This is a genomic window from Pedobacter sp. Leaf176, from assembly GCF_001424305.1.
Taxonomy (GTDB): Bacteria; Bacteroidota; Bacteroidia; order Sphingobacteriales; family Sphingobacteriaceae; genus Pedobacter.
This window is the reverse complement of record NZ_LMPD01000008.1, coordinates 1-57,671: the sequence shown is the minus strand read 5'-3', so window position 1 is coordinate 57,671 and position 57,671 is coordinate 1. Positions and strand designations below refer to the sequence as shown.

Sequence of the window (57,671 nt, the reverse complement as noted above, 5' to 3'; positions counted from 1 at the left end):
ATGAAATTTAACGCCAGCAACGCCCGCGTTAATCATCGGCTCAATGGCAATAACCATTCCTTCTTCAAGTTTCGGTCCGCTACCACGTTTCCCATAATTCGGAACTTCCGGTTTTTCATGAAGTTTTACACCCACACCATGTCCTACCAATTCTCTCACCACTCCGAATCCATTTGCTTCTGCGTATTGTTGTACAGCAAAACCAATATCTCCGATGCGCATTCCGGCAACTGCTTTTTCAACACCCAATTCAAGGCATTTTTTAGTCACCTCGACTAGCTTTTGCTTTTCAGCATCCACCTCTCCAATTGAAAATGTATAAGCGGAGTCACCGAAATAATTGTTCTTAATTACACCGCAGTCAACAGAAATTAAATCGCCTTCCTTAATTACATAATCACTTGGAAAACCATGAACAACCTGCTCATTTGGTGATATACACAGAGAATTTGGGAAACCGTTATAATTTAAAAATGCCGGTATTGCACCGTTATCATTCATAAACTCATATGCAAGTTTATCCAGCTGATTTGTTGTAACTCCAGGACCGATAATTTTAGCCACTTCGGCCAGTGTTTTCGAAACCAAAAGAGAGCTTTCCCTTATTAACTCTATCTCTTCAAGAGATTTGTAATAGATTTTAGACATTCCTATTAGTTTTGAATGAGTGAATTTTGAATGAGCGAAAGAAATTTTCAGAACTTTCACTCATCCTTTCATTCAAAATTCAATAATTTTAATTTACAAAGCGGCGTTGCTATTTGCAGCAGGAACACCTGTTCTGCCTGTAACACGACCTGTTTTCATTAAACCGTCATAATGACGCATTAACAAATAACTTTCTATCTGTTGCAGGGTATCCAGAACAACACCAACTAAAATCAGCAATGACGTCCCCCCAAAGAAGTGTGCAAACTCTTGTTTAATACCAAATTTAACAGCCACCGATGGTAACACTGCAATAATTGCTAGAAATACTGCCCCTGGAAAAGTGATTTTAGAAATTACATCATCAATAAAAGTTGAAGTTGCAAAACCTGGCTTAACACCTGGAATAAAACCCCCGTTTTTTTTCATATCGTCACTCATTTGAGTTGGATTTACAGTAATAGCTGTATAGAAAAACGTAAACGCAATGATTAAGAAAGCAAATGTTAAACTGTAAGCTAGAGACGTAGTATTACTAAACTGGATTAACCACGAACCTTGTAATGAAGGAACAAACTGAATTAAAGCTCCTGGAATAAACATTAATGCCTGAGCAAAAATGATAGGCATCACGCCTGCCGCATTAACTTTTAAAGGAATGTACTGACGAACGCCGCCGAACTGACGATTGCCAACTATCTTTTTTGCATACTGTACAGGCACCTTACGAACACCCTGTACAATCAATATAGTAAACATTACAATCGCAAACAAGGCAACAACTTCCAATACCAATGCAACCGGACCACCACCTGTACTTGCAGCACCAACCTTATCAGAAAACTCCTGACTAATTGCCTGAGGTAAACGTGCGATAATACCCGTCATAATAATCAGCGATGTACCATTACCAATACCTTTATCTGTAATCTTTTCACCAAGCCACATTACGAATAATGTACCTGCTGTCAAAACAAATGTAGATAAGATGTAAAACATCGTTTGACTCATTACGGGCAGAATTGCTTCTGGTGGTACCTGAGTTTTAACATAACCAACAGATTGTACAATCGTAATGGCTACAGTTAAATAACGTGTAATCTGGTTTAGTTTTTTTCTACCACTTTCGCCCTCTTTCTGCATTTTTTGGAAAGTAGGAACAGCAATACCCAATAGTTGCACCACAATCGATGCAGAGATATAAGGCATTACCCCCAACGCTAAAATAGAAACACGAGAAAAAGAACCTCCGGCAAACATATCCAGTAAGCCTAAAATGCCCGATTTTTCGTTTTCGCCTAAAGCACTTGGATCTACACCTGGTAAAACCACGTGAGATACGAAACGGTATACCAAAAGAATCATGACCGTAAATAATATACGCTCTTTTAATTCCTGAATTTTCCAGATATTACTTAAAGTAGTAAATAGCTTCTTCATTTAATAATTACAATTTTACAATTGAACCACCTGCTGCTTCAATAGCTTTTTGTGCGGTTGCAGAAAACGCATGTGCTGTAACTTCTAATTTTGCTTTTACTTCACCACGACCTAATACTTTAACTAAGTCGTTTTTAGAAGCTAAACCATGCTCTTGTAAAGCTGCGAAATCAATTGTAGTTAAATTGAATTTCTCTGCCAAACCTTGTAAAACATCTAAGTTCACACCAACATATTCAGTACGATTAATTGGTTTGAAACCAACCTTAGGCACACGACGTTGTAAAGGCATTTGACCACCTTCAAAACCGATTTTAGTAGAATGACCAGAACGAGAGCCAGCACCTTTGTGACCACGAGTTGAAGTACCACCACGGCCTGAACCTGTACCACGACCAATTCTCTTACTGTTTTTTGTAGAACCTTTTGCAGGTTTTAATGTATTTAAATTCATTTCTTTGAATTTGTGTTGCCCTTCGCTTTCACTAAACAGGTACAACGATAAATAAATAACGATTGAATTTGAATGATTGAATATGCATTAAGCTTATTCAATCACTCAAAACTCATTTGTTCATTGATTCTTTAAATTGCTTCGATAGCCACTAAGTGGTTTACTTTGCGAACCATACCGATAATTTGCGGTGTAGCTTCCACCTCAACACTTTGGTTCATTTTAGATAAACCTAAAGCCTGAACGGTTCTTTTTTGGCGCTCGCTTCTATCGATAATGCTTTTTACTTGTGTAATTTTGATCTTAGCCATGATATTATCCGTTAAAAACTTTGTTTAAATCGATACCACGAGTTTGAGCTACTGTATAAGCATCACGCATTTTCGTTAATGCATCAACAGTTGCTTTTACCACGTTGTGAGGATTTGATGAACCTTTGGATTTTGCCAATACGTTATGAACGCCGGCACTCTCTAAAACAGCACGCATTGCACCACCTGCAATTACACCCGTACCTACTGCAGCTGGTTTAATTAAAACAAAACCACCTGAGAATTTACCGATTTGCTCGTGAGGAACAGTACCATTTAAAATTGGAACTTTAACTAAGTTCTTCTTAGCATCATCCACACCTTTAGCGATTGCTTCAGTTACTTCTTTCGCTTTGCCTAAACCGAAACCAACAACACCGTTCTCATCTCCAACAACAACAATTGCTGAGAAGCTGAAAGTACGACCACCTTTGGTTACTTTGGCAACACGTTGTATACTAACCAAACGATCCTTTAACTCGATATCGGTGGTTTTTACTCTTTTTATATTGATAGTTGACATCTTACTTTTTCTTCAGATTAAAATACTAAACCAGCTTCGCGAGCACCTTCTGCTAACGACTTCACACGACCGTGATATAAATAGCCGTTTCTATCGAAAACAACTTCTTTAACACCAGCAGCAATTGCTTTCTCAGCAACTAGTTTACCTACTGCAACGGATTGGTCACTTTTGTTACCTGTTCCAGAAAAATCTTTTGATAAAGATGATGCTGAAGCTATTGTTGTACCGGTTACATCATTAATTACCTGAGCATAAATCCCTTTATTGCTTCTATATACAGATAACCTTGGACGTTCTTCTGAACCGGTAAGTCTTTTTCTGATCCCTTTTTTAATACGATCTCTTCTTGATAATTTTTTACCTGCCATGATTACTATTTCTTAGATGCTGATTTACCTGCTTTTCTTCTTAATACTTCACCTACAAACTTGATACCTTTACCTTTGTAAGGCTCTGGTGCACGTAACGAACGGATTTTCGCTGCTACCTGCCCTATCAATTGTTTGTCAATACTTTCTAAAATAATTTTAGGCGTTTGACCTTTTTCTGATGTAGTGGTTACTTTAATCTCTTCTGGTAATTGAAATACATAGTGGTGAGAATAACCCAGAACTAAATCCAATGTATTACCTGTGTTTGTAGCACGGTAACCAACACCTACTAATTCCTGAGTTAATTTATAACCTTCTGTAACACCAATAACCATATTGTTAAGCAATGAACGGTATAAACCATGTAATGCTTTGTGTTTCTTTTGTTCTGAAGGACGTTGAACTGTTAAAGTTCCGTCTTCCTGACTTACAGTAATTTCTGAATCTACTGCTTGTGTTAATTCACCTTTAGGGCCTTTTACAGTTACTACGTTATCATTAGATACGGCAATTGTAACACCTGAAGGGATTGTAATTGGGGCTTTTCCTATTCTTGACATTGTGTTGTTCTCCTAAATATTAATAAACGTGACACAATACCTCACCACCAATGTTTAATTTGGCTGCTTCTTTATCAGTCATTACACCTTTAGAAGTAGATAAGATTGCGATACCTAAACCGTTTAATACTCTTGGCATATTTTCAACACCAGCATAGTTTCTCAAACCTGGTTTACTAATTCGCATCAAAGTACGAATAGCAGGAACTTTAGTTATTGGATTGTATTTCAAAGCAATTTTAATGACGCCTTGAACTGTTGTATCTTCAAACTTATAGTTCGCGATGTAACCTTTATCAAAAAGTACTTTTGTAATTTCCTTTTTAAGGTTTGATGCAGGAATTTCTACAACTCTGTGGTTGGCCTTAATGGCATTCCTTACTCTTGTTAAATAATCTGCTATTGGATCTGTATTCATTATTTATTGTTTTTGATAGTGGTTTCCTTTCACCACCCGGCGATGGGACCTGCTATCGGTTAAAATTCTTTGTTAGTATCAAGACATAAGTATCAAGTATCAAGAAACCAATCCGGTCTTGATACTTGATACTAAATACTTTATACTGGTTGTATTACCAAGATGCTTTTTTAACACCTGGTATCTTACCGTCTAGTGCCATTTGGCGGAACGTTACCCTTGAAATACCAAAGGTACGCATGTAACCACGTGGGCGACCAGTTAACTTACAACGGTTGTGTAAACGTACCGGAGATGAGTTTTTAGGTAATTTATCTAAACCTTCGAAATCTCCTGCAGCTTTTAAAACTGCACGTTTTTCAGCGTATCTAGCTACCAATTTTTGGCGCTTAACTTCGCGTGCTTTTACACCTTCTTTTGCCATTATTCTGCTGTTTTTTGATTTTTAAATGGTAATCCGAATTGCTTCAATAACTCTAAAGCTTCAACGTCAGATTTTGCCGAAGTTACGAAAGTTATATCCATACCTAAAATTTTATTGATTTTATCGATATTAATCTCAGGGAAGATGATTTGCTCAGTTACACCTAAAGTATAATTTCCTTTACCATCAAAGCCTTTATCGTTGATACCTTTGAAATCACGAATACGTGGTAATGCAACAGAAATCAAACGATCCAAGAACTCATACATATTATTATCGCGTAAAGTAACACGTACACCTACAGGCATACCTTTACGTAATTTAAAGTTTGAGATATCTTTTTTAGATTGCGCCGGAACCGCCTGCTGACCAGTAATGGTAGTCAACTCAACGATTGTGGTATCCATAATCTTTTTATCTGTTACAGAAAAACGACCAACACCCTGATTGATACAGATTTTTTCCAATTTTGGAACCTGCATTACAGTTTTGTACTGAAATTTTTCCTTAAGTGCACTTACAACTTCTTCTTTGTATTTGCTTTTTAATCTTGGTGTAGTAGCCATTATTTAATCTCCTCTCCTGATATTTTAGCAACTCTAACCAATTTACCATCTGCGTTAAGTTTACGACCTACGCGGGTAGCTTTACCAGATTTTGGATCAACCAACATCAGGTTAGAAATATGAAGAGCAGCTTCTTTTTTAATAATACCACCGTTAGGATTTGCAGCATTTGGCTTAGTATGTTTAGATACTAAGTTAATGCCTTCTACAATGGCTCTGTTTTTATCTATTTGTACTGAAAGTACTTTTCCTTGCTGACCTTTTGAATCGCCTGCAATTACTTTAACTAAATCTCCAGTGCGGATTTTAAGTTTTGATGGTGTATTTATTACTTTGTTTCCCATTTTACAATACCTCCGGTGCTAATGATACAATTTTCATGAATTGTTTTTCACGTAGTTCTCTCGCAACCGGGCCAAAGATACGTGTACCTCTTGGCTCATCCTGTGCGTTCAATAATACAGCAGCATTATCGTCAAAACGGATATAAGAACCATCTTTACGACGGATTTCTTTTTTTGTTCTTACAACAACTGCTTTAGAAACTGTACCTTTTTTAATGTTACCTGACGGTAAAGCGCTTTTTACAGTAACAACCACTTTATCACCAATTGAAGCATAACGTTTGCCGGTTCCACCTAGCACACGAATTACCAATACTTCTTTTGCGCCGCTGTTATCAGCAACGTTTAATCTCGATTCCTGTTGTACCATCTTATTTAGCTCTTTCTAAAATTTGTACCAATCTCCAGTTCTTGTTTTTACTCAAAGGACGAGTTTCCATAATCAATACTGTATCTCCGATACCGCATTCGTTTTTCTCGTCGTGAGCCATAAATTTGGTAGTTTTCTTTACGAACTTACCATAAATCGGGTGTTTTACTTTACGTTCCACGCTCACTACAACAGATTTATCCATCTTGTTGCTTACCACTAACCCGGTTCTTGTTTTTCTTAATTGTCTTTCCATTTCGACTCTCAAATTAATTAGTTTCAGTAGCTGACTCAGCGTTTTTCACTTTAGTCAGTTCAGTGTTTAAACGGGCTATGTCTTTCCTTACTTTTGCAATGCGTGAAGGATTTTCGATAGCTGAAATAGTATGAGCGAACTTTAATTTTGACAAGTTCTCTTTTTCTTCCGCAATCTTAGCTACTAATTCTTCTTTTGAAAGCCCTGTGATTTCTGAATTTTTCATTTTTATTTTTCTTTACGGTTGAGTGTAGCGGTTATAATAAACAAGTATTTACAACATTCAACTCAACAACTTTACTATGCTTCTACGTAATCTCTACGTACTACAAATTTGGTTTGGATTGGTAATTTTTGTGCTGCTAAACGTAATGCTTCTTTAGCAACTTCTAAAGGCACACCTTCAGCTTCGAAAATTACACGTCCTGGTCTTACTACTGCAACCCAGTATTCAGGAGCACCTTTACCTTTACCCATACGTACTTCAGCAGGTTTTTTAGTTACCGGTTTATCCGGGAAAATCCTGATCCATACCTGGCCTTCACGTTTCATGAAACGAGTTACGGCAATACGGGCAGCCTCTATCTGGCGACTTGTAATCCAAGTTGCTTCTAAAGATTTGATACCGAAAGATCCGAATGCTAATTCAGCTCCACGTGAAGCTAAACCCTTCATTCTGCCTTTTTGCATCTTCCTGAACTTCGTTCTTTTTGGCTGTAACATTTTATTTTGTTCTAATCGTTAAACGATGTTAATAAATCAATTATTTACGAGGACCTCTGTTAGCGCCTGCGCCACCACCTCTGTTTGCACCCGGACCGCCTTGACCTGGGCCACGACCACCACCTTGGTTTCCACCACGTCTGTCATTACCACCACGTCTGTCGTTTCCGCCACCTCTGTTATCTCTTCCACCAAAAGCTGGTTTATCAGATGCGCCTTTAGGACCGTTGTTTGCTGCACCAATGTTTGGAGACAAATCACGTTTTCCATAAACCTCACCTTTACAAATCCAAACTTTAACACCTATTTTACCATATGTAGTTAAAGCTTCTGCTAAAGCGTAATCGATATCAGCACGGAATGTATGCAAAGGCACTCTTCCTTCTTTGTACTGCTCAGTACGTGCCATCTCAGCACCACCTAAACGACCAGAAGTCATGATTTTAATACCTTCAGCACCCATACGCATGGTCGATGCGATAGAAGATTTCATTGCTCTACGGAATGAGATCCTTGCTTCTAATTGTTTTGCAACACCTTCTGCAACTAATTGTGCATCAAGTTCCGGGCGTTTAATTTCGAAAATGTTAATTTGAATTTCCTTTTTAGTCAATTTCTTTAACTCTTCTTTGATTTTATCAACCTCAGCACCTGCTTTACCGATTACAATACCCGGGCGAGCTGTGTGGATAGTTACAGTGATACGTTTTAACGTACGCTCGATAACTACTTTTGCAACACCACCTTTAGCAATACGGGCAGAAAGGTATTTTCTTATTTTCTCATCTTCAACTAATTTATCGGAGTAGTTGTTGCCACCGAACCAGTTAGAATCCCATCCTTTGATGATACCTAACCTGTTACCTATTGGATTTGCTTTTTGTCCCATTTCCTAAAATTAGTTTTGAGTTGTTTCTGTATTTTTACTATCTACAATCAGCGTTACGTGGTTAGAACGTTTACGAATTCTATATCCACGGCCTTGAGGAGCCGGACGTAAGCGTTTAAGCTGACGGCCACCATCTACCATAATTGTTTTTACAAACAGTTGGTTTTCTTCAGGGCGGGCACCTTCATTTTTAGATTCCCAGTTTTTGATAGCAGATAATAATAATTTCTCAACTCTTATTGCTGCTTCTTTATTGGTAAACTTTAAAATGCTTAATGCTTTCTCTACACGTTCACCTCTGATAAGATCTACAACCAAACGCATCTTACGCGGTGAGGTTGGACAATTGTTTAATTTTGCTATTGCTTCCATTGTCTAATTATTTTTTCTTTTCAGCGTGTCCTCTGAATGTTCTGGTTGGAGCAAATTCTCCCAACTTGTGACCAACCATGTTTTCTGTTACGTACACAGGAATAAATTTATTACCGTTGTGTACTGCAAATGTATGATTAACGAAATCTGGTGAAATCATTGATCTACGAGACCAAGTTTTGATTACAGACTTTTTGCCTGAATCATTCATAGAGTTTACTTTTTTCTCTACGTTATGGTCAATATAAGGTCCTTTTTTTATCGAACGAGCCATTATTTCTTCCTTCTCTCTATGATGTAACGATTAGAATATTTTTTAAGTTCTCTGGTTTTGTAGCCTTTAGCTAAAACACCATTTCTTGACCGAGGGTGACCACCTGATGATCTACCTTCACCACCACCCATTGGGTGATCGACAGGGTTCATCGCTACCGGTCTTGTTCTCGGACGACGGCCCAACCAACGCTTACGACCAGCTTTACCTAATACTTCGTTTGCGTGATCTGAGTTAGATACAGCACCGATAGTAGCAAGACAAGTAGTCAGGATTAAACGGGTTTCGCCAGAAGGCATTTTTAAAGTCGCATATTTACCATCGCGGGCAGCTAATTGTGCGTATGCACCTGCACTACGAGCTAATTGTGCTCCTTTTCCAGGGTGAATCTCCACGTTGTGGATAATAGAACCTAATGGAATGTTCGATAATTTTAAAGTGTTACCTACTTCCGGAGCTGCAGTATCGCCCGATAATAATACCGAACCAACTTGTAATCCTTCAGGAGCAATAATGTAACGCTTCTCGCCATCTGCATAGTTTAATAATGCAATGCGGGCAGTACGGTTTGGATCGTATTCTACAGTAGCTACTGTAGCAGGAATATCGAATTTATCGCGTTTGAAGTCGATTAAACGATATGATTTTTTATGACCACCACCCATGTAGCGCATAGTCATTTTACCTGTGTTGTTACGTCCACCAGACTTTTTTGATGATACAACCAATGATTTTTCGGGCTTGGTTGCTGTAATCTCCGCAAAGCTGGCACCAACTCTAAAGCGGGTTCCCGGAGTAACTGGTTTAAATTTTCTTAAGCCCATAGTTATAATTAATAATTAAATTAAAGATTTGCGTAATAATCTATTGTCTCACCGTCTTTCAACGTTACGATCGCTTTTTTGTATTTCGGGCTACGGCCTGAAACAAAACCTGCTTTTGTATAACGTGATTTAGCTTTACCGTCTACAACCATAGTATTGATTGAAGTGATGGTAACACCATAAAGTTTTTCGATTGCAGATTTGATTTGCAATTTGTTCGCTTTGTGGTTTACGCTGAACGTGAAAACGTTTAATTTTTCAGTTAAAGCTGAAGCTTTTTCGGTTAATATTGGTTTTTTTAAAATTTCCATATTACTTGGCAAATGCCTCCTCCAAAGTTTTAACAGAATCTGCAGTTAACACAAGTACACCAGCGTTTAATACATCATAAGTATTTAAATCTGCCGCAGTGATTACTTTAGTTTTCTCAACGTTTCTGCTTGATAAATAGATATTATTATTTTGTGAAGGTAAAACCAACAAAGTTTTTTGAGTACCTACGTTTAACGCAGCTAATAAACTTGTATAGTTTTTAGTTTTAATTGTATCGAAGCTGAAATCTTCTAAAATCACCACGTTGTTATCTTTGGCTTTATAAGCTAAAGCAGATTTACGTGCTAATGATTTTAATTTCTTGTTCAATTTAAAACTGTAATCACGTGGTTGAGGACCGAAAACACGACCACCACCGTTAAATAACGGAGATTTAATGCTACCTGCTCTTGCACCACCTGTACCTTTTTGTTTGTATAGTTTACGGGTCGAACCAGCAATCTCATTACGTTGTTTAGATTTATGAGTACCCTGACGTTGGTTAGCCAGATACTGTTTAACATCTAAATAAATCGCGTGGTCGTTAGGCTCGATACCAAATACCGATTCAGGAAGTTGCACCTTGGCACCTGTTTCTTTACCTGAAATGTTTAATACTTTAACTTCCATCTGATTACTTGTCTAAGATTACGTAAGAACCTTTAGCTCCTGGAATGGAACCACTAACTACTAATAGGTTTTGCTCAGCATAAACTTTCAAAACCTGTAAGTTTTGAACTTTTACTCTGTCTCCACCTGTTCTTCCAGCCATGCGCATTCCTTTGAATACACGTGATGGGAATGATGATGCTCCCAATGAACCAGGGGCACGTAAACGGTTATGCTGACCGTGAGTCTGCATACCAACACCGGCAAATCCGTGGCGTTTTACAACACCTTGAAAACCTTTACCTTTTGAGGTACCTACAACATCAACAAAATCGCCTTCTACGAAAGAATCAACAGTTACAACATCACCTAAATTAAGTGCAGTTGTAAACGAATCAAATTCTACCAGCTTGCGTTTTGGAGTTGTGTTTGCTTTCGCGAAATGGCCTTTTAACGGTTGAGTTGTGTTTTTCTCTTTTTTCTCATCGTATCCTAACTGAATAGATGAATACCCGTCTTTTTCTTCGGTCTTCACTTGTGTAACTACACAAGGCCCAGCCTCGATTACAGTACATGGAATGTTTTTTCCATCTGCATCAAAGATACTGGTCATTCCTACTTTTTTTCCAATAATTCCTGACATTTTATCTTTTAATTTAACACCCATCGAAGCAGTAGGGCTTCGTTCAAGGTGGTTGTTCATCCCCCGAAAGGGACGGCAAAGATAGGCAAGAATTATTAATTTTCAAATAGTTAGCTAAATATTTTTTCAAATAATTTGCTGATAGATCGGGAGTTAGCTAAAAAGATAAGCTAATGCGCCAAACCACCATTTAAACTGATGGTTATGATGGCCAATATGATAAAACCAATGAGAACATAGAGGTAATCACGCTCTATTAAAAAGCTAAAAACAGCAAAAACGATCCGGGCTATGGGCGTAAAGATCAACATCAGGATACCAAACTGAATAATTGCATCACCTTGGAAGGTCAAAACACCTTTAAAAATAGCCGCAATTGACGAAAAATTGGAAAGTTCAGGTTTAAAGACTTTATAGTCAGTGATGCCCCCTTGGTTGTGGACAAGGAATATCGCCCCTCCAATTAAGACGATACTCATGGAGATAATCACGCCGGCACGTAGCAGCGTTCCAAGTATGACCTGAATGTCTTTATCGTTTAGATTTCTCTTTTCTGTACTACTCATTATAATCCGCTTATACCTTTATAAATCATTTGTAAAGCCAGAAAAGTAACTACAATTGCAAATACGATTTTCAGCTTGTCAGTTTTTGTTTTTAATAAGACTTTAGAACCCAACGATGCACCTGTTAAAACGCCGATACACACCGGCATTGCGATGCCCGGATCTATTTGTCCACGGTGTAAGTAAACAACTGCGCTTGCTGCTGCCGTTACGCCCATCATAAAGTTACTGGTTGTGGTAGAAACCTTGAAAGGTAAGCGCATGATATTATCCATTGCGATAACTTTTAATGCCCCACTGCCAATACCCAACAAACCTGAAAGCGTTCCTGCAAAAAGCATCATTAAGAAACCACCAGGAACATGCTTAACGGCATATTTATGCTCTATGCCCTTATCAGGATATGAACCGTTTAACTTAAAAAATTTTGCCCACTTATCAGATTCGTCCAAAGTAGAATGGTCTACCTTTTTCTTCAACGTCATGATTGCTGAAAAAATAAGTATGCAGCCAAAAATGATGGCAATATAATTTGCATTTAAATAAACGGCCACAATAGCGCCGCAAACTGCACCTACTGTTGTCGCAATTTCGAGAAACATCCCAATCCGGATGTTCGTAATACCCTCTTTAACATATGCCGCCGCCGAACCTGAGGAAGTTGCAATTACTGAAACAATCGACGCACCGATTGCGTAATGAATATCAACACCTAAAGCTAGCGTTAATAAAGGAATGATGATTACCCCTCCGCCCAATCCAGTCAGTGAGCCTAATAAACCCGCTAAAAAAGCACCCAGTAAAACGATAATGGTAAATAATAATACCGACATGCGGCAAATATAAGGCGCGCTTTTTGGCTAAACGAAATAATCAGGGAATAAAATAAAGTCTATATGGTATATGGAATATGTAAAACGGGCGACGGAAAATGGTGTTTAGCATATAATTTTATCGGTGATAATTGCAAGAAAAATCAAAATTGGAAAAATAAAAACCAGCCAAATGAAACTCAAGAAAATAAGTTTTACCCATTTAGGGCGACTTCTAAATTGTTCTGTTGCTACGTTCAATTCTGCATTATTCCACTTAAAATAATAATAAAATACAGGTATAAGGTAAAAAAATATTGCTGCAAGAACTGAAATCAATAAGTCTTTAAAAACAGGCAAAATCATCATTACTATAACAAGAAAGCCCATAACAATAAAAGCTTGAATAAGCCTTAGCCCACCAAGTTCGCTTGTGTATTTTCCGAATAGCTTATATAACACAATACAATAAGCTCCATACATGCAATCAAAGATGAAAAACATACCTAACCCTTACTTACCTAGCCTTTTAATCATTTCGGCGCTTAAATCTCTCCCATCATTTAATCTATTTGCAAAAAATGATTTAGCTGCTTCGAAATGTTCTTTGTATCCTTTTAAATCTCCATATCCAATTATCGATGCCCATTCATGTACGGCAGTATGGAATTCCAAATCATCACCACGGATGGATTTATCGTACAAAGCGGTATGGATAGACTCTTCCAGCATTGCTTCATTTTTAAACAGATATTCGGCGATGCCCAGGCGCAGTTTAAAAGGGGGCGTCTGGCAGATTAAATTATCGTAAGGGTTTACACCCATCTTGTACCAGGCATAAACCATACTTAATAAACTAAGGTGCGAATTTGGCTTTTGTTTATGCTCCGCATCTGATAAGCTGAACTCTTTCATGATGTTATCATCAAGTAACAAAAGGTTACGGCTTTCATGGAATACAAAATCGCGGGCAGCGTAAATTTTTGTCCGGAATTCCGTTTCATTTTCACAAATCATCAACTTATATAACTCAGATTCGGCCTGGGCATAATATTTAACTTGCTTTTGGGCATACGGATTTAAAATCGCTAGCCCTGCATAGATGTGCGATTTGTAGCTAAAAATCCGAAGCGTAGTCAAAATCTTAACATTATCGATTCCACCGGCGTAAGCAGGGTTATCCCAGGGAAAAAAACCAGCATTTTTCCAGGCCGATCCCATACTTTCGAAACCCATATGCGTTACGGCCTGCGTATCGGCTACAATCCGATCATGTTCTTTGTAATCGTCTAACTCGATAATATTCGATTTGAGTGATTTGTAAACCTCCAGAGCTTTTTGATAAACCTCGTCGGTTGCACGGTGCCTAACCACAACCAATGTTTGTCCTTCAGGGCTAAAAGCTGGACCATGCAAGGAATGGCAGGTTACAATCTGGGTTTCTTTAGGCAGGTATTTTTCAAAAGCGGCAATTTCAGGATGTTTAACGGATGTTTGACCAGCAACGATAGCACCATATTTTGTTGATAGTGCGAAAGTAGAAACCACTTCATCAATCTTTTCGGCTTCAACACAATAAATGATGAAATCTGATTTACGGGAAACCTCATGACCATCATTTAAAACTTCAATTCCTTTAGGTTCGAGTTCTTTTTTTAAATCATTAAAACGTAAAGGCATATCTGTTCCGCATACCTTATAACCTGCATTTGAAAATGATATGGCATACAATTTCCCCATATCACCCAAACCAATAATTCCTATCTGCATGAAACAAATGTAATCTATCAGAAATTAATTTATAATAAATTGTATAAAAATGTAGTTTTACATTTTAACATTTACATTTAAACTATGCAGAAATTTAAACACATCCTTTATTGTTTAGGGGCGTTGTTACTTTTAAACGCCGGATTTGCTCATGCACAGCAAGACACTTCTAAAAATACCGACCCATCCTTAAATGGTCAGTATCAATTCATGTTAAAAAAATCAAAAAGCCTGTATGGCGCTCGTTTAATCAATCCTTCCAGGCTATCTGCGGTATGGAAAAGTGTTAATGATACGCTGCGTAAAGAACGTAAGCAATTACAAGAAGCAAGGCAGCAAATTAAAGCTCAGGCAGATAACATCGCAAGTTTGAAAGGCGAAGTAACCGGTAAAGAAAGTTCTTTAGCAAGCGCAACCGCTTCGGTTAATGAAATTAGTTTTTTAGGAATATCATTTAATAAAGGGACGTACAATACCATAGTATGGGCTATAATTATCATACTTGCCATCGCGTTAGCTGTAGTAATTTTGCAAACCGGCAAGTTCAGAAAAGAAGCTACCTACCGAACGCAATTGTACCAGGAAGTTGCCGATGAATTTCAGGCACATAAAGTAAAAGCAAAGGATAAAGAGATGAGGCTTGCCAGAGAACTACAGGATGAGCGGAACAAATGGGATGATGCAGGCAGGCGTTAAGCGAATAAGAGTATCATAAATCAAACATTTTGAGTTTGTCACTTGCCCCCCGCCGAAAAGCTTTAAATGAATCTTTTAAGGTAACTCGGCGGGTTACCATTGACGTTATCTTACAAATTATAATTAATCAGCATTTTTAAATAATTCGCATTTCCACCCAGCTAAGCCATAGCACGGTATCCCCGTTTTACTTAAATCCGGACTAACAAATTTTTCGGGTCGCAATATTCCAGCCGCAGAACTGACTTCAAAAGAAAAATTTTCAGCCGGCATTTTTTGTTTTTTCATGTGTGTTCGTATTTTCAATTGTATTCAAGCTAGCTTCGCTGGTCTTTTTGATGCCAAAAAGAAAGAGCCCTTCGGCGGCGGCAAGCCGAGGCAAGACTGTGATGTATGGCAAAGAAATCAATTACGCTGCACTCATATGATTTTATAAAATATATTATCATTCAAGATGGCATTTCGCATTTAAAAGACGGCCTGTTGGTCTGATGTATTTCAGACTCAGGTTTCTGAAGGAAAAGATATACCCTTAATATTCCGATATAAATCTACAGCATATAAGTCAGTCATTCCTGAAACAAAATCCAATACACTCTGTGTTCTCGAATAAATATCTGTCAAATCTGTATGGTATTGTTTAGGGATGAGCTTAACCAGTTTTTTATAATAATGTGTATCATTGTGAATTAATGCCGGTACAAATTCTTCCAGTAAACCAGCCATTATTTTATATCCCGCAACCTCTTTTTGAATTACTGAAGAGAAATTATATATTCTTTCAATGGAAACTTTTTCAATGGCTTTCCAGGCCGTGATGTAGGGCTCCGAAATTAAATCTGTTAAACTTTTATTTAACGTTCCTTGTAAGAGGGCTTCCTGCTCCCTGTAAAAAATTTCTGCGCAAGCCACAGTTAATGTATTTATGGCTTTTGCCCTTAACAAACCAATTTTGGCATCATCATCTTCATAATCATTTTGCAACCTGTCTTCTATTGTTTTGGAATTTGCAAAAGGCAGTAAATATCCTTTAACCTCTTCATAAGACAGAATTTTTAAACGATGTGCGTCTTCCAAATCGATTATGCTGTAACAGATATCGTCTGCCGCTTCTACGAGATAAACCAGTGGATGACGTTTATAAATCAGATACTCACTATCTTCTTGCGCTAAACCTAATTCAGATGCTATTCTTTTAAAACTATCTTCTTCCGATTGAAAGAAGCCGTATTTTTTTCTGTGAAGTATGCCTTTCTCCCTCCCAGCTATTGAGGCGCAAGGATATTTTGCTATTGAGGCGAGTGTTGAATAGGTTAATGCATAGGCATCATTACCTTTTCCTTTTAAGGGGTGTGTTAAAATTCTTATTGCATTGGCGTTTCCCTCAAAATTTATTAAATCATGCCATTGCGCATCACTCATCTGTTTTTGGTATACGCGTCCATCGCCATCTGTAAAATATCTTGAAATCGCAGCTTCACCTGAATGGCCAAAAGCCGGATTCCCTAAATCATGCGCTAAAGCTGCTGCTGCAACAATATTTCCCACCTCATTAAGGAGCGGAACATCTTTTAATAATTGCGGATTTTTTTCTTCGGTGGTATTAACAAATATATTGGCCATAGAACGTGCAACACTGGCAACTTCTAGGCTATGAGTTAATCTGTTATGCACAAAAATACTCCCAGGCAATGGAAATACCTGTGTTTTATTTTGTAGCCGTCTAAATGGCGAAGAAAAAATTAACCTGTCGTAATCGCGTTGAAAGTCTGAACGGGCCCTATCCGAACTGGCACCATATTGTTCCTGACCAAAACGCTTATTCGAAAGTAATCTTTTCCAATCCATTATTTTATGCTTTTTTAATTTACGTGCGAAGTTAAACAAAAGGAAAAAAGAGTGCGAAATATTTAGGATAAAAGCCAAAAAACCATTTTAAAATAAAAGTGTTCTATTATAACTATGAAAACAAGCATTTATAATAAAGATGAGCATTTAGAAGGCTATGTAGGTTCAGATAAAGAGTCTAAGGATAAAAGTGATGTTCAAAAAGAATATGAAAAAGGGAACGAGGGAAATGAAGTTCATACCTATGGTAAAGAGCCCGATTTAACCATTGAGGGAAATTCTAATGCAAAAGATGGTTTTGATAATTCCGGAACACAGGGAAAAGATTCTTTAAGCGATGATACCTACAACAGTCCGGATAAGGATCCGACAATAGAAAGTGCCGAAAGCCATACGGGCAGTTCATCTAAAGATTTCGAGACAAAACCACTTACCGATATGAATCAACGGGATGAGGATGATGTTTTAAATACCGGTATATAATAAGCTCTGTAAACCGGGTTCCATTTAGGACTTGGGGTGTAAAAGAATTTAACACGCTAATTCTCTTTTCCCCCAATACCTTTATCTTCATTTCGATTTCTGGAAGCAATTTCATCACCAGAAGCGATATTTTGATTCTTTAACTTTTCTGAAGCGTTAACGTTTTCTTCGTCGTGATTCTGAGGCTCATTTTTCTTTTTTAATGAATCAGGGTCCGCAATGTGGCCATAAGTATCATTATCCCACTGATCATCATTTTTTCCTTGGTTTACACCACTTTCGCGGTCGGGTTGCTGATGCAGATTAGTATTCATATCGTATTCTTAAATCGTTACATATCTAATAACAATTTGTTAATCAAAAGGTTTATATCTTTCAAAGTATATTGCACCGAGAGCAACCGTATAGGGACCGGCATCAAACAAATCGGTAAACCATGTGTTTAGTAATCAGGCTACGAAAGTCAATTCAGTATTTATACTTATAATTTGAAGTACAAACACGCACTTCGGGGTTTTAAAATATTTCGATATTTGAAAGTCTAACTATTAGTTTTCCCATATTAAATTGAAAAATCCTATAAAAGTACTACTTGCAGAAGACCATACCATTGTTAGAAATGGAATAGTTGCACTCCTCGAAAAAGAACATGACATCGAAATCATAGCCGAAGCCAAAAACGGTGAAGAAGTTTTAACACTATTGAAATCAGGTATTGACACTGATGTTGTTTTAACTGATATAAACATGCCTGATATGAATGGCATGGAACTCATTAACACGTTAAGTGATGACTATCCTAAAATTAAGGTATTGGTTCTGACCATGCTGGAGCAGGAAAAATATGTTGTAAAATCTCTTCAGGCCGGTGCTAGCGGCTATCTGTTAAAAAACGTAAATATAGACGAGATAATTTTTGCTATAAAGCAAATTACTTCGGGCTATAAATACATTTGCACAGGCATTTCCCTTAAATTACTGACGCAAGTCAACGATCGGTATGCTGCAGGTTCACCCCAGAACAAGTTAAACGGCGACATCTCAAAAAGGGAAATAGAAATTTTGACTCTAATCGCTCAAGGCTTCACCAACGGCGAAATTGCTGAAAAATTATTTACAAGTAAGAGAACTATTGAGGGCAACAGACAGAATCTATTAGAAAAAACAGGTACTAAAAACACTGCTGCTTTAATAAGCTTTGTTATCCGGAACCGGATTATAGATTAAAATTCAAAACTGCAATAAAATAATTCTTTACCAGGAAATTGGGTAATCTAAGTTATTCCATTTTCCTGGTTTTGGGTATTTGCATGGGTATCTGTCCCTGAATTTTCAGAGCCATTTGTATCCCGCTCTTTAGGCGGATTGTCCATTCTACTTTCTTCAAGCTCAGAAAAGTCGCTACCTTTTTGATTCGCCACTTCTCCATGCGAGGAAGGTTTATCGTTTAGTTCTTCCTTAGGATCAGCGAAATCTTGTCCTTCAACAGGTGAATTTTCTTGTTTATTTTCTTGCTTACTCATATAAACTAAACCTAAACCCTAAGCTTTTGTTTCAGAATTCGAATTATAAAAAAAGCCCTTGATTCACATCAAGGGCTTCCAGTTTTTTAAAGTCAATTAAACTTTGATTTCAACTTCAACACCGCTAGGCAATTCAAGTTTCATTAAAGCATCAACTGTTTTAGAGTTGGAGCTGTAAATATCTAATAAGCGTTTGTAAGCGCATAATTGAAACTGCTCTCTTGCTTTCTTGTTTACGTGTGGAGAACGTAAAACAGTAAAGATTTTTTTCTCTGTAGGAAGTGGAATTGGTCCACTTACAACTGCACCCGTAGGTTTAACAGTTTTCACGATTTTCTCAGCAGATTTATCTACCAAGTTGTAATCGTAAGATTTTAACTTAATTCTGATTCTTTGGCTCATCTTATTTTTAATTGTGATTTCCTGTTAGAGCTATTAACAACAGAAATCGGATTTATCTTTTCTAGTAGCGAGTATTTAGTATCGAGTATCAAGACTCAATGCCGGTCTTGATACTTGATACTTTTATCTTGATACTAATATTAGTCTTCAGATTTTACTCTGCCTTTGGATTTAGCAATTACTTCATCCTGTACGTTTTTAGGCGCAGCTTCATAGTGGTCAAATTCCATGGTAGAAGTTGCACGGCCTGATGTGATGGTACGTAACTGCGTTACATAACCGAACATTTCAGAAAGAGGCACAGTTGCTTTAATTACTTGGGCACCGTTACGAGTATCCATACCTAGTAATTGACCACGACGACGGTTCATATCACCGATAACATCACCCATGTTTTCTTCAGGGGTTAAGATTTCGATTTTCATGATTGGCTCCATCAAGGTAGGTTTACATTTAGGTAAAGCCTCACGATATGCCATACGGGCAGCAAGCTCGAATGATAAAGCATCTGAATCGACTGCGTGGAATGAACCATCAATCAAACGTACTTTCATATCTGGAAGTGGATAACCTGCTAAAACACCATTCGCCATTGCCGCAGCAAATCCTTTTTCTACTGAAGGAATAAATTCACGTGGAATTGAACCACCTGTAATTTCGTTTACAAATTGTAAACCACCTTTTTCGAAATCGGCGTCGATTGGAGAAATAACAACCTGGATATCCGCGAATTTACCACGACCGCCTGATTGTTTTTTGTATGTTTCACGGTGTTGAGTAGAACCAAAGATTGCCTCTTTGTAAGCTACTTGTGGCGCGCCCTGGTTAACTTCTACTTTAAACTCACGTTTTAAACGGTCAATTAAGATATCTAAGTGAAGCTCACCCATACCAGAGATTACAGTTTGACCAGTTTCTTGATCAGTTTGTACTCTGAATGTTGGATCTTCCTCAGCTAATTTAGCTAAGCCCATACCCAATTTATCAACGTCAGCTTGAGTTTTAGGCTCAATAGCTAAACCGATAACTGGCTCAGGGAAATCCATAGATTCTAAAACGATTGGGTGTTTCTCATCACATAGTGTATCACCAGTTTTGATATCTTTAAATCCAACTACAGCAGCAATATCACCAGCAGCAACGTTAGGCACTGGGTTTTGCTTGTTAGCATGCATTTGGAAGATGCGAGAAATACGCTCTTTGTTTTCAGAACGAGCATTGTAAATGTAAGAACCAGCTTCTAAGTTACCCGAGTAAACACGGATAAAACATAAACGGCCTACAAATGGGTCAGTTGCAATTTTAAATGCTAAAGCTGCAAATGGCTCATTAATGCTTGGTTTTAATAAAACTTCTTCGTTAGTATCTGGGTTAGTACCAATTACACCTTCGCTATCCATAGGTGAAGGCAATAATTCCATCACATAATCAAGCATAGTTTGTACACCTTTGTTTTTGAAAGATGAACCACAAACCATAGGAACAATTTTGGCATCTAAAACAGCTGCACGTAAAGCATCTAAAATTTCACGCTCAGTAATTGAGTTAGGATCTTCGAAGAATTTCTCCATCAAAGTCTCATCATAATCAGCTACTGATTCTAGTAATTTCTCTCTCCACTCCGCAACCTCATCTAACATATCATCAGGAATTGGCACTTCAGTAAAGGTCATACCTTTATCATGCTCATTCCAAACAATACCACGGTTGTTAATTAAATCAACCACACCTTTAAATGCATCTTCAGAACCGATAGGCAACTGCAATGGAACTGCATTACTACCTAACATATCTTTAACTTGCTTAACCACTTTTAAGAAGTCAGCTCCGGAACGGTCCATTTTGTTAACGAAACCAATACGAGGAACTGCATAGTTGTTAGCTAAACGCCAGTTAGTTTCTGATTGAGGCTCAACACCATCAACTGCAGAAAACAAGAACACTAAACCATCTAATACACGTAATGAACGGTTTACCTCTACGGTAAAATCCACGTGTCCTGGGGTATCGATAACGTTAACATGATATTTTTGACCTCTGTAATTCCAATCAACCGTAGTTGCAGCAGAAGTAATTGTGATACCACGCTCTTGCTCTTGTGCCATCCAATCCATTGTTGCAGCACCTTCGTGCACTTCACCAATTTTATGACTTACACCAGCATAATAAAGAATACGCTCCGTTGTTGTAGTTTTACCTGCATCAATGTGAGCCGCGATTCCAATATTTCTTGTAAATTTTAAATCTCTTGCCATTATATTTTTTTGTTGATTTATCTGATTTTAAATGATTACACCGATTATGTTAAACAACAAATCGGTGTAATTTATCTAATCAGTATAATCTTCTAATTAAATCTGTGTAATCTTACTAATTTGTAAATAAACTACTAGAAACGGAAGTGAGAGAACGCTTTGTTAGCCTCAGCCATTTTATGCGTATCTTCTTTCTTCTTAACAGCAGCACCTTCACCTTTAGCAGCAGCAACGATTTCGCCAGCTAATTTCTCTTTCATCGTTTTTTCACCACGACGACGAGCGTATAAAATTAACCATTTCATACCTAGAGCTGTCTTACGCTCTGGTCTAACCTCAGTTGGAACCTGAAAGTTAGCGCCACCAACACGGCGAGATTTAACCTCTACAGCTGGCATAATGTTAGTTAAAGCACGTTTGAATATCTCTAAACCGTTTTCACCTGCTTTTTTCTCAGCAATTTCAACAGCATCATAAAAAATAGAGTAAGCGATAGATTTTTTTCCATCGTACATCATATTGTTTACAAAACGGGTTACCTGAACATCATTAAATTTTGGATCAGGAAGAATAATTCTCTTTTTTGGTTTTGACTTTCTCATTTCTTATTTCCTCCCGATTATTTCTTTTTACCTTTTGTTGGCGCCGCAGCTACTTGTCCTGGCTTAGGACGTTTAGTGCCATATTTTGAACGACGTTGGTTACGACCAGCTACACCTGATGTATCTAATGCACCACGGATGATGTGGTAACGTACACCTGGTAAATCTTTAACACGACCACCACGGATCAATACGATTGAGTGCTCCTGTAAGTTGTGACCTTCTCCAGGAATGTATGCATTCACCTCTTTACCGTTCGTTAAACGAACACGGGCTACTTTACGCATTGCTGAGTTTGGTTTTTTAGGGGTAGTGGTGTACACACGTGTACATACACCTCTTCGCTGTGGACAGCTGTCCAACGCTGGAGACTTACTCTTGAACTCCAGTGCTACTCTACCTTTTCTAACTAATTGTTGAATGGTTGGCATTGTGCTTTTTTATGTTTTTTATTAAAAAAATTACCGCTCCCCCGGCATCCTTGCAGATAGCCTATAAAACGGACTGCAAAAGTAGAACAATTCTTTTTAAAAATCAAGGGGTTAGCACAAAAAATTTTCTTTCGCTGTTATGAATTTATAGTTGATGACTAAGCACTTGCGGATTTTTTACCGGCACTTTAAAAACGAGAGAAGCTCAGGCAGCTATTTGCTTGATCAAACAGCTCTTAGGGTACTTTTCATACTCAAATATATTTATACTGTTTTCCATCGGCTTTAAAGAAACAGATGCTGCACTATCGTCAGCACAATCCGGGCAACCGATAATTCAGGTAAAGCCGAACTTTATCCGCATTAAACAATCTTTTATTTCGGCCACGGCTTTCGAAAAATTCGTTTAGTGCAGATTTTACTATCTGCCGCCTGTCTGTTTTACTTTTGAAGTTAATTTCAGATTACTAATTAAAAATTTTGAAAGCAATAGCCAGCACACAACCCAAATGATGTGCCATAGCTTATGCTGTTAACATTTTGAATTTACGTTCCTTGCAAATGAAAAACCAAAAGATAATAGCATTAATACAGCTGGTATGAATTTCATCATAGATTTGGCAAGCAAATCCTTGTAAATATTACCCATTAGCCTTAAATCATTATACTACGGCGACAGACTTTATCTATTGTTAGTTAACTGTGCTCCTTGGATTGTTGCGCTCTTTATTCGTGCCTACTTTTGTAAGCTTATAGTTAAGCGATAAAAAGAAATATCTGGTAATATTATTATAGCGAACATCTTCGATTCGGCTGCTATTTACAATCCTGTCAATCGATGTATTTTGCTTTAAAATATCAAAGCCTTTTAAACTTAAAGTTATCCGGCGCTCCATAATGTATTTGTTAATCCCCGCGTTGAGCAAAAAATAGTTGTTATTGAAACCATCCGATCTTCCAGCCGATCCAATATGATTTAAATCTGCTTCAATACGAAGGTTTTTAATGAATTCATAACTTAAGTTCAGCGTATTATTAAGTGTATAATATTTATTATCAACTGCGGCCTCCAGTGAATTATTCACCTTAGTATAACCTACGTATGCAAATATTCCGGCGTTAAATTTATCTTCAACATCATAACTCCAGTTGATATTTGGCCCGATTTCATAACGGTTCGTTATATTTTTTTCATCGCTGATAAAACTTGTTCGGTGTTCTGTAAAAATGTTTGCGCCATAATTCATTCTCAGACCTTTAATTTTAGAAGGCATACCAAAGTTAGTTCCGGCTCTTACATAATAGTTTCCATCAACATTAACAGGTTTAACGAACTGAACACCATTATTGTAAGTGATGTTGTTTCCTGTATCATCAAAAGCTAAATTATAGAGAAAGTACCCGTTCCAATACCTGTTGTTATCCGGACTAAATGTATTGAAGTTAACCGATAGCCTGTGATTTTTCCTTGCCTCCAAATCGGGATTACCCTGGCGCTGGTAAAGCGGGTTCGTATTGTTCTGAACTGGCTGCAGGTCGGTAACCGATGGTAAATTTACACTTGCCCTGTAATTTATTGCCAGTGTTTGATTTGCTTTATTCTTAAAGTTTACGGTTAAGCGCGGCAGCAGATTGTAATACGCTTTCTCGATAGTCTCTGTATTTGAACCAACATTATTAAAAACCTTTGCATCTAAAGCACTTTCCTGTGCATTAACACCAAAATTGTAAGTCCAGTCTTTTCCTGTATAGATAAACCCAAGACCAGCCGTTTGCAAACTGTTTTTATTATCAAAAGTGTTGGTTAATGAAGGTACAATGATTTCATAATTTCCTGTGGCCGGATTGTAATCAAAGGTAGTTTGTGCAGCATCTGTTAGACTTTTGGTGTACGCGTAGCCAACGTTTGCACTCCATTTTGCATTCAGCTGCCTTGCATAATTTACATTTCCTGTATAGGTTTTTGCGGCATTTTCCTGGTTTGCTTCCTGATTGGTATTGGTAACCGTTGCCGATCCACTTACATATTGATTAAGCAGTGATTTATTTATCCAATCGGATTTAAAAGTGTTTTGAGTGCCGTTTAAGCGAATGGAAACGGAACCTTTTTTATTACTTAACCGACGAAGTACTGCAAACTCGCCAAATAATGAGGGCGTAAAATTATGCTGATTATAATATTGCGTACCATCATTTGCTTTACCTGTATTATCAAAAACCGAGTTGAAAAAGCGGTTACTAATATTGGTTGTATTATTTAAAATCACGTTCGGACGTAAAACTACGTCTGTTAAAGAATCCGGATGGTATTCAGCCTTAAAATTGAAACGATGTGCTTTGTTATCGCTATTTCTATCTGTATTATCCAGCGTTCTTAAAATATCGCCCGATGTCAAATCCTGTATATTCGACACCTTGTTCCCCAGTCCGGACGAAAAATAGGTAAAATAACTTCCGCTGATGGCCAGTTTATTATTCCTGCCCCAGCTGTTACTGTAGTTCACTCCGCCGCTGTGCGTGCTATAGAGGCCGATAGCATTATTATCGAAAACACCGCTTCCGCCAATAGTTGCCTTACCATTATTACCATTTATAGAAAAACTGCCACCTGCCGGAGGTGCAAAAATGTTACCGATATTACCACCACTAAAACTACTTAAGTCGTCAAAACCGAAGCTTGCATCATTGGTATTATTAGTCATGCCCAAAACCGCAAACTGAAGGTTCTTATTAAAGTGATTTGCACTCAGGTAACCACTATATTTATCGGTTGTGCCGCCGGTTAAGTTGGCATTTCCAAACCAACCCTTTTTCTTGTCTTCCTTAATTGTTAAGTTTAAAACCTTTTCCCGCTGACCATCGTCAATTCCTGTAGCTTTTGCTTCTTGTGTTTTACTATCGATAAGCTGTACTTTCGCAATCGCATCAGCAGGCAGATTTTTTGTCGCTGTTTTAGGGTCCGTACCAAAAAAATCTTTTCCATCCACGGTTAAGCGGGTCACTTTTTGTCCCTGAACCAGAATGCTTCCATCCTGATCAATGGTAACACCTGGTAACTTTTTCAATAAGTCTTCAACAGCAGCGTTAGGCCGAGTTTTATAAGCATCTGCATTAAATTCAATAGTATCTTTTTTCACTGTCGCGGTTGCCAGCCGTCCGGTTACAGCTACATCTTTTAACGAAATGGCGTCTTCTTCCAATCTGATAGCGCCTAAATCTAAACTTTTGCCTGCAACGGACACATTTCTGATAATCGAATTATAACCAACTACTGAAATTTTTATCTTGTACTCCCCTGCGGCTACTGATGAAAACACAAATTCGCCCGCAGTATTTGAAACCGCTCCAATCTTTTTGGTTGAATCAGCTTTAGCTGATAAAATTACGCCGGCATATTCTATCGGTTGATTTGTTTTGCCATCAATTATTTTGCCTGTAACGGTTTGTTGTGCGAAGGCTTTCGTAGATAAAACGCATAGAATGGCAAATAAAAAGGTTTTCATATCTAAATTTTAATTTTTGTTTGGTCGATGCCAGGATTTTGATGTCACTAACAACTATAAGACACAACAAAAATTAAAATGTGACAAGAAAAAAGATTTTTTTTAGTTCATGAACTACGGCAAGTCGAAAGCAAAGGTATATTTTAACTTTCTTCCGCTCAGCACATACTCAGAAACTACTTTTCCGTCAACCAGGATTTTATATTCTCCTTTAGATTTATGCTTAGCAATGGCAAAAGTTGTAAGCTGAACATGTGTTCCCGATTTTAAGGCAGCGCTTTTTTCCCAAATACCACTTACTTCTTTTAATTCAGTCTCCTTTCCACTTTCATTAGTGTAAGCCACATCAGCTTTTAAACCATCGCCGAAGCTCGCCTGATAAACAACATGGTAAATTTCTTTTTTAGGAGTATCTATTTTGCCTTTCGACATGGAATAAATCGTTGTCATGGTTGAAATAGCACAACCGTCCAGAACAAGTATTAGTAAAAAACAATAAAATATATTTTTCATTACATAGGCTTAGATTTAAGATGACGAGTAGACACAGATAAAAGTTGCATAGGGCCATAAATTATTTAATGACGGGATGATTGAATAAACAAACATCGGATTTGCTTACTAGCCTATTCACTCATTCAAAATTCGTTCATTCAGTCATTAGATCTTATTTATCAAAGGTATCCAGGTATAAATCTTCTACCTTTTTTCTTGCCCAGTCCATCCTGCGCAGAAATTTTAAACTCGATTTTATACTTTGATTATTATTAAAACAGTCTATTCTAATTAGTGAACCTAATTTCTCCCAACCATAATGCAATTGAAGTTCAGTTACAATTTTTTCTAAAGTAATGCCATGAAGCGGATTGTTTTTTTGCTGTTCACTCATTGCACAAAGTTATGCCAAATAATAAAATTAGGAAGGATTATATTGCGCAAACCAAATTGTTGCGTTTCCACAGTCAGCATCATCAACTACATGCTCCAATATCTTGAAATGGTATTTTTCTAAAAGGGTTTCGTACTCTTCAGAATCCAAAGAGGCGTGGAATAAATTTTCACCACCGTTCATACCCCAGGCTTCGCCATTTGTAGTGCCTGAAGTAAAGATTAAAATTCCCTTTGGATTCAGGTGGCTTTTAAAAATGCTAAACACGTCTGGCTGATCGGCAGCCGGTAAATGAAAAAAGCTGTGCCAGGCAATTAAAGCATCGTACTTTTTATTGAGCGAAAGCGTCCTCATATCGGCTAAAATAAATTCTTTAGATGGGAAATTTCGCTCTGCCAACTGAAGCATCTTCTCACTCGCATCTACGCCGGTAACGTTAAAACCTTTTTCTAAAAGATAATTCATAATCGGAAAACCTGTTCCACAGCCTACATCTAAAATACTTCCACCCGCCGGAATGTGTGAGATAAGCATATCAAGATACTTCTTCTCCATCAAATTCCGAGGTCGGTTTTCAGCAAACCAATCACCGATCTTATTATAAACCTCAAAAACGTTCTGGCGATTTCCTTCCATAATGCAATCAAATAATTAACCATTAAAAAACAAAAACCATTCTGAAGTTCAGAATGGTTTTTGAAATCATTATTGAGTTTTTTACTGAGCTGTCCAGGTATTATTGTCCGGGTTAGAATCTGGGAGTACTTTGTTTGGATCTAAAACGACAGAAGTAACTTCTTCTGTTGTCGGATAACGAACCAACCAGCTGGTGTTTTTCATCCACACATCAACTGGAAGCTTAATGATGTCTGTTTTACCGCTTTTGGTTTTAACCTGAAGGATTATCGGCATTGGCATTTTTTCAAGGTTGTTAACTTTAATTGTGTATGCCGTAACGTTTCCATCAGTTTTAACTTGCTGAACATCGCCAATTGCCTGGTCCATTTTCCAGTTATTTAGCCACCAGCTTCTCCAGAACCAGGCTAGATCTTCACCAGCGCCGTTTTCCATTGAACGGAAGAAATCGAAAGGCGTTGGGTGTTTAAACGCCCAGTTCTTAATGTATTGACGGAAAGCATAATCAAACCTATCTTCGCCTAAAACCTGATCTCTTAAAATGTTTAAACCCCATCCTGGTTTGCTGTAAAGGTTAAGGCCAATGTTACGCTCTGCCATTCCGTCGGGCATTAACATAATATTTTCGTAAACAGAGTTACCAATTACGGCCTTTCCTATGCGGTTCATATCAGCTTCGCGTTCTTTATATTCTCCTTTATTAAAATTTTGCGACGAAATGCCGTTTATGAAAGTATTGAAACCTTCATCCATCCAACCGTACTTACGTTCATTTGAACCGACAATCATAGGGAACCAGGTGTGACCGAATTCGTGATCGATTACGCCCCAGGCACTTCCTTTTTTTGCTTTCCATCCGCAAAAAACGATACCCGGATATTCCATACCACCGATATTTGTAGCTACGTTAACAGCCATCGGGTAAGGATATTCAAACCATTTTGTAGAATAATGTTCGATGGTTGATTTTACATATTCAACCCCGCGACCGTAAGCATCTACGCCGTTACTTTCGATTGGCTGCGCCGAAACCGCAAGTCCTTTTCTTCCGCTAGGGAAATTAATACGGGCGGCATCTAAAACAAATGACTTAGATGATGCCCATGCCGCATCTCTGGCATTCATGATTTTGAATTTCCAGGTTAATTTATCTTTCGCTGGACGAGATTTAGGATCGGTTACTTCTTCAGCCGAACGGATGTGAATTGTTGCATCGCTTGCTTTTGCGGCATTCCATCTTTTTAATTGTTCGGCAGTAAATACTTCTTGAGGATTTAATAGTTCACCAGAACCCATAACAATATGTGTTGCAGGAGCTGTAATTGCAAAAGTTATATCTCCGTATTCGCAATAAAATTCACCTCCGCCCCAATAAGGCAAAGTGTTCCATCCTAAAACATCATCGTAAACACACATGCGTGGAAACCACTGTGCAATTGCAAAAATTTCGCCGTTTTGCGTAGTCAAATGACCTGTTCTATCCGATCCTTCTTTCGGAACGGTATAAGAATAATCCATTTTGATGGTTACAACATCCCCGTTAGCAGCCATCGGCTGAGCTAAACGAATCTGCATTCTGGTATCTTCAATAATGGAAGTGAATTTAACCGCAGCAGTTTTTTGCGAAACACTAACATTATTAATTTTATAACCACCATCAAATTTTTCACCTTGTGCGCCGTAACGGCTACGAGCCGGCGTTACCTGCTGCCCGCGGGATCCTTCTTTAAAAGTATTCTGATCTAACTGTAACCACAAGTAAGGTAATTTATCAGGACTATTATTTTTATATGTGATTGTAACTGTACCGCTAACCATACTTTTCGCTTCATCAAGGCTTGCAGTAATGTTATAATCTACCCGGTTTTGCCAGTACTTCGCGCCTGGCGCACCATTTGCTGAACGAAACTCATTGCCATTTTGAGTATAGAATAATGGCCCAAATGCTTCCGCAGGGCTATAGTTGGTTGTTGGAACGGCTGATGTTGTGGTAGCTTGCTGAGCCGATGCTGAAAATGCAGAAGCCATGCAAACTAAGCACATGGTGAAAAATTTGTTAAATTTTATATTCATGACATGTATTTATTTGGCGGCAAATATAAAAAATAAGCACAAAGTGTATTCTTTGTGCTTATAAAGTTACTTTACAAGGTATCCGTGGATTTATTTAATATTTTCTAATTTACCTTTTTTAAGTCCGGTAAATCCTTTAATTTTCTTTCCGCGGGCGGCAACTTCAGCCAGGCATGGTAAGCCTGTACAATATAATAGGAATATTTAAAAGGCCTTTCTGATTGTACTTTTAAAACCGAAGGACGATAAAGTATCATAAAACTTTTCAATTCCTGTCCCTCAAGCTTCAAAAGATTAGCTATGGTTTTTTCATTAAAATTTTGATCAATTTCTGCCAGATATCTTTCACGCTCCTCCAATTCTGCTTCTTTCCTTTGCTGGCGTTTATACTTGCCATAACCAAGATTAAGGCTCAAACCACCAACTTTATCGGTCATCTTTTTCCTATCCAGATTACCGCCCGTCCCCATTAGCGTGTATTTTTCTGCCATTGGATCAGGAGATAGTATTTCCTTATTTATTTTTACGCCCTGAATATTCACATCACCCAAATTGGTATTCCTTTCGACCATGTAAATGGTTTTAGGCAATAAATTTGTTAAGTAAAGCGTATCAGTAATGTAGCCTACTAAAGAGAATTCCAGTAAATCGCCTGTATTAGCGGCAATGGTGAATCTACCCGACGCACTTGCAGAGGTTATTTTTTTGCTGTTTAAATTTCTGATTGTTACGCCTGGTAAAGGACTGGCTTTTCTTGAAAAATCGAAAATAGCACCGGTACTTACACTCGATTGAGCAAACGAAACGAAGGGAACCGCAAGAAACAAGAAAATAATCAGCTTATACATATTCAAAAGTATATTAGTTTAGAAGTTAATATTTTGATTTAACAACTTTAACATAAACAACCGACTTAACCAAGTGTTTCGACATAGCGGCTTTCATCAAAAGAAATTAAAATCGCATGATTATTTTTTTCTATAACCGGTCGTTTGATGGCACTGGTATGTTGAACTAAATAGGCAATCGCTTTTTCCTGGTTATCGATGGTACTTTGTTCTTCTTTCGAAAGTTTTCTCCAGGTTAAACCTTTTCTGTTGAGCACAGTTTCCCAACCAAATACTTTGCACCATTCGGCCAACTTTTCTGCGGTTATTCCCTTTTTCTTGAAATCGTGAAATTCAAAATCAATTTTATGCGCTTTTAACCAGTCCAGAGATTTTTTAACTGTATTGCAATTTGGTATTCCGTAAACTATCATGATACTTACAAGTGGGTGAATTTCTCCAAAGATAATAATTGAATTCTAAACCGTGGGCGTATAAACGAGTGACGAATTAATCCTAAAATCCCTACATCCTGCAAATCCAGGTAATTCATCACATTATTTGAGTCATCCATCACATTTTAAAAATAAATTAGCTTTACGTAACTAAAATTGCAGCATCAAAAGAAACAAAATGGATTTTAAAGATTTACGTAAAGTTGAATTCTGGATTTCTACAGCCCTCTATATTCTGGTTGTTGTTTTACTTATATCGGGTGCTGATGCCAGAATACGTAATGAAAATTACTATAACTTTTTAAACGAAAAAGTAACATACTCTTACTTCTCTAATTACCTGGTACCGGAACTTTTTCGCTTTTCTATTTTATACCTCAGTTTTCTAGCAATAAACTTTTGCATCATGCCCGCATTTCTTAAAAAGCAGAATGTGTTTGCCAACAGCTTTTTACTTGCGGGCTTATTCCTAATAGGCGGATTAATCTTCAGCATTTGCAAAACCTATTCTGAGGCCTACACATTATTAGATTATGCTGATTTACAACATGCTTACAACCGAATTTTCTTTAAAGGCTATGTTTACAGCATGTGGTCTATTGTAATCATTTCAGCTTACGCGCTTATCAAAGCTTTTGTAAGTTATCTCTCTGACAATAAAGACAAAAGTGCTGATGAGGAAACACAAATGAAAGTTGATATCGGCTTTGGACTGGGCTTTTGGTTTGTTGGTCTTTTGCTCTGGATTTCGAGCAACTCTGGAATCGAACTAAGCATATGCTGGACACTGGTAATTTTCTCCGCAATTGGCATCGTGGTTTATTCTATTTATACACTGCTTCCACAAAATTTTGCTAAAGAAAAGCCTTTTAAAGTTTATTTCTGGCAGGTATTTTTCATCTCGATTTTACTCGCAGTCCCACTAGGGTTGATTTCAACTTTATTTATCTGGCGAATAGAAATGTTTTTTATCGTATTTCTGTTCCACATGCCAACACAACTGGTAATCAGTGCGCCACTGTCATGGTATATTTACAAAAGACGCTTAGCCAACAGAACAGAAATTACGGCGTTAAAAACGGAATTAGGCAAGTCTGATGCAAGCCTAAGTTTCTTACAATCGCAAATTAACCCGCACTTTCTATTTAATGCTTTAAATACTTTGTTTGGAACAGCCTTGCAGGAAAATGCCGAACGCACCGGCGAAGGCATACAAAAACTCGGCGATATGATGCGGTTCATGTTACATGAGAATATGCAGGATAAAATTTCATTGACCCGCGAAGTTGAATACCTGAATAATTACATTGATTTGCAAAAACTGAGGACATCGCGTTCTGCGGACATCAGAATAGAAACTCAGATTGATGAGCAGTTGAACAACCTACAAATTACACCAATGCTATTAATTCCTTTTGTAGAAAATGCTTTTAAACACGGTATTAGCTTGCAACAACCGTCGCATATTAAAATTACACTTCAAACCAAAGAGAGCACCCTCTATTTCGACGTGCATAACAGCATTCATTTAAAGGCCGATAATGACCCTGAAAAATTAAAAAGTGGTATTGGTTTGGAGAATGTAAAGCAACGCCTATTGCACCTTTACCATGGCAAACATGAATTGATTATCCGCGAAAGTGCAAAAGAATTCTTTATTCACTTAACCTTACAGTTGGATTAATATCTTCAAATTATAGATAAGTTTTATGAAAACACTAATTACGCTGCTACTTATTACAGCGGCAATAACGAATACTTTTGCCCAATTTAAGCTTACAGGAAAAATTAAAAATTACTCGGGAAAGGAAGATTTACAACTCAACATCCCGGTTGTTTTTGGTTTTCACAAAGAAAATTCCATTAACATTCCGATAGATAAAAACGGCAACTTTGGCATTGTTTTGCCTTTGAAAACTCAGAAATTGAGCAGTCTAATTTTCCAGAGAAAATTTTTTACCCTTTTATTAACTCCATCAAAAGGTCTACATATTGATTTAAATGTTATCGATACTTCATTAAATGCTGTTTCTGGCTCCGCATTAGCCGAAAATAAGGTATTGGAGCGAATTAATCTTGAAGAATATCCATTCTTCTTCCAAAATGCAGACAACAACAAGTTTTCGACACTTTCACTAAATCAATTGAAAGAGCAGGTCCTTATGCCTTATTTCGCCCAGCGAGACAAAAAGATTGATATCATTAACCAGTCAGAAATTTCAGCAGCGGATAAAACTTTAATTTCATCAGAGGTTAAGTTCATCGCTTACAATTATCTGAATGATTTAGCAAGAACACAAATTAAAGACAGGGAGGTTGTTGAAAGCTTAATTTTAGAAATATTTGACGGAACTACAGGAAAGCCCGATTTGGATAATGCAGGTCCACAATATTTTGCCTTCGCTAATAATTACATCAGGTATCTCGAAACCAAAGCCTTCAGGCGGATAAAAGCTGAAAATATTAAACCAACTGAATCCATACCCTACTTTGAAATAAGTCTGGATAGTGCAAATACAATTGTAAAAAAATATGGCAAACCCTATTGGAGATGGATTGGCTTTACTAAAAATTTGCCTGAAGCCGTTACAGAAAAACATTCATATCAGGAAATTCTTAACTTATATGAAGACAAAGACTTGAGACAGGCTGAAGCACTGAAAGATGCTTTCATCAGTCATTTTCCTAAAAGTAAATATAATAGTGATATTCTAAATAAAATAAATAAACTGAAAATTGCCCTTCGTAGAAATGAAACTAATGACTCAATAAAAATTATTAATAACTATGATAAAGTGACTTCTATTTATGAGGTGATCAAAAAATTCAAAGGAAAAGTTGTTTACCTAGACGTTTGGGGAACCTGGTGCGGACCATGTAAAGATGAGCTGAAATATAATTTACCACTAAAAAGAAAATTTGCAAACAAGAATCTTGAGTTTGTGTACCTCGATATGGATGACGATGAACGCGACGAAGTATGGAGAGAATTTATAAAAGTCAATGGATTGACCGGAAATCATTTGCGCAAAAACAGGAAAACAATTTCACCATTCTGGAAGGAATTATTGAAAAATAATCCGGACAAGGCCGAATACTATCCGCAATATTTTATCTTTGACAGCGAAGGTAACCTAGCCGTAAGTAAAGCTTTAAGACCTAGTGATAAAGAAGAACTGTACAAACAGATAGAATCAGTTCTGACAAAAACTAAATATTAAATGACCGCCATTGCAATAGACGATGAACCGATAGCGCTAGACATCATCAGGTCTCATGCTTCAAAAGTACCTTTTGTGGAGCTAAATGCCGTTTTCACAAATGCCTTTGAAGCGATAAGCTACTTGCAATCCAATAAAATTGATCTAATTTTTCTCGACATCAAAATGCCGGACATCAGCGGCATTGATTTTTTGAAGAGTTTGACTAAGCCGCCGATGGTGATTTTTACTACGGCTTATACCGAACATGCCGTTCAAAGTTTTGAACTTGATGCTGTTGATTATTTGTTAAAACCTTTTTCACTTTCGCGTTTTTTAAAGGCGTGCAATAAAGCACAGGAGCTGTTCAATCTGCGAAATCAAAAGATGGATTCAAAATCTGAATACATTTTCGTGAAAGACGGTTATGAACAGATTAAGGTTGAATTAGATGAGATCATTTATGTGGAAGCCTCTGGAAATTATACACAGATTCAACTTAAGGATAAGCTGCTGAGCTCTAGAATTACGATAAATGATTTAGCGGAAATTTTGCCAAAAAACGATTTTATTCGCTGCCATAGAGCATTCATAGTCGCTAAAAATAAAATATCCAAATTTGACCGAAGCCAGATTTGGATAGGAACAAAAATGATCCCAATAGGCGCAACGTATACCGGTATTCAGTTGACCTGATTAAGGTTTTACATTTACCCTGATTCCTGCTGAGTGAGTGGTAAATTCCGGAGCGTACATACTTTGCAAGCTGCTAATTCCATTTGAAAAATTTCCGGCATGTGTAACCCGCAACGGATATTCAAACACATAGGTGCCCTTTGGCATATAACTGATGAAGAAATTGGTCGATGCATCTTTTGTACTTTCATAATAGCCCAAACCATCCTGATATTTATAACGAGAAATGACATTTACAGGCTCAAAACCCGACGACCGCGTATCTTTCAAATGAATATATTCCATATTCCGGTCGCAATAAATCTCTATACGCACCTTTAATAAATCGCCGGGAGCCAAAACATTTGTTGCAGTCAGTGGTGTCAAAACATCTCCCTTGGCGTTACTTTTTTGGATAAACAATTGCTTTTTTATAGTAATTCCTGTACTGGCTGAAGTGATTTTATCTAACTGTTCGAAATACTGCCAGTAAAGTGCTCCCCATGCCATTGTTTTGTTGTTATTTATAGCTTGCACCTTACCCATTTCAGGTTTTACATCAGCACCAGCAATAGTTAACTTTTGATAGCCCGTTCCGGCTTCCTTTGTAGCATTGGGCTGCTGTAGATCGACTAGTTTCTGATGGCCAATTATAATTTCGGGCTCGTTACTTTCGCCTAATAAATCGGTGCCTTTCATTAATAATGCATAACAAGCAGCAACGGTAGCTTTTGTAGTTTTCCAATTGCTAGTTTGTTTGTTTTTAAGCAGCCAGATTTTCATTTCTTCAACCGATTTTGCGTCTGCTGTAATCTCGTCAAAAGCTTCTATGAGCAGAGATTGAGTTTCTACAGAATTTTGATACCACCAATAACCATTACGGTTGTTAGCCCAATACATACCAAACTCATCAGTTTTTAGTGCCCTTTCCTTTAAGAGTTTTAAAACCTTTTGCGCTTCAACTTTATTACCATTTCTACTTAAAATTAGAGCTGCTTGCCCTTGTTGGTAAGGATCCATCAGTATCCAGCTTTCTTTAATTTTCTTGAGATAAAAAGTTAAAACTTTATGAAAGTTCGGCTCATCATTTTTTATCGAACTATAACTTCTTGCATATAAATAATGTAAAGGTAAGTAACCTACTTTTTTAATAGTAGATTCCTTTTTATAATCGTTTATAAATTGCCCGTCCAAATAAGCAATTGCCTTATTAAGCATTTTGTTAAAATTTGGAAACGCTTTTTCGTCGACCAATTTCGATTGTTTTAATTGGCCCATCCCTAAAACAATGTGTTGGGTAATGTATCTATCTTCAGCCATACCGCTAAACCAAGGGAAAGAACCATTCGCATTTTGCATACTTTCTAACTTCTGGAAATTAGCTTTTAATTCATTGGTCATTCTGTTTAAGTCGAAAAGTACAGCCAAACGTTTTTTACGTTCGCTTTCATTATCTGCATTGCGTACCCAAGGTGTTTCTTCGAGCAAAATCGATTTCAAATTTTCATTTCTCTCTAAGTTAGAAAGTAGCGCTTCACCATTATTTACTTGTTTCCACGATTCGAAAATCCGCTTAATTTTTGGAGATGAATTAATGATTCCTGTTGCAAAACTATTTGAATAGAAACGGCTAAAAGTTTGCTCAGTACAGTCTAACGGATATTCCATTAAATATGGTAAGGCTTGGATCGCATACCAAACCGGATTGGAGGTAAACTCGAATGTTAGCGCTTTATTATTTAAAGTTTTCGATTTCCCCGACGAAAATAGTTTATCCAAAACAAAAGTTTTACTCGTTCCGCCGCGAACATTTAAAGGCATACTTTCAGTAATAAGCATCGAATTTGGTAAAACTGGAATTGTCATTTCTTCTCCATCAGAATATTCTTCTGATTTTGCTAAAAGCTTATAACTAATTGCACTTAAACCCGAAGGAATTATTAAGACCCAGTTTAAAGCTTTATTCCCATCACTTCCAAGTTGAAACTGCCGAATGCCATCATTGGGTTTATCAAATATTGAAATCGATTTATGGGTTAAGCCATCTCTGATTTCCAATATTGCCTCTCCTTTTAAATTTTTACCTGACAAATTATTTAACCTCGCACTAAACAGAATGGTATCGCCTTCGCGAAAAAAACGTGGCGCATTTGCCGAAATGGCTAATTGTTTTTGCGTGACTAACTCTTTAGTAATTGTTCCTGTTTTTAAATCTTTTGTATGTGCAAAACCCATCATTTTAAATCGAGTTAACGATTGCGGAATAGTGAAATCTATATTAATTTCACCAGCTTCATCAGTTTGCAATTGCGGATAAAAGAATGCTGTTTCACTAAAATTGGTACGAGCTTCAATATTTGGAAATGTCTTTACCGGTTTCCCATTAATAATATAAGTATTCGTTTTGGGATCGTATGCATTAATCGATACAAAATCATATGTTTTGTTATCATCTACAGCTACTGCCACTCCGTTTAAAGTCCTTACGGATCTAATTAAACCGCTTTTATTAAACCTTTCGCCGATTTCAGTTTTCACTTCCCTTAGCAGGGCTTTATTAGAGTTCACTTCATCTCCTAGCGTTACTGAAATTCCTGCAACGGTGCTTTTTAACTGAGTACCATAACCGGTTATAACAACCTCGTTAAGCGCACGGTTATCCTCTTTCATTATAACATCATTTCTGCCTAAAGAATTTAATGTAACCGATGCTGGTAAATACCCTATAAAAACAATAGAGAGCTTATCGCCAATTTTTGCGCCAATTTGATAAATACCAAACTGATCTGTATACGTTGTCATTTTCCCGTTTTTAACTAATGCGCCTGGTACTGCAAATCCATTTGCATCATTAACCACACCATAAAAACCTTTTCCTTTATCTAATTGTGCTATTGTTTTTTCAAATACCTCAAGCAAATCTTTCTTTCTAGCCAACTCCATTTTTCTCAAATAATTATGATAGGCATTATTATAACCACCATAGTAATCATAACCTAAAAGATTAACATTTTCATAATTCCGATATTGTTGTTGATAGTAACGATAGTAATTTCTAAGAAACCAGGGTTCTTGCCCTGTTTTTAAATTATTAAACTCCGATTGCCAATTATAAGCATGGTAGCTATACTGTTGTTTATAAATGGTATTCCAGTTCATAACACTTAAATTATCTAAAGATGCATCGTACAAAGTGGCCACCATTTCGGCCATTTGTTTTTCACCATTTTTATTTGTGATACGCAATTTCCAGCTTTCCTTTTCGCCCGGCTGTAATTTATCTCTAAATGATAAAAATTTAACATCGAGTTCTTTTGAGACATCTTTTATTAAAACTGACTGCATCGATTGATAAATTACACCATTTTGAACCATAGAAAACTGAACATTAAATGAATCTTCGAAATTGGGCTGTGCTTTTATTTTGATGATGCGTTGCTTGGGCGAAACCTTTAACCAAACCTTATCGATAATTTTATCCTTATAATAAACTTCATAATAAGCATCGGCGTTATTCAAGACACCTGCAATTCTAAAAATTGCTGTACCCGATTTGGGAATTACACTATTTTCGGCAATAAGCCAATCGTTTATTGTTGCTATAACTTCAGGCTTCTGATTAAAAACCTGTACAATTTTATCAATTGATACAGAATCATTAGCATTATTTATAGCCGTAATTTTCACTTTGTAATAACCAGATAATAAAGATTTATCATGAAGTCGCAATTCGCCAAATCCATTTACTATATCTATATTTTTATTAAAACTAATTGTTGAAAGTGGCCAGCTCTCGGGGTTCGATTCGTCGTTATACTCAGCAGTAGGGAAATTCTTTTTAAAATTGATTCTGTTTAAAGAGTAAGCTTCGGGTTTTACTTGAAAAGGATTTTTAATCGTAAGTGTTTGTGGCTCTTGTAGTTTCGACCATTGGGTTTCGACTTTAGCATTTATCGGTCGATTGTTCAGATTTAAAACATCAAAAGAGAAACCATCTGTTTTTGAGGTTAAAAAGATTTTATCAGGCAAATTAAAAGTTAATCTAATATCTTTTTCTCCAACTTTAATCTCGGTACTGGATGTTCTGGTTTCGCCATTTACATCCGTAACATCAACAGTTATTTTATACATGTAATTTTTATTCGAATCGTATCCTGCCAGGGCTAAGAAATTAAAAGTAAAACGACCATCGTCTTTCACCTGTACCTTACCTACAGCAATTTGTTTGACCAAATTACCTGCATGCCTACTGGTCATATCTGGCATCGAAATTCTGAATATTGTATATTTTAGCTTTGCGCCTCCAACCGGATAACCGGAAAAAGTAATCGCTTTTCCATTTACCAAAATACTGTCGTTTAAATTATACTTATCATTGAATTTATCAAAGGTAATTTCGAACGTTGGTCGCTTATACTCTTCTACCTGAATAGTAATACCACCATAACGGGTATTAATTTGCATTCGTCCGTTTAATCTCCCTTGTGGAATTGTAAACGAACCTTGAAAAGTTCCGTAATCATTTGTTGTAAGAGATAGCTTTTGAATGTCGGCCCAATTCACATCCTTAAACACAACATCTATATTTTCTTTAGCTAAAATGGAATTCTTGTAATCTTCATTTTGAAGGTAAATTCCTTTGAAATAAACGATTTGCCCAGGGCGGTAAATCGGCCTGTCTGCAAAGAGGATAACTTTTTTCCTTTCTTCCCTGTAACTAAAATTATTACCGTTAACATTTATATTTACAGAGTCACTACCTAAATTGAAAACAACATTATTTACACTTAAATAAGATGTACTCTCAGCAAAACCATTTTTATCCGTCGTAACACTCCCCCTATCAATTAAAATATTTTTCCCATTTATATATTCTCGCAAACGTTCATTTATGTTAACGTTTTTTAAGGGCTTTCCAGTTTTGCTATCCGAAATAAAGTATTGATGGTTAACCAAACCAGAAATCCTGCTGGTAATTGCAAGTTTTGTAATTTTAAAATTTGCGTAAGAAATTAAATCAGTAGCGCTTGTATCCCGCGAATCTCCGGCGAACAAAACATAGTTGCCACTTGGCAAAGCTTCTATTTTATCAATAAAATTATGCTCCCGATAATCTGCTTTTTTTGGTAAACTTACTTGCCACTCTTTAATTGGTTTTCGTTTATGTAAGAACTCATCATACTGCTTCGCATTATCAAAATTAAAATCCGGATCAACGGATTTTAATTTATAAAGCTTAAGAACTGCGATATCAGTATTTTTATAAGAAAATTTTATTTGAAAAGGATTATCAGGAATGTTATAGCCCTTAATCTCGATCCCAAGCTTTTTTGTTTTAATCTCATCAATTAGATTTTTCGCATTCGTTGCTCCTATACTTTTTGGATAAGCTTTAATCGCTCGTTCGGCAAGTTCTACAGCCTTTATAAGTTTATTTTCGGGATTAAAATATGTCAGGTTTTGTTTTTGAATAAGCGTTGCCTGCTCGCAAAGCACATCAGCATATATTTCTGTCGACTCGGAAAATGCAGCTAAAGTCTCAAGCGAATTAAAGAAATTTTCATGTTTATCACTCCCATTACGTTGATAAATAAATTTCAATCGTTTTAGTTCCACATCGGCCAATGCTGCTATATTTCTGTTATCATTATGATATTTATTTAAAGTTTGGAAAATTTTAAAAGCCTGTGCCGCAAAAGAAGAACTATCTGAGGATGAAAAATTAAGTTTTTGAAAACCCTTAAAATCGACAAACAATTCATTTTTAGAAAAATCGATTGAGTTGTCATTCTTAGCAACTTCTATTTGCGTATTCATAAAAACATCAATTGCCCGATGTGCCAAAATATCGTAGAGCGTAGGCCTTAAGTATCGGGTTGACGAATCGCCGATAAGGATATCCCTCATCTTACCCGATTCAATATTTTGCAAAAGCGTTGTTTCAGCTAAAGAAGCTAAGTAGTTTTTTATTGTTTCATCAGTAATTTTAGGCAAAGACCATGTTGAAATATCTTTACTATTTTCTCCACTCAGCTTACTTCTTTGTGCAAATTGATAGCTATTTTTCTCGTAATATTTCCAGTAGCTTTCTGCCAGTAAAGATTGTAAAACACTTTTTGCTGGCTGTTTGGCTAAGCTTACATCTTTTTGCAAATCGTTTATGATTGTTACAAATTGATTTTCTTCTAAATAACTTTGAAAAAGCATTCGATAAACAACAGACTTAATCAGCATTTCATTATTCTTCTGCAACCTGGCTTTACTATTCAATATATTAATTAAGCTTAAAGCGGCTTTTGGCTCAGCTATGTTCGCAAGAGAATCTACCCGTTTAAATTCTTTTAAGAAGTAAAGATTCTGTTGTGCATCGGACGTTAAACTACAAGCGAAAAAAAATAAAATTAAGAATGTTTTAAGTAGAGCGTTTTTCATAAACGGGAGCTTTTAATATTTAGATGGAAGAATTATTCTTATTCCATAAATATTAATTTAATTAACTGATTAACTAAAATCGCAAAATAGATACATGCATTTTTTAATAAACTTACAACATTTACATATTAACTTCTTTAAGATTCCATGCATAGCACTATCTTTGCGGCATGTCAACACAACTAAAGAATCTATCTGATTTTTCTCACACTACAGTTCCGAATGGTGCAAATTATAAATTCGGAATTATTGTTGCCGAATGGAATGCGGAAATCACAGGCGCATTGTACCATGGAGCTTTAAAAACACTTTTAGAAAACGGCGTAAAAGAAGAAAATATAATTTCTTTGCCCGTTCCTGGGAGTTTTGAATTAACGGGTGGTGCTGAAATTTTGTTAAGTAAAAAAGCGGATCTGGATGCTGTAATTTGCCTTGGCTGTGTTATTCAGGGAGACACGAAGCACTTCGATTTCATTTGCGATGCCGTTGCGCAGGGATTAACCAACGTGGGCATTAAATACAGTAAACCGGTAATTTTTGGCGTTTTAACAACCAATAACCTGGAGCAGGCTCAAGACCGCGCAGGCGGAAAACATGGCAATAAAGGAGACGAAGCTGCAATTACAGCAATTAAAATGGCTGAATTTTCTTCAAACATTTAGTATTGCGTTTGATAATTATTTGTAACTTAGAAATTTAAAATCATATCTGATGAAGAAAGTTGCCATCTTATTATTGGCGGTGTTTTGCACCATTACTATTTTAGAATCCTGCTCTTCGAAACTTTGCCCGGCATACAGTTCGTATCCGGAAGGCAAGCGTAGAAGAAACTAATTATCCTTTTTTCATTTTTAGGTCATTTACAGAACTTTATGTTTTGTAAAGTGTTTAACCTACAAAATACTTAAAATAATCATGACCTGGGTTAACTTAACTTCGATTGAACAGCTTGATGAGATAAAAAACGCAAACGGTTTTAGCCTCATTTTCAAGCACAGCACACGTTGCTCCATCAGTATGATGGCCAGAAAAAATTTCGAGATGGATTGGGATGTAATTCCCGAGGATACTAAGCTTTACTTTTTAGATTTGATTGCTTATCGCGATATTTCAAATAAAATTGCCGAAGTTTTTCAGGTAGCCCATCAATCGCCGCAAATCCTATTAATTAAAGATGGCGATTGCATTTTAGAGTCATCGCACAGTGATATATCAGCCGAAGAGGTTGCTGAAGTTATTGCTGCCTAATATTGCAAAATCAATATTTCAGTTTAAAATATTAGCCACAGATTGATAGCTTAATTAACCTATTAATCTGTGGCTATCAAGCTTAATTTTTCTCTATCTTTAAAATCCTCGATGTTCTGCTCCTTGTGGCTTTGCAAAGTTCTGCATCGTCTGCCAGTGCTTTTCCATAGGTCGGAATCATTTCTTTGATTTTTGTTTGCCATTCAGGCGTTGCTAAATCTTCTTTGAAACAACGATCCAATAAATCTAGCATGATGGAAACGGCAGTTGAGGCTCCTGGAGAAGCACCCAATAAAGCGGCAATAGAACCATCGCCTGCACTTACCACTTCGGTTCCAAATTCTAATACGCCACCTTTCTTCTCATCCTTCTTGATCACCTGAACGCGCTGGCCGGCATATTCCAACTCCCAGTCTTTCAACTCAGCAGTTGGTAAATATTCTTTTAAAGCTTCTAATCTATCTTCAGGCGATTGTCTAACCTGATCAATCAGGTATTTTGTTAAATCAAGATTATGCAAGCCCGCCGAAAGCATCGGACGGATGTTGTTAAATTTAATGGATTTTGGTAAATCCAAAAATGACCCGTTTTTTAAAAATTTTGTAGAAAAACCTGCGTACGGACCAAACAATAAAGCTTGTTTACCATTGATCATCCTGGTATCTAAATGCGGAACAGACATTGGCGGCGCACCTACTGCGGCTTTTCCATAAACTTTTGCATGATGTTTAGCAATAATTTCCTCATTGGTACACTTCAACCATTGCCCGCTAACCGGGAACCCGCCAAAACCTTTTCCTTCAGGAATATCAGATTTTTCCAATAAGGGTAAAGAACCACCACCAGCACCTATAAAAACAAATTTCGCAACACGTTTACGTTTATCGCCACTTTCTAAATCCTTAACTTTGACGCTCCAGTTGCCCTCCGCATTTTTATTTAAATCGCGAATTTCGTGATTAAAATAAAGATTAACATTTTTCTGTTCTTTCAGATAACTGAACATATCACGGGTTAAAGAACCGAAATTAACGTCCGTTCCCAAATCCATTCTTGTAGCCGCAATTTTCTCATTCTTTTTACGACCATCCATAATTAAAGGCGCCCAGTCTTTTACAACATCGGCATCTTCAGTGTATTTCATGTCGCTAAACAAATCACATTTATTCAACGCTTCATAACGATTCCGGAGAAAATCCACATTTTTTTTCCCCCATACAAAACTCATATGAGGAATTTTACGAATGAAATTTTCGGGATTTGAAACCAAGCCTTTTTCTATCAGATAAGCCCAGAACTGTTTAGAAACTTCAAAATGTTCGGCTATCTGAACCGCTTTCTTTATCTCTACTGAACCGTCTTTTTTCTCAGGCGTATAATTTAATTCGCAAAAAGCCGAGTGGCCTGTACCCGCGTTATTCCACGCATCAGAACTTTCTGCGGCCGCATTATCAAGTCGCTCGTAAATTTCTATACTTAAATCAGGTTCTAACTCTTTTAATAAAACACCAAGGGTCGCACTCATGATGCCGGCACCAATCAAAATTACATCTGCGTCAGTTTTACCAACTGTCTTTTTCTTTTTTGTCATCTTATTTTAAAGGAATTACAAATTTAGAATGAAATTAAATATGTAGCTAATTTTTAAACAATTAATCCTTAAAAATTGCTGAAAAATTAGAAAATAAATACCAATTTTAAGAGAGATAACAAAGTTTAATCCAAAAAAATGATTTTTCGCGTTTTTAAACGGTTTATCTAGATCAAAATTGCGAACCAGCTTTTTTCTTATTTTTGAATATGGTTAAAATAAGAAACCCCAGGAAATGACGGGGATGAAATTGTAAACCTAACCGCTCATTTAGGATAAGAAACTGATGTAAGTCACGCAGAAGATTAAGATCCATATATTTTATGAAGAATCAGGCTCTAAGTTAAAAAGCAAAAATATTTGAAATTGACATAATATTTATGACACCAAAAGAAGTTTTACAGTTGTGGATTGAGGCATTTAACAATGCAGACTTAGAAACATTGATGCTTTTATATCATGAAAATGCGATAAACCACCAGGTAGCAAATGAGCCGGTTGAAGGAAAGTTTGCGATCAGAAAAATGTTTGAAGCAGAATTTGCAAACGCTGAAATGGTTTGTCAGCCCGTGAATATCTTTCAGGATGGCGAATGGGCAATCATGGAATGGCAGGATCCAAAAGGCTTTAGAGGCTGTGGTTTTTTCAAAATCCAGGAGGGCAAAATCATTTTACAACGAGGCTACTGGGATAAACTGTCTTTTTTCAGACTTTATGACATCCCGTTATAAATTTTGCTACCTAAACCGTAATGTAGCGACATCCCCCAAAATTTAGCAAGTTCACTTGGATAGGAAACATATTATTACAACACCCAAACATTTCAATGTTACAAGATTTCAATCCTAATCCTTAACTTTGTACTATGATTGATTTACCGGTAGTACCTGCTGTAACTGAAGTTAAACGTAAACCAGATTGGTTGCGTGTTAAATTGCCTGTTGGAAAAGAATATGCGCAGGTTCGCAGTTTGGTAGATACACATAAGTTACACACCATTTGCGAAAGCGGTAATTGCCCAAATATGGGTGAATGCTGGGGTGCTGGCACGGCTACATTCATGATTTTAGGAAATATTTGTACCCGTAGTTGTTCATTCTGTGCGGTTGCAACGGGTCGCCCGCTGGCTGTCGATGTTGATGAACCTAATCGCGTAGCGAACTCGGTGAAATTGATGGGCGTTAAACATTGCGTGATTACTTCGGTAGATCGAGATGATTTGAAGGATGGCGGCTCCATTATCTGGGCAGAAACCTTACAGGCGATTCGCAGGGAAAGCCCGGTTACAACTTTAGAAACCTTAATCCCCGATTTTAAAGGGCAATGGGATAATTTATATAGTGTTTTAGAGGAACGACCTGAGGTCGTTTCACACAATATGGAAACTGTTAAGCGATTAACCAGACAAGTGCGCATTCAGGCTAAATACGATAGAAGCTTAGAAGCTTTAAAAAGAATTTCCGAATTCGGATTAAGAACAAAGACCGGCATTATGCTTGGGCTTGGTGAAACTGAAGATGACATTTTCGAAGCTATGGATGATTTGGTTGCAAATGGCGTTCATATTTTAACTTTAGGTCAGTATTTACAACCTACCCGCAATCACCATCCTGTAATTGATTGGATTCACCCGGATGTTTTTGCCATGTATAAGGAGGTTGGCCTTGAAAAAGGATTAAAATATGTTGAAAGTGGCCCATTAGTTCGTTCTTCATACCATGCAGAAAAACATCTTTTTCCTATAGAAGGAATCGCTTGATTTAGCTAACCATTAATGATTAGGCGATCGGTCTCCTGCATTCGCCGTTTATATAATTTATCGACCGGATGTATTTCTAAAACATTTTTTTGCTTTATGTGTTGAAGACTGTATCTTAGTAACCAATAGTGACTGCATTTAAAAAATTAACCCTAACTGAGCCTGAACTTGTTGTAGCATTGCAATCGAAAGATCCTGCTGTTCTAAAAACATTGTATAGCATGTATTCATCGGCTCTTTATGGTGTTATATCAAGAATTATTACCCATACCGAGCTCGCCGAAGATGTTTTACAAGAAACATTTGTAAAAATCTGGCAATCAGCAACGAACTATGACCAAACAAAAGGCAGGCTATTTACCTGGATGATGAATATTGCCCGTAATCTTTCAATAGATAAGCTCCGCTCAAAAGACTTTAAAAATTCACTCAAAAACCAAGATATAGAAAATAACGTAAGTTTTGTTGATGAACAGAATAAGGTGACTTTTAATCCCGATGTAATGGGCGTGAAGCAACTTGTAGAGAACTTAAAACCTGACTTACAATCGGTTCTCGATTTAGTTTATTACAAAGGCTATACACATGTAGAAGCCGCAGAAAAATTAGATTTGCCTTTGGGTACGGTAAAGACCCGAATCAGGCTGGCTATTATAGAATTGAGAAGGAGTTTTAATTGAGCGTGGAAAATTTAAAAGCATATATAGAATCTGGAGTACTTGAGCTGTACGTTTTAGGTGATTTAACACCTGAAGAGACGTTACATGTTGAGGAAATGGCATCTCAATATCGTGAGGTAAGAGATGAATTGGCTGCGATTGAGCAGGCTATGGAGCAATATGCCATGCAAAACGCTGTAGAGCCATCTACAGAAGTAGAAACACGGCTATTTGAAAAATTAGACGTTAGTGATCTAAGAGAAAATATTTTAACACCTCACACGCAGCAAGAAGAACCTAGAATTGTAAGATTCGATAACAACGCTGGTAAAGTAAAAACCTTGAGATATGCTTTAGTCGCATGTGTCGCTTTATTAATTGTAAGCACTGCTGCATTGTTTGTTACTTATAACCAATTAAACGACGCGCATGATCAAATTGCGAGTTTAAGTTTAGATAAACAGAAATATGCAGGGCTCGTTAAACAATTAGAATTTAACAACAAAGGATTGGATAATATGGTTGCCATGTTTGACAGTAAAGAATGGGCAACCATTCGTATGGCTGGCCAGGCTTTTAGTCCGAAATCTAAAATGAATGTGTATTGGAATAAAAAAGATAAATCGGTTCTGATTAACTATGTGGCAATGGATTTACCAAAAACGGATCCAGAGCACGAATACCAGCTTTGGGCTTTGGTAAACGGAAAGCCGGTAAGTTTGGGCGTTTTCGGAAAACCGGATTCAGCATCAAATGAGGCTTTGTTAAAAATGCCGGCTATACAGGAAGCACAGGCATTTGCAGTAACATTAGAACCAATGGGTGGCAGTGTAAATCCAACTATGGAGAAACTAACTGTAATGGGCGGTGTCTGATAGCTTAGCCATTAAAATATTTAAAATCCCGGAGCGGTAAACTCCGGGATTTTTTTATGCTTAGGATTTCTGGACATACTTCACTTCTTCGTAAGGCTGAACCAGAACCCAGCCCTCTCCAAAAAATTCCAGCTGAAAAGATTCACCACTTCCCCTCCCTAAAAACGAGCCGAAAGTTAAATTCGTTTTGATATTTGGGCTTAAATTTTCAGACCAGGCAACAGTTGCATTCGGGTCAGTGTAAACAGGCTGATTAGTGCTAACTTTTAACAAAAGTGGTTCCCCATGCGTAGTAATTGCAATATAACCACTGCCCGATAAGCGTACCTGGAATAAGCCACCGCTCATCATGCCAGCGATGCTTTTCAACATTTTTATATCGTTTTTAATCCCATCTTCAATTGCTAAAACGTCGTTACCATTGACGAAAATCGATTCGTTTTGAAGCCTGATGATTTTCACTTTCTTACCTTCGTCAGCTAGGTATAACTTGCCTGTGCCCGCGGCATGCATAAGTGAAGTTCCTTCCCCGGAGATGGCTTTTTTCAATAAGCCTCCCAAACCTTTACTAAGCAAACCCTCGCGTTTAAAATCTATATTTCCTATATAACCCACCATTGAGCCGGCTTTAGCCAGTATCTTCTGGTTTTTTAAATTTACTTCCAGCATGGCTGGTTTCTCCAATTCAAAAAAATCATTTTCATTCGGATTTTCCGCAGATTCCTGAATCAGTTCATTTAAAGTGTATTCTCTTTTTGTTTCCATAATTAGCTTTTTATCTGTTTGATCGAATGTAGATATTGTTTTTAGAGTAGGGAATTAATTGTTGTCAACTTTAGGATATTATAGCTGCATCAAATACATAGCTTTTTAATTTCACCTGGGATTTCCTTTGCCACACTGGATGCATTGACTACTGATCTTCGCATAGCCAAATTATCCCCCACCTTGCCATGAATATAGCAGGCTAAGATTGCGGCCTCAGATGATGAATAACCCTGAGCGATAAACGCGGTTATTACTCCTGTTAAAACATCGCCCATCCCGCCTTGTGCCATTGACGGATTGCCGGTTGGATTGATGTAACAGCTTCCTTCAGGAACACAGATAAAAGTAAATTGATTTTTAAGCACAATAATTATCTGTAGCGCCTGTGCTTTTTCTTTTGCAGTCTGGAGCCTGGACCACCAGTTTTTATGTTCACCAAATATCCTGTCGAATTCTTTCATATGAGGCGTAAGTATTGAGTTTTTGGGTAACTGTTGAATCAAATCTGGTCTTACGCCAAGTATATTTAAGGCATCGGCATCTATAACCAAAGGTTGATTCGACTGTAACAGGCTTTCGAGCAACTTATCATTTTCAGCAGAAACACCTAAGCCCGGACCAATGGCAATGGCCTGATATTTAGCCGCGTTTTCTATTGTCGTGCATTCATCCCGCGGTAAAGCCATTACTTCTGGCAGCATCGTATTGAGTGCCGTTAATCCGCTTTGTGGAATACAGGCTGTCACTAAACCGGCACCCGTGTGCAGGCAGGCCATTGAAGATAGTAATGCTGCACCCATGGTATTGGTATTGCCGGCGATGATTAATGCATGCCCGTAAGTACCTTTATGACTAAATAATTTTCTCGGTTTTAAGATGGACCGGATATCATTTTCCTGGAGCAATAAAAAATCAGAATGCTGTTTTTGGATAAAATCTTCATCCAGGCCAATATCCACCACTTCGAATATTTCAGTAGCCTGGGCAGATTCAGGGAAGAAAAAATTTATTTTCGGCCGTTGAAAACAGATCGTTTTATAAGCTTTTATCCCGTTGTATCCTACAGGAATGCTGCCCTCGGCTGGGAATCCTGTCGGCACATCAACGGCATAAACTTTTCTATTTAATTTATTAATGTATTTGACTAAATCAGCATAATCGCCGGTTAGCGGCTTATTTAAACCAGAACCTAAAATCGCATCGATAACTACATCAGTTCTAATATTTTTTAAATCAGCTGCCTTATCGATTACATCAATTTTACATTTCGACTCATTCAAACGTTGCAAATTAATAGCGAAATCAGTGCTTTGTTTATTACTGAAGTTAATAACATACACCTTAACATTTCCATATCCATTGTTTAACAACAGATGAGCAATTGCAAGACCATCGCCACCATTATTACCTTTTCCACAGAAAATAGCAATGGCTTTAGTACCATCAAATTCATAAGCTGAGAAACTTTTTACAAAAGCACGTGCGGCCTTCTCCATTAAATCAATAGAGGCAATAGGCAAATTGGCGATGGTAAATTCATCGGCATTTCGCATTTGCAGAGAAGTAAGGAGTGTTTGCATGTAACTAATATAGCATTATATGCTTAATGCACATCCCACAGGTTTTGTTTTAACACAAAGACAAAAATTTAACCGAAATAAAGTGGGATTCGCAAATTGGAGCTTCAACCCAACATAACTCCTCAACATCTTTAATAGCCGTTGGTTTAAACGCAATAACTAATATTTTCCATAAATTGCCATGCGACAAGATACTTAGCGTGAAAAATTATATTGAATACGTGTTCCCCTGTCCAGAGAATAAAAATACTATGTCTGAAAAAATAACTATCGGCGTTACCGACTGCAGCAAATTTGAAATTTACAGGGATTGGGTTTTATCTTACAATAAAAAGGTTGAGGTTATTCAACTAGGATACAAACTGAATAATTTCAATGAAATTGAAAAATGCGACGGCATCGTTTTAACCGGCGGTGAGGATGTGCATCCCAGGTTTTACAACCTGCCTGAATATTACCCATATTGCTATGAGGACGATATTGATGAAAAACGTGATGAATTTGAATTTAGGATTTTAGACTATACTGAAGAAAACCAAATTCCGGTGTTGGGAATTTGCCGTGGCATGCAGGTAGGAAATGTATTTTTTGGCGGAACGCTAATTCCCGATATTGCGGCCTGGGGAAAATTTGACCATTCAAAAATGCCGGATAAAAGTGACCGCTATCATGAGATTATTGTCAATCCATCTTCCTGGTTAAATGGCATCGTTAATATCGATAAAGGTTTGGTGAACAGCAATCACCACCAAAGCACAGGCAAAACCGGAAAAGGACTGGTTGTTAGTGCAATTTCACCTGACGGAGTTACCGAGGCCATTGAAAGACTTTATCCCGATGGAAAATCTTTTCTTTTATTTGTACAGTGGCATCCCGAACGACTAAAAGATCAGCAAAGCCCGTTTAGCAAAAATATACATGAGGCATTTGTAAATGCAATAATTAGTGGTCAATTAACTCATGGTTAAACCATTATAATGGAAGAAATTACAAATTACCGTGAACAGACCAAAAAGTAAACTGTCTTTTAGCAAACATGTTTTACGAAGTGTAAGTGCCAATCTAAATCTTTTTTAATAAATTGCGGATTAATACTTATTCGGTTAATCCGCAATTTATTATTGAATGAAAAAACTATTCCTGATAATTTCCTGCTGCATTTTTGCTGTCAACTCATACGCCCAAACCTTAGTAAACGAAACCGAAACAGGCGATGCTGAAACTGCTGTTTCAACAACTCCAATTGCCATCATACCCGAACCTGTTTCGTTAATGAAAAAAGCCGGAACATTCACCTTGCCGGAAAATATCAGTATTCAAACTTCAAAAAATGGAGATTTAAAACAATCAATAGCTTTATTGTCAGAGCGAATTGAGCGGGCAACAGGCAAGTTTGTAAGTTCGGTTGCTAATGCAACTCACCCAACAATAAAATTTATTATCAATGCTCAAAATGATGCACAGTTAGGCTTAGAGGGATATAAGTTAAATGTAAATCCAACTCAGATTGTAATTACGGCTAACAAACCTGCAGGAATTTTTTGGGGTGTGCAATCGCTAATTCAACTTTTTCCGGCCGAAATTGAGAGCAAAGAAGTTGTCGCCAATGTAAAATGGAAAATACCGTGTGTTGATGTTGTTGACTATCCAAAATTAGGATGGAGAGGATTAATGTTCGATGTTGCCCGCCACTTTTTCACCAAAGATGAAGTAAAGCAGTTTATCGATAACATGGTTCGTTATAAATTCAACCTGTTACACTTGCATTTAACGGATGACGAGGGTTGGAGAATTGAAATTAAGGGCTTACCAAAACTAACTGAAGTTGGTGCCTGGAGTGTTCAAAAAACAGGAACTTTCGGCGATTTCATTCCACCTGCAGCAAATGAACCCCGCACTTATGGAGGTTTCTACACACAGGAAGACATTAAAGAATTGGTTCAATATGCCCAGGAACGTTTTGTAAATATTATGCCCGAAATTGATGTTCCCGGCCACAGTTTAGCAGCCATTGCATCATATCCGGAGTTATCATGCACACCTGATGCCGTTAATTATAAAGTGCGTTCGGGAGAGAAAATTATGGATTGGAGTCGTGGTGCACCACCAACAGCTTTGGTTGATAATACACTTTGCCCGGCTAATGAAAAAGTCTATGTCTTTTTGGATTCGGTACTCAGCCAGGTAGCTAAACTTTTTCCTTTCGAATACATCCACATGGGGGGCGATGAAGCTCCGCATAATTTTTGGGAGAAAAACGATCAGGTAAAAGCCTTGATGCAACGTGAAGGACTGAAAACCATTCCGCAGGTTCAAGCTTATTTTGAAAAACGTGTGGAACAGATTGTAATTTCAAAAGGGAAGAAATTTATGGGCTGGGATGAAATTTTAGAAGGTGGTGTTTCGCCAACAGCATCAGTAATGAGTTGGAGAGGCATAAAATACGGAATCGATGCATCAAAAGAAAAACTTAATGTGGTGATGAGCCCAACTGATTTTGCTTACTTAGATTACATGCAGGCAGATGTTTCCACAGAGCCGAGAGTTTATGCCTCTTTGAGACTTAACAAAGCTTACCAATTTAACCCTATTCCGCCGGGTGCTGATCCAAAATACGTTATCGGAGGCCAGGCAAACCTTTGGACCGAGCAAATTTTTACTTTCCGCCAGGTTCAATACATGCTTTGGCCACGTGCTTTTGCCACTTCTGAATCTGTTTGGAGCCCTCTTGAAACTAAAAACTGGACTAATTTCGTGGACAAAACCGAGCATCATTTCAAACGTCTGGACTTAGCAGAGGTAAAATACTCACCAGCCATCTACGATCCGATAATCAATGTAAAACGATCACCCGATAAACAGTTGATGATTGAACTAACGCCTGAAATTGATGGTCTGGATATCTATTATAGTTTCGATAATTCTACCCCAGACCGTTTTTATCCAAAATATACTGTTGCATTAGTACCTCCAAAAGATGCCAGTATGTTGCGCATTATTTCCTACCGCGGAAAAGAAGTTATGGGCAGATTAATCAGCATTCCAGTCGCTGATTTACAAAAAAGGGCCAGGTAATGGGTAAAGAAATAGAACGGAAATTCCTGATAAATCCTGCTAAATGGGCAGAACTAACGAAGCCAGGTGGTAAGCATTTGCGACAAGGTTACATCTCAACAGAGCCGCATAAAACAATACGCATTAGAGTAGCCGCTGGCAAAGGTTGGTTAACCATAAAAGGGATTTCTACAGGCGCAACAAGGTTGGAATATGAATATGAAATTCCGTTAAACGAAGCTGTTGAACTCCTGGATAACTTCGCAGAAAACGAGCTTGAAAAAACAAGATATGAAATCGCTTTCGAGGGTAAACTCTGGGAAGTTGATGTGTTTTCTGGCGATAACGATGGTTTAATTGTTGCAGAAATCGAATTAACATCTGAGGATGAACTATTTGAATTACCTGATTGGATTTTGGAAGAAGTTACCCATGAAAAAAAATACTACAACTCTAATTTAACTACCTATCCTTTTAAAGACTGGCTTTAAAAAGGAATAGATAAAAAATTAAGCTTGCGCTCGTTTGTATTGAGCGCAAAACAGATGTGCGATTGAATCCCTTTTTTTACAACCCCATCTCTTTTTTTAGGAATTTTCCGGTCAAACTAATTGGATTTTGCACCAAACCTTCCGGCGTACCTTCAAATAAAATTCTTCCACCACCGGCACCACCTTCCTCACCTAGATCGATAACCCAATCGGCAACTTTAACCACATCTAAATTGTGTTCAATAACCAGAATCGTATTCCCTTTATCTACCAGTTCTTGCAGCACACCCAAAAGCACGTTAATATCCTCAAAATGCAATCCGGTTGTCGGTTCATCTAATATATAGAAGGTTTTACCCGTATCTTTCTTAGAAAGTTCAGTTGCCAGTTTAACACGCTGCGCCTCACCCCCAGATAAAGTAACAGATGATTGACCCAAGGTGATATAACCTAAACCAACATCTTTCAAAGTTTTAATTTTGCGATATATGATGGGAATGTGCTCGAAATAAACACAAGCATCTTCTATACTCATATCCAATACATCACTGATGGATTTTCCCCGATAACGCACTTCTAGTGTTTCGCGATTATACCGCTTACCGCCACATTCCTCACATGGAACCTGAACATCCGGCAGAAAATTCATTTCAATGACTTTCATACCACCACCCTGGCAGGTTTCGCAACGTCCACCCTTTACATTAAATGAAAAACGGCCTGGCTTATAGCCACGAATCTTGGCTTCTGGTAACTGTACAAAAAGGTTTCTGATATCTGAGAAAACCCCGGTATAAGTTGAAGGATTTGACCTGGGCGTCCTGCCGATAGGTGCCTGATCAATTTCAATAACTTTATCAATTTCTTTTAAGCCGCTTATTTTCTCGTAAGGAAGCGGCGTTTTTTTCGCCCTGAAGAAATGGTGGTTCAAAATCGGGTATAAAGTTTCTGTTATCAAACTCGATTTACCACTTCCTGAAACACCGGTAACAGCAATAAATTTACCTAATGGAAAATCTACAGAAACATTTTTTAAATTGTGTCCGCTGGCTTTGATTATAGAAAGTTTATGCCCGTTACCATTTCTGCGGGTTTTTGGTGTTTCGATACTCTTTGTACCATTTAAATAAGCAGCAGTTAATGTGTTCGATTTTAGAATTTGCTTAGCTGTTCCTTCGGCAACAATTTGTCCGCCATGTATGCCTGCACCCGGCCCCACATCGATAACCCAGTCGGCTTCCATAATCATATCCTTATCATGCTCCACAACTAATACCGTGTTACCTAAATCGCGTAGGTTTTTCAATGCATTAATCAAACGCTCATTATCGCGTTGGTGCAGCCCAATACTTGGCTCATCGAGGATGTACATTACATTCATCAGTTGCGAGCCAATCTGAGTCGCCAAACGAATCCGTTGTGCTTCACCGCCGGAAAGGGTTCGGGCGGTTCTATCCAGCGTTAAATAAGTTAAACCCACATCGGTTAAGAAACCTATCCTGGCATTAATCTCCTTCAAGATTTCTTTCGCAATAATATTCTGGCGTTCAGACAATCTTTCATCAACATTTTCAAACCATTTATGAAGGTTATTAATGTCCATAGATGCCAAATCAAAAATATTCATTCCGTCGACCTTGAAATGTAAGCTTTCCTTCTTTAGCCTCGCACCATTGCATTCAGGACAAGTTTTAAGCTTACGAAAGGCTTCCATATCATCAACTGCAGACTCACTTCTTTTTTCGTTTTGTTCCTCAAGCATTTTAATTATGCCATCGAAAGTAATGTTATAATTCTGAACGTTCCATTTATTATATTCAACCTCAACTTTTATTAAGTCGGGGGTTCCATTCAAGATAATATTGATGGTTTCATCGTTGAGTTTTTCTATCGGTGTTGACAGCGAAAAATTATATTTTTTGGAAAGTGACTTCAACACCTGAAACATCCAGGTATCCCGGTACTCACCAAGTGGTGCTAAGCCTCCATTTAAAATACTCAATTTCGGGTTCGGCATGACCGACTCCTTATCCACAACGAAAATATAGCCTAAACCATCGCAACGTTCGCATGCGCCGTAAGGCGAATTGAAAGAAAAACTATTAGGCTGAGGCTCATCGTAAGAAATCCCGGTGGTCGGGCACATTAAGAATTTACTAAAATGAGCAACATTGTTATCCTTATCACTAATCTTAATCACACCTTTACCCATTTTCATCGCAGTTTGTAGCGAATCCAACAGACGTTTTTTATCTTTTTGATCGATAATTAAACGATCGATAACCACTTCAATATCGTGAATTTTATATCGGTCAACCTGCATTTTAGCAGTGATGTCCTTTATCTCTCCATCAACACGCACTTTAACGTAACCTTGTTTACGGACCTGTTCAAATAGTTCACGATAATGCCCTTTTCTACCTTTTACAATAGGTGCTAAAATATTAACAGCAACACCATCAAACTTCTTAAAAATGTTATTAAGAATTTGGTCTTCACTCATGCGTTCCATCTTTTCACCTGTATTGTAAGAATAGGCGTCGGCCACTCGGGCATAAAGTAAACGCATAAAATCGTAAATCTCAGTGATGGTGCCTACCGTAGAGCGGGGATTTTTACTTGTTGTTTTTTGCTCAATAGCAATAACCGGACTCAATCCGGAAACTTTATCCACATCAGGGCGTTCCATCCCACCCATAAACTGGCGGCTATAGGCGCTGAAAGTCTCCATATAGCGCCGCTGGCCTTCAGCGTAAATGGTGTCAAAAGCCAAAGACGACTTCCCACTTCCACTTAAGCCGGTAATTACCACCAATTGATTACGCGGGAAACTAATGTCAATATTTTTTAAATTATGTACCCTTGCTCCATAAACTTCAACATCTTTTTGCTCACCAAGGTCGATAGATTTATTGCTCATATATTATAAAAAGTTGGGGAGAATCCAGAGCTAAAAACGCCGGAATTCCAATCTGCAAAAATGCTAAAAATTTTATCAAAAAGAAAGTCTAACTAAATCTGTATTAAGGATTAATTGTCATAATGCAGGGTTCTGTTTCTTAGGAAACCGGACGATAAACCAAAACGTACATAACCATATCGGTCCTTAAAATAAATGTTATAATTGTCCTCTCCGTAATAGCCTACTGCCGCCATCAAAAACACATTATGCATAAATGGGAAACTATAATTAAAATTAATTTCGGTATTTAATCGCTTACCAGCATTCCATATATTTTTTTCCGGAATTTTACTTATGGCATAACTTAACTCGGCATTTAAGCGCCAGGTTTCTTTCTCTTCTTTGCGATTGCCTTTGATTTTTGATTTCTTTTCAATTTCGTCATAGCGCCTTAGTGAAACGTTATAAAGTATTCTTGTAAAACCAAAACCATCATCAAGCGCAGGTTCATAGCGAAACCATTTGTACCATTGAAAACCGATCCTTTGATTTACAGAATAATAATATCCGTCAGGTTTTGTTGATGTTAAGTCACCAAAGCGATAAGAAAGTATTAAATAATTTGCGTTGAAATTTCCCGTTCTTGTATTGACGGTGCCATCCTCGTTCCTAGATGCAGCATCTTGACCATTGGAATGATGCGTAAAGGCCAGCTCGGCATACTTATAATGTTCAGAATTTGGATTTAACCTTGCATATAGTACGCCTCCTAAACGATAACTTGGCGTGCGAACAGCAGCAGAAAATTCATTCCTAACTCTTACTGTGAAATCGGGAATTAAAGCAAATGCGATGGGCGATTTATTACTCCCTAATAGCATATAGGTTGTCGTTAATCGTCCGTTAATTACATACTTAGCAGGCGCTCCTATTTCACCGCCAGGCGATGTATAAGCTAGATCGGCATTTTCCTTATATAAATCAATGTAAGCCTTATTTGCAGCTTCTCGTTTAACAACCAGCGAATCTCTATCGATACTTTGCCCAAAAACAAATAAGCAAGAGAAATTAAAAAGAATAAACGAAAGGAGATGTCTTTTCATTAACCAATAAACGTTGATCGACGTGAGTTGGTTTTATAATTAAAGAAAACAAATCTATTTATTAAAATCCATTCGAAAAATATAGGCTATCAAAATTCGTTTCGATAATCAGAAAACGAACGTAAGCATTCCATAGCTTTTTCAGTCCCGTTGTATGCTGCAATCTTTTCGGGAAGAGGTTATTCAGGAAGAAGGAAGTTTGTTTATAGCCCGAAAAGGATTTCCGCTG

The 57,671-nt window shown here is 37.4% G+C and carries 63 protein-coding genes (1 of these 63 running past the window's edge); 16 read left to right on the top strand and 47 right to left on the bottom strand.

All coding sequences use genetic code 11. The features are described 5' to 3' along the window. The 26 genes from map to ASF92_RS19985 all read right to left on the bottom strand — a co-directional run. Window positions 1-648 carry the 5' portion of a type I methionyl aminopeptidase gene (gene map / locus ASF92_RS20110; RefSeq protein WP_056097528.1) on the bottom strand. The gene continues 138 nt to the left of window position 1, outside the view, so 648 of the gene's 786 nt are visible here — the first part of the coding sequence; its start codon is at window positions 646-648; its stop codon lies off the left edge, out of view. A gap of 93 nt (window positions 649-741) precedes the next feature. Further along, complete coding sequence (gene secY / locus ASF92_RS20105; RefSeq protein ID WP_056097527.1) at window positions 742-2,088, bottom strand: preprotein translocase subunit SecY; 1,347 nt, start codon at window positions 2,086-2,088, stop codon at window positions 742-744. Window positions 2,089-2,095: 7 nt separating this feature from the next. Continuing rightward, a complete protein-coding gene (gene rplO, locus ASF92_RS20100; protein WP_056097665.1) occupies window positions 2,096-2,542 on the bottom strand; it encodes a 50S ribosomal protein L15 in 447 nt (148 codons plus the stop codon). A 131-nt stretch (window positions 2,543-2,673) separates the two neighbouring features. Then, complete coding sequence (rpmD, locus tag ASF92_RS20095; protein WP_056097526.1) at window positions 2,674-2,853, bottom strand: 50S ribosomal protein L30; 180 nt, start codon at window positions 2,851-2,853, stop codon at window positions 2,674-2,676. A gap of 4 nt (window positions 2,854-2,857) precedes the next feature. Continuing rightward, window positions 2,858-3,376 carry a 30S ribosomal protein S5 gene (gene rpsE / locus ASF92_RS20090; protein WP_010599893.1) on the bottom strand — a complete coding sequence of 173 codons (519 nt, stop codon included), beginning with the start codon at window positions 3,374-3,376 and terminating at the stop codon, window positions 2,858-2,860. Window positions 3,377-3,393: 17 nt separating this feature from the next. Further along, window positions 3,394-3,747 (bottom strand): 50S ribosomal protein L18, encoded by a 354-nt coding sequence (rplR, locus tag ASF92_RS20085; protein WP_025145211.1) that lies wholly within the window; start codon window positions 3,745-3,747, stop codon window positions 3,394-3,396. A gap of 5 nt (window positions 3,748-3,752) precedes the next feature. Then, window positions 3,753-4,310 (bottom strand): 50S ribosomal protein L6, encoded by a 558-nt coding sequence (gene rplF / locus ASF92_RS20080; protein WP_056097525.1) that lies wholly within the window; start codon window positions 4,308-4,310, stop codon window positions 3,753-3,755. Window positions 4,311-4,329: 19 nt separating this feature from the next. After that, window positions 4,330-4,731: a 30S ribosomal protein S8 gene (gene rpsH, locus ASF92_RS20075; protein ID WP_231729878.1), complete on the bottom strand. Its 402-nt coding sequence runs from the start codon at window positions 4,729-4,731 to the stop codon at window positions 4,330-4,332. Window positions 4,732-4,882: 151 nt separating this feature from the next. Continuing rightward, window positions 4,883-5,152, bottom strand: coding sequence for a 30S ribosomal protein S14 (gene rpsN / locus ASF92_RS20070; RefSeq protein WP_025145214.1), 270 nt, complete (start codon window positions 5,150-5,152; stop codon window positions 4,883-4,885). Further along, on the bottom strand, window positions 5,152-5,718 hold the full coding sequence (gene rplE, locus ASF92_RS20065) for a 50S ribosomal protein L5 (protein ID WP_056097523.1): 567 nt from the start codon (window positions 5,716-5,718) through the stop codon (window positions 5,152-5,154). Before rplE ends, rpsN begins: the two co-directional genes overlap by 1 nt. Further along, window positions 5,718-6,062 carry a 50S ribosomal protein L24 gene (gene rplX, locus ASF92_RS20060; protein WP_056097522.1) on the bottom strand — a complete coding sequence of 115 codons (345 nt, stop codon included), beginning with the start codon at window positions 6,060-6,062 and terminating at the stop codon, window positions 5,718-5,720. The genes rplE and rplX overlap by 1 nt, the downstream gene beginning before the upstream one ends. 1 nt (window position 6,063) lies before the next feature. Further along, window positions 6,064-6,432 carry a 50S ribosomal protein L14 gene (gene rplN, locus ASF92_RS20055; protein ID WP_010599900.1) on the bottom strand — a complete coding sequence of 123 codons (369 nt, stop codon included), beginning with the start codon at window positions 6,430-6,432 and terminating at the stop codon, window positions 6,064-6,066. Between the two features lies 1 nt (window position 6,433). After that, on the bottom strand, window positions 6,434-6,688 hold the full coding sequence (gene rpsQ, locus ASF92_RS20050) for a 30S ribosomal protein S17 (protein ID WP_010599901.1): 255 nt from the start codon (window positions 6,686-6,688) through the stop codon (window positions 6,434-6,436). 13 nt (window positions 6,689-6,701) lie between these two features. After that, on the bottom strand, window positions 6,702-6,914 hold the full coding sequence (gene rpmC / locus ASF92_RS20045; protein WP_056097521.1) for a 50S ribosomal protein L29: 213 nt from the start codon (window positions 6,912-6,914) through the stop codon (window positions 6,702-6,704). Window positions 6,915-6,988: 74 nt separating this feature from the next. Next, window positions 6,989-7,411 (bottom strand): 50S ribosomal protein L16, encoded by a 423-nt coding sequence (gene rplP, locus ASF92_RS20040; RefSeq protein WP_010599903.1) that lies wholly within the window; start codon window positions 7,409-7,411, stop codon window positions 6,989-6,991. 40 nt (window positions 7,412-7,451) lie between these two features. Then, the gene (gene rpsC / locus ASF92_RS20035) at window positions 7,452-8,300 is read right to left on the bottom strand and encodes a 30S ribosomal protein S3 (protein ID WP_056097520.1); all 849 of its coding nucleotides are present in this window, start codon (window positions 8,298-8,300) and stop codon (window positions 7,452-7,454) included. A 9-nt stretch (window positions 8,301-8,309) separates the two neighbouring features. Continuing rightward, window positions 8,310-8,672, bottom strand: a complete 363-nt coding sequence (gene rplV, locus ASF92_RS20030; protein ID WP_056097519.1) for a 50S ribosomal protein L22 — start codon at window positions 8,670-8,672, stop codon at window positions 8,310-8,312. Window positions 8,673-8,679: 7 nt separating this feature from the next. Beyond that, complete coding sequence (gene rpsS / locus ASF92_RS20025) at window positions 8,680-8,946, bottom strand: 30S ribosomal protein S19 (protein ID WP_010599906.1); 267 nt, start codon at window positions 8,944-8,946, stop codon at window positions 8,680-8,682. Next, on the bottom strand, window positions 8,946-9,770 hold the full coding sequence (gene rplB / locus ASF92_RS20020; RefSeq protein WP_056097518.1) for a 50S ribosomal protein L2: 825 nt from the start codon (window positions 9,768-9,770) through the stop codon (window positions 8,946-8,948). Before rplB ends, rpsS begins: the two co-directional genes overlap by 1 nt. Window positions 9,771-9,790: 20 nt before the next feature. Next, a complete protein-coding gene (gene rplW / locus ASF92_RS20015; RefSeq protein ID WP_056097517.1) occupies window positions 9,791-10,081 on the bottom strand; it encodes a 50S ribosomal protein L23 in 291 nt (96 codons plus the stop codon). A 1-nt stretch (window position 10,082) separates the two neighbouring features. Continuing rightward, the gene (gene rplD, locus ASF92_RS20010; protein ID WP_056097516.1) at window positions 10,083-10,712 is read right to left on the bottom strand and encodes a 50S ribosomal protein L4; all 630 of its coding nucleotides are present in this window, start codon (window positions 10,710-10,712) and stop codon (window positions 10,083-10,085) included. A gap of 4 nt (window positions 10,713-10,716) precedes the next feature. Further along, a complete protein-coding gene (gene rplC, locus ASF92_RS20005) occupies window positions 10,717-11,334 on the bottom strand; it encodes a 50S ribosomal protein L3 (protein WP_056097663.1) in 618 nt (205 codons plus the stop codon). Window positions 11,335-11,504: 170 nt separating this feature from the next. Beyond that, window positions 11,505-11,900 (bottom strand): DUF1634 domain-containing protein, encoded by a 396-nt coding sequence (locus tag ASF92_RS20000; protein ID WP_056097515.1) that lies wholly within the window; start codon window positions 11,898-11,900, stop codon window positions 11,505-11,507. After that, the gene (locus ASF92_RS19995) at window positions 11,900-12,733 is read right to left on the bottom strand and encodes a sulfite exporter TauE/SafE family protein (protein ID WP_056097514.1); all 834 of its coding nucleotides are present in this window, start codon (window positions 12,731-12,733) and stop codon (window positions 11,900-11,902) included. Before ASF92_RS19995 ends, ASF92_RS20000 begins: the two co-directional genes overlap by 1 nt. Window positions 12,734-12,838: 105 nt before the next feature. Further along, window positions 12,839-13,195: a hypothetical protein gene (locus ASF92_RS19990; protein WP_056097513.1), complete on the bottom strand. Its 357-nt coding sequence runs from the start codon at window positions 13,193-13,195 to the stop codon at window positions 12,839-12,841. 30 nt (window positions 13,196-13,225) lie between these two features. After that, window positions 13,226-14,482: a prephenate dehydrogenase gene (locus ASF92_RS19985; protein WP_056097512.1), complete on the bottom strand. Its 1,257-nt coding sequence runs from the start codon at window positions 14,480-14,482 to the stop codon at window positions 13,226-13,228. 84 nt (window positions 14,483-14,566) lie between these two features. Here ASF92_RS19985 and ASF92_RS19980 point away from each other — a divergent pair, with 84 nt between their 5' ends. Beyond that, window positions 14,567-15,178, top strand: a complete 612-nt coding sequence (locus ASF92_RS19980) for a hypothetical protein (RefSeq protein ID WP_056097511.1) — start codon at window positions 14,567-14,569, stop codon at window positions 15,176-15,178. Window positions 15,179-15,301: 123 nt separating this feature from the next. On the opposite strand, the gene ASF92_RS21105 is transcribed toward ASF92_RS19980, so the two are convergent. Next, window positions 15,302-15,466 carry a hypothetical protein gene (locus ASF92_RS21105; protein WP_157264004.1) on the bottom strand — a complete coding sequence of 55 codons (165 nt, stop codon included), beginning with the start codon at window positions 15,464-15,466 and terminating at the stop codon, window positions 15,302-15,304. 216 nt (window positions 15,467-15,682) lie between these two features. Next, the gene (locus tag ASF92_RS19975) at window positions 15,683-17,026 is read right to left on the bottom strand and encodes a deoxyguanosinetriphosphate triphosphohydrolase (protein WP_197413345.1); all 1,344 of its coding nucleotides are present in this window, start codon (window positions 17,024-17,026) and stop codon (window positions 15,683-15,685) included. A gap of 114 nt (window positions 17,027-17,140) precedes the next feature. Here ASF92_RS19975 and ASF92_RS19970 point away from each other — a divergent pair, with 114 nt between their 5' ends. Next, on the top strand, window positions 17,141-17,509 hold the full coding sequence (locus tag ASF92_RS19970) for a hypothetical protein (RefSeq protein WP_056097510.1): 369 nt from the start codon (window positions 17,141-17,143) through the stop codon (window positions 17,507-17,509). Window positions 17,510-17,565: 56 nt separating this feature from the next. Here ASF92_RS19970 and ASF92_RS19965 read toward each other — a convergent pair whose 3' ends face one another. Further along, the gene (locus ASF92_RS19965; RefSeq protein WP_056097509.1) at window positions 17,566-17,823 is read right to left on the bottom strand and encodes a hypothetical protein; all 258 of its coding nucleotides are present in this window, start codon (window positions 17,821-17,823) and stop codon (window positions 17,566-17,568) included. A 253-nt stretch (window positions 17,824-18,076) separates the two neighbouring features. Between ASF92_RS19965 and ASF92_RS19960 the strand changes: the two genes are divergently transcribed. After that, window positions 18,077-18,736, top strand: coding sequence for a response regulator transcription factor (locus ASF92_RS19960; RefSeq protein ID WP_056097508.1), 660 nt, complete (start codon window positions 18,077-18,079; stop codon window positions 18,734-18,736). 47 nt (window positions 18,737-18,783) lie between these two features. Here the strand turns inward: ASF92_RS19960 and ASF92_RS19955 are convergent, their stop codons facing one another. The 12 genes from ASF92_RS19955 to ASF92_RS19895 form a co-directional block, all read right to left on the bottom strand. Next, window positions 18,784-19,032, bottom strand: coding sequence for a hypothetical protein (locus ASF92_RS19955; protein ID WP_056097507.1), 249 nt, complete (start codon window positions 19,030-19,032; stop codon window positions 18,784-18,786). A gap of 96 nt (window positions 19,033-19,128) precedes the next feature. Then, complete coding sequence (gene rpsJ / locus ASF92_RS19950; protein ID WP_008244591.1) at window positions 19,129-19,434, bottom strand: 30S ribosomal protein S10; 306 nt, start codon at window positions 19,432-19,434, stop codon at window positions 19,129-19,131. 140 nt (window positions 19,435-19,574) lie between these two features. Next, window positions 19,575-21,689, bottom strand: a complete 2,115-nt coding sequence (gene fusA / locus ASF92_RS19945; RefSeq protein ID WP_056097506.1) for an elongation factor G — start codon at window positions 21,687-21,689, stop codon at window positions 19,575-19,577. A 134-nt stretch (window positions 21,690-21,823) separates the two neighbouring features. Beyond that, window positions 21,824-22,291 (bottom strand): 30S ribosomal protein S7, encoded by a 468-nt coding sequence (rpsG, locus tag ASF92_RS19940; protein ID WP_056097505.1) that lies wholly within the window; start codon window positions 22,289-22,291, stop codon window positions 21,824-21,826. A 17-nt stretch (window positions 22,292-22,308) separates the two neighbouring features. After that, window positions 22,309-22,722, bottom strand: coding sequence for a 30S ribosomal protein S12 (gene rpsL, locus ASF92_RS19935; RefSeq protein WP_008244597.1), 414 nt, complete (start codon window positions 22,720-22,722; stop codon window positions 22,309-22,311). Between the two features lie 692 nt (window positions 22,723-23,414). Then, on the bottom strand, window positions 23,415-26,225 hold the full coding sequence (locus ASF92_RS19925; protein ID WP_056097503.1) for a TonB-dependent receptor: 2,811 nt from the start codon (window positions 26,223-26,225) through the stop codon (window positions 23,415-23,417). A gap of 114 nt (window positions 26,226-26,339) precedes the next feature. Beyond that, window positions 26,340-26,738: a hypothetical protein gene (locus tag ASF92_RS19920; RefSeq protein ID WP_157264002.1), complete on the bottom strand. Its 399-nt coding sequence runs from the start codon at window positions 26,736-26,738 to the stop codon at window positions 26,340-26,342. Between the two features lie 154 nt (window positions 26,739-26,892). Beyond that, the gene (locus ASF92_RS19915) at window positions 26,893-27,114 is read right to left on the bottom strand and encodes a VF530 family DNA-binding protein (protein ID WP_056097501.1); all 222 of its coding nucleotides are present in this window, start codon (window positions 27,112-27,114) and stop codon (window positions 26,893-26,895) included. A 27-nt stretch (window positions 27,115-27,141) separates the two neighbouring features. Further along, window positions 27,142-27,750 carry a trans-aconitate 2-methyltransferase gene (locus ASF92_RS19910; protein WP_231729874.1) on the bottom strand — a complete coding sequence of 203 codons (609 nt, stop codon included), beginning with the start codon at window positions 27,748-27,750 and terminating at the stop codon, window positions 27,142-27,144. Between the two features lie 81 nt (window positions 27,751-27,831). Further along, window positions 27,832-29,823 carry a M1 family metallopeptidase gene (locus tag ASF92_RS19905; RefSeq protein ID WP_056097499.1) on the bottom strand — a complete coding sequence of 664 codons (1,992 nt, stop codon included), beginning with the start codon at window positions 29,821-29,823 and terminating at the stop codon, window positions 27,832-27,834. Between the two features lie 104 nt (window positions 29,824-29,927). Beyond that, window positions 29,928-30,671 carry a hypothetical protein gene (locus tag ASF92_RS19900; RefSeq protein ID WP_056097498.1) on the bottom strand — a complete coding sequence of 248 codons (744 nt, stop codon included), beginning with the start codon at window positions 30,669-30,671 and terminating at the stop codon, window positions 29,928-29,930. A gap of 65 nt (window positions 30,672-30,736) precedes the next feature. Further along, complete coding sequence (locus ASF92_RS19895) at window positions 30,737-31,084, bottom strand: Spx/MgsR family RNA polymerase-binding regulatory protein (RefSeq protein ID WP_056097497.1); 348 nt, start codon at window positions 31,082-31,084, stop codon at window positions 30,737-30,739. A 199-nt stretch (window positions 31,085-31,283) separates the two neighbouring features. Here ASF92_RS19895 and ASF92_RS19890 point away from each other — a divergent pair, with 199 nt between their 5' ends. The 3 genes from ASF92_RS19890 to ASF92_RS19880 are packed head-to-tail and all read left to right on the top strand — an operon-like array spanning window position 31,284 to window position 35,001. Continuing rightward, entirely contained in the window at window positions 31,284-32,789 is a 1,506-nt protein-coding gene (locus ASF92_RS19890; protein WP_056097496.1) for a sensor histidine kinase, read from the top strand. A 25-nt stretch (window positions 32,790-32,814) separates the two neighbouring features. Then, window positions 32,815-34,326 carry a TlpA disulfide reductase family protein gene (locus ASF92_RS19885; protein WP_056097495.1) on the top strand — a complete coding sequence of 504 codons (1,512 nt, stop codon included), beginning with the start codon at window positions 32,815-32,817 and terminating at the stop codon, window positions 34,324-34,326. Further along, window positions 34,327-35,001: a LytTR family DNA-binding domain-containing protein gene (locus ASF92_RS19880; protein WP_056097494.1), complete on the top strand. Its 675-nt coding sequence runs from the start codon at window positions 34,327-34,329 to the stop codon at window positions 34,999-35,001. Here ASF92_RS19880 and ASF92_RS19875 read toward each other — a convergent pair whose 3' ends face one another. Next, window positions 35,002-41,412, bottom strand: coding sequence for an alpha-2-macroglobulin family protein (locus ASF92_RS19875; RefSeq protein WP_056097493.1), 6,411 nt, complete (start codon window positions 41,410-41,412; stop codon window positions 35,002-35,004). A 170-nt stretch (window positions 41,413-41,582) separates the two neighbouring features. On the opposite strand from ASF92_RS19875, the gene ribH reads away from it, so the two are divergent. From ribH to ytxJ, 3 genes are all read left to right on the top strand, one after another. Further along, the gene (ribH, locus tag ASF92_RS19870) at window positions 41,583-42,074 is read left to right on the top strand and encodes a 6,7-dimethyl-8-ribityllumazine synthase (protein WP_056097492.1); all 492 of its coding nucleotides are present in this window, start codon (window positions 41,583-41,585) and stop codon (window positions 42,072-42,074) included. 49 nt (window positions 42,075-42,123) lie between these two features. Continuing rightward, window positions 42,124-42,246 carry a hypothetical protein gene (locus ASF92_RS21520; protein ID WP_255352363.1) on the top strand — a complete coding sequence of 41 codons (123 nt, stop codon included), beginning with the start codon at window positions 42,124-42,126 and terminating at the stop codon, window positions 42,244-42,246. 81 nt (window positions 42,247-42,327) lie between these two features. Continuing rightward, a complete protein-coding gene (gene ytxJ / locus ASF92_RS19865; RefSeq protein ID WP_056097491.1) occupies window positions 42,328-42,660 on the top strand; it encodes a bacillithiol system redox-active protein YtxJ in 333 nt (110 codons plus the stop codon). Window positions 42,661-42,742: 82 nt separating this feature from the next. Here the strand turns inward: ytxJ and ASF92_RS19860 are convergent, their stop codons facing one another. Continuing rightward, window positions 42,743-44,251, bottom strand: a complete 1,509-nt coding sequence (locus ASF92_RS19860) for a malate:quinone oxidoreductase (protein WP_056097490.1) — start codon at window positions 44,249-44,251, stop codon at window positions 42,743-42,745. Between the two features lie 380 nt (window positions 44,252-44,631). Between ASF92_RS19860 and ASF92_RS19855 the strand changes: the two genes are divergently transcribed. From ASF92_RS19855 to ASF92_RS19840, 4 genes are all read left to right on the top strand, one after another. Beyond that, window positions 44,632-44,982: a nuclear transport factor 2 family protein gene (locus ASF92_RS19855; RefSeq protein WP_056097489.1), complete on the top strand. Its 351-nt coding sequence runs from the start codon at window positions 44,632-44,634 to the stop codon at window positions 44,980-44,982. 134 nt (window positions 44,983-45,116) lie between these two features. Then, window positions 45,117-46,010: a lipoyl synthase gene (lipA, locus tag ASF92_RS19850; protein WP_056097488.1), complete on the top strand. Its 894-nt coding sequence runs from the start codon at window positions 45,117-45,119 to the stop codon at window positions 46,008-46,010. A 128-nt stretch (window positions 46,011-46,138) separates the two neighbouring features. Next, window positions 46,139-46,690, top strand: coding sequence for an RNA polymerase sigma factor (locus ASF92_RS19845; protein WP_056097487.1), 552 nt, complete (start codon window positions 46,139-46,141; stop codon window positions 46,688-46,690). Window positions 46,691-46,692: 2 nt separating this feature from the next. Beyond that, window positions 46,693-47,544 (top strand): anti-sigma factor domain-containing protein, encoded by an 852-nt coding sequence (locus ASF92_RS19840; protein WP_056097486.1) that lies wholly within the window; start codon window positions 46,693-46,695, stop codon window positions 47,542-47,544. Between the two features lie 60 nt (window positions 47,545-47,604). On the opposite strand, the gene ASF92_RS19835 is transcribed toward ASF92_RS19840, so the two are convergent. Further along, window positions 47,605-48,309 carry an AIM24 family protein gene (locus tag ASF92_RS19835; RefSeq protein ID WP_056097485.1) on the bottom strand — a complete coding sequence of 235 codons (705 nt, stop codon included), beginning with the start codon at window positions 48,307-48,309 and terminating at the stop codon, window positions 47,605-47,607. An 89-nt stretch (window positions 48,310-48,398) separates the two neighbouring features. Next, the gene (locus ASF92_RS19830) at window positions 48,399-49,892 is read right to left on the bottom strand and encodes a bifunctional ADP-dependent NAD(P)H-hydrate dehydratase/NAD(P)H-hydrate epimerase (protein WP_056097484.1); all 1,494 of its coding nucleotides are present in this window, start codon (window positions 49,890-49,892) and stop codon (window positions 48,399-48,401) included. A 251-nt stretch (window positions 49,893-50,143) separates the two neighbouring features. Between ASF92_RS19830 and ASF92_RS19825 the strand changes: the two genes are divergently transcribed. The 3 genes from ASF92_RS19825 (at window position 50,144) to ASF92_RS19815 (ending at window position 53,437) form a co-directional block, all read left to right on the top strand. Next, the gene (locus tag ASF92_RS19825) at window positions 50,144-50,860 is read left to right on the top strand and encodes a gamma-glutamyl-gamma-aminobutyrate hydrolase family protein (protein ID WP_056097483.1); all 717 of its coding nucleotides are present in this window, start codon (window positions 50,144-50,146) and stop codon (window positions 50,858-50,860) included. 157 nt (window positions 50,861-51,017) lie between these two features. Beyond that, window positions 51,018-52,967, top strand: a complete 1,950-nt coding sequence (locus ASF92_RS19820; protein WP_056097482.1) for a beta-N-acetylhexosaminidase — start codon at window positions 51,018-51,020, stop codon at window positions 52,965-52,967. After that, complete coding sequence (locus ASF92_RS19815) at window positions 52,967-53,437, top strand: CYTH domain-containing protein (protein WP_056097481.1); 471 nt, start codon at window positions 52,967-52,969, stop codon at window positions 53,435-53,437. Before ASF92_RS19820 ends, ASF92_RS19815 begins: the two co-directional genes overlap by 1 nt. Window positions 53,438-53,513: 76 nt before the next feature. Here the strand turns inward: ASF92_RS19815 and uvrA are convergent, their stop codons facing one another. After that, entirely contained in the window at window positions 53,514-56,357 is a 2,844-nt protein-coding gene (uvrA, locus tag ASF92_RS19810; RefSeq protein WP_056097480.1) for an excinuclease ABC subunit UvrA, read from the bottom strand. Between the two features lie 110 nt (window positions 56,358-56,467). Then, window positions 56,468-57,442: a hypothetical protein gene (locus tag ASF92_RS19805; RefSeq protein ID WP_056097479.1), complete on the bottom strand. Its 975-nt coding sequence runs from the start codon at window positions 57,440-57,442 to the stop codon at window positions 56,468-56,470. Between the last annotated feature and the right edge of the window lie 229 nt (window positions 57,443-57,671).

Bases quoted from the DNA above. Each gene is read 5' to 3' on its own strand.
- secY (WP_056097527.1), bottom strand. From the start codon at position 2,088: ATGAAGAAGCTATTTACTACTTTAAGTAATATCTGGAAAATTCAGGAA.
- rplO (WP_056097665.1), bottom strand. From the start codon at position 2,542: ATGAATTTAAATACATTAAAACCTGCAAAAGGTTCTACAAAAAACAGT.
- rpmD (WP_056097526.1), bottom strand. From the start codon at position 2,853: ATGGCTAAGATCAAAATTACACAAGTAAAAAGCATTATCGATAGAAGC.
- rpsE (WP_010599893.1), bottom strand. From the start codon at position 3,376: ATGTCAACTATCAATATAAAAAGAGTAAAAACCACCGATATCGAGTTA.
- rplR (WP_025145211.1), bottom strand. From the start codon at position 3,747: ATGGCAGGTAAAAAATTATCAAGAAGAGATCGTATTAAAAAAGGGATC.
- rplF (WP_056097525.1), bottom strand. From the start codon at position 4,310: ATGTCAAGAATAGGAAAAGCCCCAATTACAATCCCTTCAGGTGTTACA.
- rpsN (WP_025145214.1), bottom strand. From the start codon at position 5,152: ATGGCAAAAGAAGGTGTAAAAGCACGCGAAGTTAAGCGCCAAAAATTG.
- rplE (WP_056097523.1), bottom strand. From the start codon at position 5,718: ATGGCTACTACACCAAGATTAAAAAGCAAATACAAAGAAGAAGTTGTA.
- rplX (WP_056097522.1), bottom strand. From the start codon at position 6,062: ATGGGAAACAAAGTAATAAATACACCATCAAAACTTAAAATCCGCACT.
- rplN (WP_010599900.1), bottom strand. From the start codon at position 6,432: ATGGTACAACAGGAATCGAGATTAAACGTTGCTGATAACAGCGGCGCA.
- rpsQ (WP_010599901.1), bottom strand. From the start codon at position 6,688: ATGGAAAGACAATTAAGAAAAACAAGAACCGGGTTAGTGGTAAGCAAC.
- rpmC (WP_056097521.1), bottom strand. From the start codon at position 6,914: ATGAAAAATTCAGAAATCACAGGGCTTTCAAAAGAAGAATTAGTAGCT.
- rplP (WP_010599903.1), bottom strand. From the start codon at position 7,411: ATGTTACAGCCAAAAAGAACGAAGTTCAGGAAGATGCAAAAAGGCAGA.
- rpsC (WP_056097520.1), bottom strand. From the start codon at position 8,300: ATGGGACAAAAAGCAAATCCAATAGGTAACAGGTTAGGTATCATCAAA.
- rplV (WP_056097519.1), bottom strand. From the start codon at position 8,672: ATGGAAGCAATAGCAAAATTAAACAATTGTCCAACCTCACCGCGTAAG.
- rpsS (WP_010599906.1), bottom strand. From the start codon at position 8,946: ATGGCTCGTTCGATAAAAAAAGGACCTTATATTGACCATAACGTAGAG.
- rplB (WP_056097518.1), bottom strand. From the start codon at position 9,770: ATGGGCTTAAGAAAATTTAAACCAGTTACTCCGGGAACCCGCTTTAGA.
- rplW (WP_056097517.1), bottom strand. From the start codon at position 10,081: ATGGAAATTTTAAAAAAACCAATATTAACCGAAAAAGCTTCAGCTTTA.
- rplD (WP_056097516.1), bottom strand. From the start codon at position 10,712: ATGGAAGTTAAAGTATTAAACATTTCAGGTAAAGAAACAGGTGCCAAG.
- rplC (WP_056097663.1), bottom strand. From the start codon at position 11,334: ATGTCAGGAATTATTGGAAAAAAAGTAGGAATGACCAGTATCTTTGAT.
- ASF92_RS20000 (WP_056097515.1), bottom strand. From the start codon at position 11,900: ATGAGTAGTACAGAAAAGAGAAATCTAAACGATAAAGACATTCAGGTC.
- ASF92_RS19995 (WP_056097514.1), bottom strand. From the start codon at position 12,733: ATGTCGGTATTATTATTTACCATTATCGTTTTACTGGGTGCTTTTTTA.
- ASF92_RS19990 (WP_056097513.1), bottom strand. From the start codon at position 13,195: ATGTATGGAGCTTATTGTATTGTGTTATATAAGCTATTCGGAAAATAC.
- ASF92_RS19985 (WP_056097512.1), bottom strand. From the start codon at position 14,482: ATGCAGATAGGAATTATTGGTTTGGGTGATATGGGGAAATTGTATGCC.
- ASF92_RS19980 (WP_056097511.1), top strand. From the start codon at position 14,567: ATGCAGAAATTTAAACACATCCTTTATTGTTTAGGGGCGTTGTTACTT.
- ASF92_RS21105 (WP_157264004.1), bottom strand. From the start codon at position 15,466: ATGAAAAAACAAAAAATGCCGGCTGAAAATTTTTCTTTTGAAGTCAGT.
- ASF92_RS19975 (WP_197413345.1), bottom strand. From the start codon at position 17,026: ATGGATTGGAAAAGATTACTTTCGAATAAGCGTTTTGGTCAGGAACAA.
- ASF92_RS19970 (WP_056097510.1), top strand. From the start codon at position 17,141: ATGAAAACAAGCATTTATAATAAAGATGAGCATTTAGAAGGCTATGTA.
- ASF92_RS19965 (WP_056097509.1), bottom strand. From the start codon at position 17,823: ATGAATACTAATCTGCATCAGCAACCCGACCGCGAAAGTGGTGTAAAC.
- ASF92_RS19955 (WP_056097507.1), bottom strand. From the start codon at position 19,032: ATGAGTAAGCAAGAAAATAAACAAGAAAATTCACCTGTTGAAGGACAA.
- rpsJ (WP_008244591.1), bottom strand. From the start codon at position 19,434: ATGAGCCAAAGAATCAGAATTAAGTTAAAATCTTACGATTACAACTTG.
- fusA (WP_056097506.1), bottom strand. From the start codon at position 21,689: ATGGCAAGAGATTTAAAATTTACAAGAAATATTGGAATCGCGGCTCAC.
- rpsG (WP_056097505.1), bottom strand. From the start codon at position 22,291: ATGAGAAAGTCAAAACCAAAAAAGAGAATTATTCTTCCTGATCCAAAA.
- rpsL (WP_008244597.1), bottom strand. From the start codon at position 22,722: ATGCCAACCATTCAACAATTAGTTAGAAAAGGTAGAGTAGCACTGGAG.
- ASF92_RS19925 (WP_056097503.1), bottom strand. From the start codon at position 26,225: ATGAAAACCTTTTTATTTGCCATTCTATGCGTTTTATCTACGAAAGCC.
- ASF92_RS19920 (WP_157264002.1), bottom strand. From the start codon at position 26,738: ATGAAAAATATATTTTATTGTTTTTTACTAATACTTGTTCTGGACGGT.
- ASF92_RS19915 (WP_056097501.1), bottom strand. From the start codon at position 27,114: ATGAGTGAACAGCAAAAAAACAATCCGCTTCATGGCATTACTTTAGAA.
- ASF92_RS19910 (WP_231729874.1), bottom strand. From the start codon at position 27,750: ATGGAAGGAAATCGCCAGAACGTTTTTGAGGTTTATAATAAGATCGGT.
- ASF92_RS19905 (WP_056097499.1), bottom strand. From the start codon at position 29,823: ATGAATATAAAATTTAACAAATTTTTCACCATGTGCTTAGTTTGCATG.
- ASF92_RS19900 (WP_056097498.1), bottom strand. From the start codon at position 30,671: ATGTATAAGCTGATTATTTTCTTGTTTCTTGCGGTTCCCTTCGTTTCG.
- ASF92_RS19895 (WP_056097497.1), bottom strand. From the start codon at position 31,084: ATGATAGTTTACGGAATACCAAATTGCAATACAGTTAAAAAATCTCTG.
- ASF92_RS19890 (WP_056097496.1), top strand. From the start codon at position 31,284: ATGGATTTTAAAGATTTACGTAAAGTTGAATTCTGGATTTCTACAGCC.
- ASF92_RS19885 (WP_056097495.1), top strand. From the start codon at position 32,815: ATGAAAACACTAATTACGCTGCTACTTATTACAGCGGCAATAACGAAT.
- ASF92_RS19880 (WP_056097494.1), top strand. From the start codon at position 34,327: ATGACCGCCATTGCAATAGACGATGAACCGATAGCGCTAGACATCATC.
- ASF92_RS19875 (WP_056097493.1), bottom strand. From the start codon at position 41,412: ATGAAAAACGCTCTACTTAAAACATTCTTAATTTTATTTTTTTTCGCT.
- ribH (WP_056097492.1), top strand. From the start codon at position 41,583: ATGTCAACACAACTAAAGAATCTATCTGATTTTTCTCACACTACAGTT.
- ASF92_RS21520 (WP_255352363.1), top strand. From the start codon at position 42,124: ATGAAGAAAGTTGCCATCTTATTATTGGCGGTGTTTTGCACCATTACT.
- ytxJ (WP_056097491.1), top strand. From the start codon at position 42,328: ATGACCTGGGTTAACTTAACTTCGATTGAACAGCTTGATGAGATAAAA.
- ASF92_RS19860 (WP_056097490.1), bottom strand. From the start codon at position 44,251: ATGACAAAAAAGAAAAAGACAGTTGGTAAAACTGACGCAGATGTAATT.
- ASF92_RS19855 (WP_056097489.1), top strand. From the start codon at position 44,632: ATGACACCAAAAGAAGTTTTACAGTTGTGGATTGAGGCATTTAACAAT.
- lipA (WP_056097488.1), top strand. From the start codon at position 45,117: ATGATTGATTTACCGGTAGTACCTGCTGTAACTGAAGTTAAACGTAAA.
- ASF92_RS19835 (WP_056097485.1), bottom strand. From the start codon at position 48,309: ATGGAAACAAAAAGAGAATACACTTTAAATGAACTGATTCAGGAATCT.
- ASF92_RS19830 (WP_056097484.1), bottom strand. From the start codon at position 49,892: ATGCAAACACTCCTTACTTCTCTGCAAATGCGAAATGCCGATGAATTT.
- ASF92_RS19825 (WP_056097483.1), top strand. From the start codon at position 50,144: ATGTCTGAAAAAATAACTATCGGCGTTACCGACTGCAGCAAATTTGAA.
- ASF92_RS19820 (WP_056097482.1), top strand. From the start codon at position 51,018: ATGAAAAAACTATTCCTGATAATTTCCTGCTGCATTTTTGCTGTCAAC.
- ASF92_RS19815 (WP_056097481.1), top strand. From the start codon at position 52,967: ATGGGTAAAGAAATAGAACGGAAATTCCTGATAAATCCTGCTAAATGG.
- uvrA (WP_056097480.1), bottom strand. From the start codon at position 56,357: ATGAGCAATAAATCTATCGACCTTGGTGAGCAAAAAGATGTTGAAGTT.
- ASF92_RS19805 (WP_056097479.1), bottom strand. From the start codon at position 57,442: ATGAAAAGACATCTCCTTTCGTTTATTCTTTTTAATTTCTCTTGCTTA.